At 32.4% G+C, this 57,671-nt stretch carries 56 protein-coding genes (2 of these 56 cut by a window edge); 30 read left to right on the forward strand and 26 right to left on the reverse strand.

Features of this window, described 5'->3' with window-relative positions; all coding sequences use genetic code 11:
* The 5 genes from asnB to BUC29_RS14125 form a co-directional block, all read right to left on the reverse strand.
* Nucleotides 1–189: the start of an asparagine synthase B gene (gene asnB, locus BUC29_RS14105; protein ID WP_073416820.1), read on the reverse strand. It extends 1,488 nt beyond the left edge of the window; 189 of the gene's 1,677 nt are visible here — the first part of the coding sequence; the start codon lies at nt 187–189; its stop codon lies beyond the left edge, outside the window.
* Nucleotides 190–1,210: 1,021 nt separating this feature from the next.
* Complete coding sequence (locus tag BUC29_RS14110) at nt 1,211–1,660, reverse strand: hypothetical protein (protein WP_073416821.1); 450 nt, start codon at nt 1,658–1,660, stop codon at nt 1,211–1,213.
* Nucleotides 1,661–1,848: 188 nt separating this feature from the next.
* A complete protein-coding gene (locus tag BUC29_RS14115) occupies nt 1,849–3,603 on the reverse strand; it encodes a TonB-dependent receptor (RefSeq protein ID WP_073416822.1) in 1,755 nt (584 codons plus the stop codon).
* A 138-nt stretch (nt 3,604–3,741) separates the two neighbouring features.
* Nucleotides 3,742–4,605, reverse strand: a complete 864-nt coding sequence (locus BUC29_RS14120) for a PhzF family phenazine biosynthesis protein (protein WP_073416823.1) — start codon at nt 4,603–4,605, stop codon at nt 3,742–3,744.
* 105 nt (nt 4,606–4,710) lie between these two features.
* On the reverse strand, nt 4,711–7,728 hold the full coding sequence (locus BUC29_RS14125; RefSeq protein WP_073416824.1) for a tetratricopeptide repeat protein: 3,018 nt from the start codon (nt 7,726–7,728) through the stop codon (nt 4,711–4,713).
* A gap of 240 nt (nt 7,729–7,968) precedes the next feature.
* On the opposite strand from BUC29_RS14125, the gene BUC29_RS14130 reads away from it, so the two are divergent.
* Both BUC29_RS14130 and BUC29_RS14135 read left to right on the forward strand, forming a co-directional pair.
* Entirely contained in the window at nt 7,969–8,652 is a 684-nt protein-coding gene (locus tag BUC29_RS14130) for a cell division ATP-binding protein FtsE (RefSeq protein ID WP_073416825.1), read from the forward strand.
* Entirely contained in the window at nt 8,652–9,527 is an 876-nt protein-coding gene (locus BUC29_RS14135; RefSeq protein ID WP_073416826.1) for a glycosyltransferase family 2 protein, read from the forward strand. The genes BUC29_RS14130 and BUC29_RS14135 overlap by 1 nt, the downstream gene beginning before the upstream one ends.
* Nucleotides 9,528–9,536: 9 nt before the next feature.
* Here the strand turns inward: BUC29_RS14135 and BUC29_RS14140 are convergent, their stop codons facing one another.
* The 3 genes from BUC29_RS14140 to BUC29_RS14150 are packed head-to-tail and all read right to left on the reverse strand — an operon-like array spanning nt 9,537 to nt 12,117.
* Complete coding sequence (locus tag BUC29_RS14140) at nt 9,537–10,622, reverse strand: glycosyltransferase family 4 protein (protein WP_073416827.1); 1,086 nt, start codon at nt 10,620–10,622, stop codon at nt 9,537–9,539.
* A complete protein-coding gene (locus tag BUC29_RS14145) occupies nt 10,619–11,023 on the reverse strand; it encodes a sugar 3,4-ketoisomerase (RefSeq protein WP_073416983.1) in 405 nt (134 codons plus the stop codon). Before BUC29_RS14145 ends, BUC29_RS14140 begins: the two co-directional genes overlap by 4 nt.
* Nucleotides 11,020–12,117, reverse strand: a complete 1,098-nt coding sequence (locus tag BUC29_RS14150; RefSeq protein ID WP_073416982.1) for a glycosyltransferase — start codon at nt 12,115–12,117, stop codon at nt 11,020–11,022. The genes BUC29_RS14145 and BUC29_RS14150 overlap by 4 nt, the downstream gene beginning before the upstream one ends.
* 51 nt (nt 12,118–12,168) lie before the next feature.
* On the opposite strand from BUC29_RS14150, the gene BUC29_RS14155 reads away from it, so the two are divergent.
* Nucleotides 12,169–13,062 (forward strand): glycosyltransferase, encoded by an 894-nt coding sequence (locus BUC29_RS14155; RefSeq protein WP_073416828.1) that lies wholly within the window; start codon nt 12,169–12,171, stop codon nt 13,060–13,062.
* A 129-nt stretch (nt 13,063–13,191) separates the two neighbouring features.
* Here the strand turns inward: BUC29_RS14155 and BUC29_RS14160 are convergent, their stop codons facing one another.
* The 6 genes from BUC29_RS14160 to BUC29_RS14185 form a co-directional block, all read right to left on the reverse strand.
* A complete protein-coding gene (locus BUC29_RS14160) occupies nt 13,192–13,938 on the reverse strand; it encodes an acyltransferase (RefSeq protein WP_073416829.1) in 747 nt (248 codons plus the stop codon).
* A complete protein-coding gene (locus BUC29_RS14165; RefSeq protein WP_073416830.1) occupies nt 13,925–15,424 on the reverse strand; it encodes an O-antigen translocase in 1,500 nt (499 codons plus the stop codon). Before BUC29_RS14165 ends, BUC29_RS14160 begins: the two co-directional genes overlap by 14 nt.
* A gap of 3 nt (nt 15,425–15,427) precedes the next feature.
* Nucleotides 15,428–16,567, reverse strand: a complete 1,140-nt coding sequence (locus BUC29_RS14170) for a DegT/DnrJ/EryC1/StrS family aminotransferase (RefSeq protein ID WP_073416831.1) — start codon at nt 16,565–16,567, stop codon at nt 15,428–15,430.
* Nucleotides 16,564–17,511 carry a FemAB family protein gene (locus tag BUC29_RS14175; protein WP_073416832.1) on the reverse strand — a complete coding sequence of 316 codons (948 nt, stop codon included), beginning with the start codon at nt 17,509–17,511 and terminating at the stop codon, nt 16,564–16,566. The genes BUC29_RS14170 and BUC29_RS14175 overlap by 4 nt, the downstream gene beginning before the upstream one ends.
* A gap of 1 nt (nt 17,512) precedes the next feature.
* Nucleotides 17,513–18,115, reverse strand: coding sequence for a trimeric intracellular cation channel family protein (locus BUC29_RS14180; RefSeq protein ID WP_073416833.1), 603 nt, complete (start codon nt 18,113–18,115; stop codon nt 17,513–17,515).
* Nucleotides 18,116–18,179: 64 nt separating this feature from the next.
* A complete protein-coding gene (locus tag BUC29_RS14185) occupies nt 18,180–18,923 on the reverse strand; it encodes an RDD family protein (RefSeq protein ID WP_073416834.1) in 744 nt (247 codons plus the stop codon).
* A 20-nt stretch (nt 18,924–18,943) separates the two neighbouring features.
* On the opposite strand from BUC29_RS14185, the gene BUC29_RS14190 reads away from it, so the two are divergent.
* From BUC29_RS14190 to BUC29_RS14260, 14 genes are all read left to right on the forward strand, one after another.
* On the forward strand, nt 18,944–19,924 hold the full coding sequence (locus BUC29_RS14190) for a stage II sporulation protein M (protein WP_073416835.1): 981 nt from the start codon (nt 18,944–18,946) through the stop codon (nt 19,922–19,924).
* Nucleotides 19,925–19,935: 11 nt separating this feature from the next.
* Nucleotides 19,936–20,703, forward strand: coding sequence for a DUF4129 domain-containing protein (locus BUC29_RS14195; RefSeq protein ID WP_073416836.1), 768 nt, complete (start codon nt 19,936–19,938; stop codon nt 20,701–20,703).
* Nucleotides 20,703–21,908: a DUF4350 domain-containing protein gene (locus BUC29_RS14200; protein ID WP_073416837.1), complete on the forward strand. Its 1,206-nt coding sequence runs from the start codon at nt 20,703–20,705 to the stop codon at nt 21,906–21,908. Before BUC29_RS14195 ends, BUC29_RS14200 begins: the two co-directional genes overlap by 1 nt.
* A gap of 35 nt (nt 21,909–21,943) precedes the next feature.
* Nucleotides 21,944–22,957 (forward strand): AAA family ATPase, encoded by a 1,014-nt coding sequence (locus tag BUC29_RS14205; RefSeq protein WP_073416838.1) that lies wholly within the window; start codon nt 21,944–21,946, stop codon nt 22,955–22,957.
* A 101-nt stretch (nt 22,958–23,058) separates the two neighbouring features.
* Nucleotides 23,059–24,390, forward strand: a complete 1,332-nt coding sequence (locus BUC29_RS14210) for a DUF58 domain-containing protein (RefSeq protein WP_073416839.1) — start codon at nt 23,059–23,061, stop codon at nt 24,388–24,390.
* A 104-nt stretch (nt 24,391–24,494) separates the two neighbouring features.
* A complete protein-coding gene (locus tag BUC29_RS14215) occupies nt 24,495–25,580 on the forward strand; it encodes an alkaline phosphatase family protein (protein ID WP_073416840.1) in 1,086 nt (361 codons plus the stop codon).
* A 166-nt stretch (nt 25,581–25,746) separates the two neighbouring features.
* Entirely contained in the window at nt 25,747–26,535 is a 789-nt protein-coding gene (locus BUC29_RS14220; protein ID WP_073416841.1) for a TrmH family RNA methyltransferase, read from the forward strand.
* Between the two features lie 263 nt (nt 26,536–26,798).
* Nucleotides 26,799–29,021 carry a RelA/SpoT family protein gene (locus BUC29_RS14230; RefSeq protein ID WP_073416843.1) on the forward strand — a complete coding sequence of 741 codons (2,223 nt, stop codon included), beginning with the start codon at nt 26,799–26,801 and terminating at the stop codon, nt 29,019–29,021.
* Nucleotides 29,022–29,109: 88 nt separating this feature from the next.
* The gene (locus BUC29_RS14235; protein WP_073416844.1) at nt 29,110–29,568 is read left to right on the forward strand and encodes a Fur family transcriptional regulator; all 459 of its coding nucleotides are present in this window, start codon (nt 29,110–29,112) and stop codon (nt 29,566–29,568) included.
* A gap of 96 nt (nt 29,569–29,664) precedes the next feature.
* Nucleotides 29,665–30,936: an adenylosuccinate synthase gene (locus BUC29_RS14240; RefSeq protein ID WP_073416845.1), complete on the forward strand. Its 1,272-nt coding sequence runs from the start codon at nt 29,665–29,667 to the stop codon at nt 30,934–30,936.
* 53 nt (nt 30,937–30,989) lie between these two features.
* Nucleotides 30,990–31,571: an NUDIX domain-containing protein gene (locus BUC29_RS14245; RefSeq protein ID WP_073416846.1), complete on the forward strand. Its 582-nt coding sequence runs from the start codon at nt 30,990–30,992 to the stop codon at nt 31,569–31,571.
* 35 nt (nt 31,572–31,606) lie between these two features.
* Entirely contained in the window at nt 31,607–33,094 is a 1,488-nt protein-coding gene (locus BUC29_RS14250) for a S41 family peptidase (protein ID WP_073416847.1), read from the forward strand.
* Nucleotides 33,095–33,283: 189 nt separating this feature from the next.
* Nucleotides 33,284–33,526: a hexameric tyrosine-coordinated heme protein gene (locus BUC29_RS14255; protein ID WP_073416848.1), complete on the forward strand. Its 243-nt coding sequence runs from the start codon at nt 33,284–33,286 to the stop codon at nt 33,524–33,526.
* A 170-nt stretch (nt 33,527–33,696) separates the two neighbouring features.
* Nucleotides 33,697–34,590: a L,D-transpeptidase gene (locus BUC29_RS14260; protein WP_073416849.1), complete on the forward strand. Its 894-nt coding sequence runs from the start codon at nt 33,697–33,699 to the stop codon at nt 34,588–34,590.
* 61 nt (nt 34,591–34,651) lie between these two features.
* On the opposite strand, the gene guaB is transcribed toward BUC29_RS14260, so the two are convergent.
* The 4 genes from guaB to BUC29_RS14280 all read right to left on the reverse strand — a co-directional run bounded on the left by guaB (nt 34,652) and on the right by BUC29_RS14280 (nt 39,199).
* Nucleotides 34,652–36,124: an IMP dehydrogenase gene (gene guaB / locus BUC29_RS14265; RefSeq protein WP_073416850.1), complete on the reverse strand. Its 1,473-nt coding sequence runs from the start codon at nt 36,122–36,124 to the stop codon at nt 34,652–34,654.
* Nucleotides 36,125–36,321: 197 nt separating this feature from the next.
* Entirely contained in the window at nt 36,322–37,719 is a 1,398-nt protein-coding gene (locus BUC29_RS14270; protein ID WP_073416851.1) for a DUF5723 family protein, read from the reverse strand.
* Entirely contained in the window at nt 37,716–38,264 is a 549-nt protein-coding gene (locus BUC29_RS14275; protein ID WP_244160831.1) for a hypothetical protein, read from the reverse strand. Before BUC29_RS14275 ends, BUC29_RS14270 begins: the two co-directional genes overlap by 4 nt.
* Nucleotides 38,265–38,332: 68 nt before the next feature.
* Nucleotides 38,333–39,199: a hydroxymethylglutaryl-CoA lyase gene (locus BUC29_RS14280; RefSeq protein ID WP_084538657.1), complete on the reverse strand. Its 867-nt coding sequence runs from the start codon at nt 39,197–39,199 to the stop codon at nt 38,333–38,335.
* A gap of 329 nt (nt 39,200–39,528) precedes the next feature.
* Here BUC29_RS14280 and BUC29_RS14285 point away from each other — a divergent pair, with 329 nt between their 5' ends.
* Together BUC29_RS14285 and BUC29_RS14290 are read left to right on the forward strand one after the other, a co-directional pair.
* Nucleotides 39,529–40,140 (forward strand): SatD family protein, encoded by a 612-nt coding sequence (locus BUC29_RS14285; RefSeq protein WP_073416853.1) that lies wholly within the window; start codon nt 39,529–39,531, stop codon nt 40,138–40,140.
* A complete protein-coding gene (locus BUC29_RS14290) occupies nt 40,137–40,853 on the forward strand; it encodes a DUF3307 domain-containing protein (protein ID WP_073416854.1) in 717 nt (238 codons plus the stop codon). Before BUC29_RS14285 ends, BUC29_RS14290 begins: the two co-directional genes overlap by 4 nt.
* Here BUC29_RS14290 and BUC29_RS14295 read toward each other — a convergent pair.
* Complete coding sequence (locus BUC29_RS14295) at nt 40,839–41,873, reverse strand: quinone-dependent dihydroorotate dehydrogenase (RefSeq protein WP_073416855.1); 1,035 nt, start codon at nt 41,871–41,873, stop codon at nt 40,839–40,841. The genes BUC29_RS14290 and BUC29_RS14295 overlap by 15 nt on opposite strands.
* Before the next feature lie 193 nt (nt 41,874–42,066).
* On the opposite strand from BUC29_RS14295, the gene BUC29_RS21555 reads away from it, so the two are divergent.
* The 5 genes from BUC29_RS21555 to BUC29_RS14315 all read left to right on the forward strand — a co-directional run bounded on the left by BUC29_RS21555 (nt 42,067) and on the right by BUC29_RS14315 (nt 46,460).
* Nucleotides 42,067–42,225, forward strand: coding sequence for a hypothetical protein (locus BUC29_RS21555; protein WP_167369539.1), 159 nt, complete (start codon nt 42,067–42,069; stop codon nt 42,223–42,225).
* 68 nt (nt 42,226–42,293) lie between these two features.
* Nucleotides 42,294–43,238 (forward strand): DUF6515 family protein, encoded by a 945-nt coding sequence (locus tag BUC29_RS14300; RefSeq protein WP_073416856.1) that lies wholly within the window; start codon nt 42,294–42,296, stop codon nt 43,236–43,238.
* A 92-nt stretch (nt 43,239–43,330) separates the two neighbouring features.
* Nucleotides 43,331–44,473 (forward strand): formylglycine-generating enzyme family protein, encoded by a 1,143-nt coding sequence (locus BUC29_RS14305; RefSeq protein WP_073416857.1) that lies wholly within the window; start codon nt 43,331–43,333, stop codon nt 44,471–44,473.
* A gap of 121 nt (nt 44,474–44,594) precedes the next feature.
* A complete protein-coding gene (gene pepT / locus BUC29_RS14310) occupies nt 44,595–45,872 on the forward strand; it encodes a peptidase T (protein ID WP_073416858.1) in 1,278 nt (425 codons plus the stop codon).
* Nucleotides 45,873–46,460 carry a YdeI/OmpD-associated family protein gene (locus tag BUC29_RS14315; protein WP_073416859.1) on the forward strand — a complete coding sequence of 196 codons (588 nt, stop codon included), beginning with the start codon at nt 45,873–45,875 and terminating at the stop codon, nt 46,458–46,460.
* Nucleotides 46,461–46,733: 273 nt separating this feature from the next.
* Here the strand turns inward: BUC29_RS14315 and yajC are convergent, their stop codons facing one another.
* The 3 genes from yajC to BUC29_RS14330 form a co-directional block, all read right to left on the reverse strand.
* On the reverse strand, nt 46,734–47,012 hold the full coding sequence (yajC, locus tag BUC29_RS14320) for a preprotein translocase subunit YajC (RefSeq protein ID WP_073416985.1): 279 nt from the start codon (nt 47,010–47,012) through the stop codon (nt 46,734–46,736).
* Nucleotides 47,013–47,111: 99 nt separating this feature from the next.
* Nucleotides 47,112–48,023 carry a transcription antitermination factor NusB gene (gene nusB, locus BUC29_RS14325; RefSeq protein WP_073416986.1) on the reverse strand — a complete coding sequence of 304 codons (912 nt, stop codon included), beginning with the start codon at nt 48,021–48,023 and terminating at the stop codon, nt 47,112–47,114.
* 274 nt (nt 48,024–48,297) lie between these two features.
* Nucleotides 48,298–49,407, reverse strand: a complete 1,110-nt coding sequence (locus BUC29_RS14330; protein ID WP_073416860.1) for a Glu/Leu/Phe/Val family dehydrogenase — start codon at nt 49,405–49,407, stop codon at nt 48,298–48,300.
* Between the two features lie 204 nt (nt 49,408–49,611).
* On the opposite strand from BUC29_RS14330, the gene BUC29_RS14335 reads away from it, so the two are divergent.
* From BUC29_RS14335 to BUC29_RS14350, 4 genes are all read left to right on the forward strand, one after another.
* A complete protein-coding gene (locus BUC29_RS14335; RefSeq protein ID WP_073416861.1) occupies nt 49,612–51,390 on the forward strand; it encodes an ABC transporter ATP-binding protein in 1,779 nt (592 codons plus the stop codon).
* A 68-nt stretch (nt 51,391–51,458) separates the two neighbouring features.
* A complete protein-coding gene (locus BUC29_RS14340) occupies nt 51,459–51,827 on the forward strand; it encodes a PUR family DNA/RNA-binding protein (RefSeq protein ID WP_073416862.1) in 369 nt (122 codons plus the stop codon).
* 136 nt (nt 51,828–51,963) lie between these two features.
* A complete protein-coding gene (locus BUC29_RS14345; RefSeq protein ID WP_073416863.1) occupies nt 51,964–52,788 on the forward strand; it encodes an alpha/beta hydrolase in 825 nt (274 codons plus the stop codon).
* A 24-nt stretch (nt 52,789–52,812) separates the two neighbouring features.
* Nucleotides 52,813–53,361, forward strand: a complete 549-nt coding sequence (locus BUC29_RS14350) for an RBBP9/YdeN family alpha/beta hydrolase (protein WP_073416864.1) — start codon at nt 52,813–52,815, stop codon at nt 53,359–53,361.
* Nucleotides 53,362–53,454: 93 nt separating this feature from the next.
* On the opposite strand, the gene BUC29_RS14355 is transcribed toward BUC29_RS14350, so the two are convergent.
* Nucleotides 53,455–53,790 (reverse strand): tRNA-binding protein, encoded by a 336-nt coding sequence (locus BUC29_RS14355; RefSeq protein ID WP_073416865.1) that lies wholly within the window; start codon nt 53,788–53,790, stop codon nt 53,455–53,457.
* Between the two features lie 127 nt (nt 53,791–53,917).
* On the opposite strand from BUC29_RS14355, the gene BUC29_RS14360 reads away from it, so the two are divergent.
* Entirely contained in the window at nt 53,918–54,811 is an 894-nt protein-coding gene (locus BUC29_RS14360) for an alpha/beta fold hydrolase (RefSeq protein WP_073416866.1), read from the forward strand.
* 544 nt (nt 54,812–55,355) lie between these two features.
* Nucleotides 55,356–55,751: a GreA/GreB family elongation factor gene (locus tag BUC29_RS14365; protein ID WP_073416867.1), complete on the forward strand. Its 396-nt coding sequence runs from the start codon at nt 55,356–55,358 to the stop codon at nt 55,749–55,751.
* A gap of 110 nt (nt 55,752–55,861) precedes the next feature.
* Here BUC29_RS14365 and BUC29_RS14370 read toward each other — a convergent pair whose 3' ends face one another.
* The 3 genes from BUC29_RS14370 to BUC29_RS14380 all read right to left on the reverse strand — a co-directional run.
* Complete coding sequence (locus BUC29_RS14370; protein WP_073416868.1) at nt 55,862–56,167, reverse strand: cytochrome C; 306 nt, start codon at nt 56,165–56,167, stop codon at nt 55,862–55,864.
* Nucleotides 56,168–56,267: 100 nt separating this feature from the next.
* Nucleotides 56,268–57,200: a peptidylprolyl isomerase gene (locus BUC29_RS14375; protein WP_073416869.1), complete on the reverse strand. Its 933-nt coding sequence runs from the start codon at nt 57,198–57,200 to the stop codon at nt 56,268–56,270.
* 60 nt (nt 57,201–57,260) lie between these two features.
* Nucleotides 57,261–57,671: the final stretch of an MFS transporter gene (locus BUC29_RS14380; RefSeq protein WP_244160832.1), read on the reverse strand. Its footprint extends 726 nt past the window's final position; the window shows 411 of its 1,137 coding nt (coding positions 727–1,137); the start codon falls outside the window, past its right edge — the gene reads right to left on this strand; it ends in the stop codon at nt 57,261–57,263.

Genomic DNA, 57,671 nt, shown 5'->3' on the forward strand with positions numbered 1-57,671 from the left:
TAAAGGTTGTTTTCCTGAAGCTGGATCTACAATTGCTAAACGCTCATGAGAAAGAATTGCTTTATCATTGCTGTAAATTCCGCTCCAGTCTGGTCCGCGGTGACGAATGATTTTAGACATTTCTAATACTTGAGGTCTCAAAGCTTCGGCTTTTTGCTTTAGATCAAAGGCACATACAATTCCACACATAATTTTATATTTTTAAACTTTTAAATTTTAATTTGATAAGGCAAAGATGAAGTATTAGTTATAATTGAAAAACACAAATAGTTGTTTTAGTTTCAATTTAAAAGTAAAAAATATTTTTTACATATAAAATGTAAAATTTTAGCATTAAAAAAAGCTTGAAACTTAAAAATTTTAATTTGGAACAGAAAACTGGTTTAAAATTGAAAGTTTAGAATGATTTTTTGAATTAAATTTTGAGTTATTTCATTATTGATAAAAAATCCATAAAGATCGAAGAGAAAATTGTTCAAATATTGCTCTTTGCTCAATCTTGTCATTTCGACGAAGGAAAAATCTTCGTAAGAAGCTCGCCAAAGATGGGATTCTCGTTACGGAGTTAATTGTGAAGATTTCTCGTTTCTCGAAATGACAAACTTTACAGCCAACTTTTGTGTAATCCCTACGGGACAATCGTATTGGTGAATATGTTTCTACCGATATTTAACTCCTAACTGAGTATGTAACTCGTAAATGTTCTATTAATAAAAAACTGGCTATTTTAATCTTAAAGAAACATATCTCGTAGAGATTAAATATTGGTAGAAAAAATATTATGTATTAAAAATTGTCCCGTAGGGCACTACACGAAACGAATTCATCATTCAATGCTTTCAGTCGTATAATGCGTCTTATTATTAACTCCTAACGGAGTATGTAACTCGTAAATGTTCTATTAATAAAAAACTGGATATTTTAATCTTAAAGAAACATATCTCGTAGAGATTAAATATTGGTAGAAAAAATATATGTATTAAAAATTGTCCCGTAGGGACTACACGAAACGAATTCATCATTCAACACTTTCAATCGTATAATGCGTCTTATTGTTAACTCCTACGGAGTACGTAAATCGTAAATGTTCTATTAATAAAAAACTGGATATTTTAATCTTAAAGAAACATATCTCGTAGAGATTAAATATTGGTAGAAAAAATATTATGTATTAAAAATTGTCCCGTAGAGACTACACGAAACGAATTCATCATTCAACACTTTCAATCGTATAATGCGTCTTATTGATCTCGAATTGAAATCCAACTTTGTTTCCCATTAAATGATTTCCCAAAGGAGATTGTGGAGAAAGTGCAATAACATTGATTCCATCAATTGCAATTTTAGGAAGCGCAACACTTACATATAAAAAAATTCCGTTTGCTTTTACCAAACTTCCTGAAATGATATTTTCGGTATTTTTTGAAGCATCGATTTTATCTAAAATTGCTTTTTGAGCAATCGCTTCTTTTAATTTATTGGTCAGTTTTTCCTGTTCGATGTGCATCATCGACAAAGCGGTTTCATGTTTATCTCCGGCAGAACCTTTTGCATCGTTTTTAGAATCTTCTGTCAATCCCGAAATCATATCTTTAAAAACGTCAACTCGGTCCTGAACCATTTGTGAGTAGTGAGAATGTATTTTTTGTTTAAAAGTCATTTTTTTGAAAGTACTGAGGTTCTGAGATGCAAAGATGCTAAGGTTTTTTATTCTTTGACCAAATTTAATTAAAAAAAACAGCCACGAATTCACGAATCTACTCCAAAAAATTCATGAGTTCACGGCTGAAAAAAGGCACTTTTTATATTGTAAATAAATTATTCCTTTATGCTTTTAGAATGAAAAATTTAAAAATCGAACTTATAATTTCCTCCTACTAAAACCTGAAATCCCTGAACAGGATAATTCAGCCATTTTTGGTAAGCCTGATTTCCGATATTGTTTAATTTTAAGAAGAAAGTCAAACGGTCGTTGTATTTATATCCTAAATGTGCATTGGCATCAAAATAGCTCTTTAAAGTTGTAATGACCGGATCAACTCCAGAATTTAAATTAGACTGCATGTCTTTACGTTCTCCCACATAAAAAACGTTCAATCCTGCATACCATTGTTTTGTAATATTAACGTCAAGATTTGAACTTAATTTCATCGAAGGCAAGTTCCAGGCTTCCAATCCGTCAATCTTATAACTATTGAAAGTTCCGTTGATTCCAAAAGAAACATTCTGCGAAAAATCAGCTTTTAATTCTCCATAGAAACGGAAAGTTCGAACATCGTCATAAACTACACCAAACGAATTTCCGAATGCATAATTTTGATTTGAAAAATCTTCTGTATAATCATTACTTTTAAACAGCGCTTTATCTTTTTCATTTAAATAAGAACCTGTTAAATTATAGCTCACATTATTTGCCAGTTTTCCTTTTAATCCTGCAAAAACATTATATTGTGTACTACTTGGCCTCATATTTAAAGTTGGAGAAAGAAACGGATTTTCATTCACAAAATCAGCATATGAATTTTGATTTAAGCTTCCGTTTACTCCGGTATAGAAAATCATTAAATCACCAACTAATTTATAAGAAGCATTTACTTTTGGATAAATATAAAATTTGTTTCCGCTGTTTTCAGAATCCAAAGCATAAAATAAACCAGCGCCTAATTCTAAAGTCCAGTCATTTTCATGAACCACAAAACTCGGTTCGATTCCAAAATTAGTCAGACTATATTTTAATGGCTCAACATTATCTCTTGTATAATTATGCTCAAACGAACCACTAACATGATCTATAATGACATTAGTGTTAATTGCCTGATCCATCACATCAACTTTAAAAGTTGGTTTTAGATAGAAACGATTTTCTGAAGAAGAAAAACTATCTGAAAAATGTGTAAATCTTGTCGAAATTTTGCTAAAAACACTTTCAGTAAATTCAGCATTTCCGCCTACAGAAATCGTGTTATAAGAATGATTCGGATTAATTCCTCTTATTAAATCTTCCTGAGCTCCCGGCACTAAAGTCATTCCAAAATCAGCAGGCAGACCATACCAATTATATATTTGATTTTGATATCCTAAATCAACGCCCCAGGACATATCGCGATTATTTTGTCCATAACCAATATTTAAACCTGTATCGTAAAATTCATCGTTTAGATTTACATCTTTAATTCCGCCCTGAGATGAATGATGACGCAGCATTCCGGCCAAATAATCATTATTTCCTAAATCCTGCGTTACGAATAATTCTGCATTTAGCGTACCGTAATTTCCAACACCGAGTGTTGCATAATTATTAAACAATCTTTCTTTTTTAGATTTATCAACAGCCTGAGCATTTCCTTTTGAAGGCGTAAAAGTCGAAGCCACCGGAACAGACAAAATACTATATTTAATAATTTCTTTTGGCTGATTTCCCGCATCGTCAAGCGAAGGCGTTTCTTTCACTTTAAAAGCGTCTGATATTGTTGGCGAATAAGGTTTTACTACGTTTACCGTTTCAGTTCCAATACTTTCATTCTTCTTAACTTGCGAAAACGAAAGCTGGGCAGCAAATAACACGAGCAAAACGGTAATTTTATTTCGGCAGTTTAATTTCATACTTATATTTTTTAAGAGTATAGAGAAAAGAGTATAGAAAATAGACTTATACTATTCCTTAATTCTTAGCTCAATCTCTTGTTTTGTTTCTATATTCTAAAATTTATATTCTTTGTTCTTTATTCTATTTTCTAAAATTCAAGCTTCCCAATCTCCTTTAGCAACAAATTGTGCTTTTCCTCCAATTTTAATATCAAACTCTTCATTAACCAGTTTTCCTTTAAAATAAATTTGAGACGGACGGCCAATATAATCTCCCTGATAATTGATTAATTCAAATTCAGGTTTGTGATATTTTAATAAAAAAGCCTGCAGACAAGTACTTGCGCTTCCTGTTGCTGCATCTTCAACCAATTGATTATGTTCAACACACAGCATTCTGCTAAAGATTTTATCATCTTCTAAATAATAAAAATATAAGCCTCTATGCTCTGTTTTACAGTTGTTTTTTAACCATTGATCGGTTTTATCTTTATCCAAAACTAAATTTTCAAGCGCTCTTTTACTACTTAGCCCAACCATAACAAAGGCACTTCCTGTAGTCACTTCCTGAATAGGAAATTGATTTTCGAAATCACTCACCTGAAGATTGCTGAAAAATGTAAAATCTATTTTCGAAAAAACATCCCAAAATTTAGGCTGAGCAGCTTTTAGCCAGATCAAATCTTCTGTCTTATGAATCTGAATGGGTCCAATGGGAACATTTAATGTTATAGTTTCAGGCGAATTCTCAAATATTTTATTAATTAAAACCCACGAAGTTCCAATTATTGGATGTCCTGCAAACTGCATTTCATGAGCCGGAGTAAATATTCTGATCTCGGCTTTATTATTTTCTCTATCAAGTTTGGTCACAAATGTGCTTTCTGCGAAATTAATCTCACGCGCCATTTGCTGCATTTCTTCAGAACTTAAATTTCCTGCATCCAAAAAAACCGCCAGCTGATTTCCGGCATATTTCTTATCAGCAAAAACATCAACTATATAAAAAGGTAAACTCATTTCTTTCTTTTTTTTGAGAAAATAGAAGAAAGAATAAAGAAAATAGACTTCAAATCTTTGTTTTCAATCTATTTTCTATTCTCTATATTCTATACTCTTTTTTTCTTATCTATTAATCGACGAATTTGTTTTTGACTCTTCCGCCTTAATTGCGTTTAATTCTTTTTTAGCTTCTTCTACAACATCCGGATAATCTGTAAAATTGTTGATTACGTTATCCAAAATGTATGTTGCCTGATAGCTGTCTTTTAATCCGTAGAAATTTTTAGCCATTAAAACCAAACCTTTTGCTCCGTAATATTTGTAAGCCGAATAGTTTTTTGCCAGTTTTTGAATTGCTGTGTTCGACGCTTCAAATTTCCCTTCTTTGGTTTTAAAATAAGCATCATAATACAATGCTTCGGCTGCTAATTCTCCTTTTGAAGTCGTAGACAATTTTGCATATGCAGTTTTTGCTTTATCTTCATCACCTGTTTGAATTGCTGCGCGTGCGACAACAATCTGCGCATCTGCTTTTACATTGGTATCGGCTTTAGGATTCGCTAATACTTTTTCTGCAGCAATAACTGAGTTGTCATAATCTTTTTTGTCGTAATAACATTTCATCAAATTGGCCTGCGCAAAGTTTTTATTCTGAGGATAATCGGCTTCGCTTTCTAAACGAACTAAAACCGGAATTGCTTTGTCACAATCTTTAGCTTTTAAGTAAATCTGAGCCAGTCTGTTTAAAGCCTGCTCCGTAAATTCACTTCTCGGCTGATCGATAACATATTGATAATTCGAAATTGATCTGGTTTCAGAACCTTCAGCATAATATAATTGTGCCAAATAAAAATTTGCTTCTAAAGCATGCAGTCCAGAAGGGAATTTGCTCACATAACCTGCAAATCCTGTAATCGCCGTTTTGCTGTTATTCTGGCTGTATTGTTTGAAAGCGGCATCGTAAGTATCATTATCCAGTTCTGCATCTGTAACCGAAACGAAATCTAAAGTTCTAACCCAGGTTGCATATTCATCCACTTTTCCAGAATCAACATAAATTAATCTGGCTGTTGAAACAGCTTCCAGAGCTTCCGGTGTTTTTGGGAATTCTGCTGCAACTTTCTTGAATTTTGTCAATGCTTGTTCGTCACGATCTGAATTGTAATAAATTAAACCTTGTTTCAAAATTGCTTTTGAAGTAAAGGAACCGTTTTTGTATTCTGAAATTAACTGATCGTAGGTTTTAATTGCCAAATCATTCTTTTTGTCAGCTACATACGTATTTCCTAACTCAAACAAAACATCATCACGATATTCTGATTTTTTATACATTTTTAAGAAGTTGTTCAGTTCGTTGATTTTCTGATCGTTTTTAGACATAAAACCATACGAAAGTGCTTTTTGAAACTGTGCATAATCGGCATCAACACCCCTTGCGTCAATTGCTTTTCCGTAAGCTTCGTTTGCCTGAGCATATTTTGAATTCACAAAACGAGAATCCCCTAAACGCAGATACGAATCATTCAAACGAACTTTATCTTCTTTATTATTATCAATCTGCGCCTGAAATGAATTCGCAGCCTGATCGTATTCTTTTAGTTTAAAATAGGTGTAACCAATATTATAATTGATGTTTTTGTATTCGTCTGTAGATTTTGCGGCAGGAAGTCCGGCAAATTGTTTGTACGTTAATAATGCATTCTGCATATCATCTGAAACATATTCAGTTTCAGCTTTCCAAAACGTTGCGCGCGCTGTAAATTCAGGTGTTTTTTGTTCGTTAGCAGCACTTTTAAACATTTTTCCTGCTTCGGCATAATTTGATTCATTGTACAACTCAACTCCTCTGTAAAAAAGCACTTTTTGGTACGCCGCTTTATTTTCTGGTGTTCTGTTTTTTTCTAATAAAGCCAAAGCTTCTTTATAGTTTTTAGTCGAAATATAAGAATCAACCAAAAGTTTTTCTACTTCTGCCCTGCTCGAATTGTTTGGATATTTTTTTAAGAAATCAAGTAAAATTCCCGGAACGGTTTGATAAGCGTTTCCAATATCATAACTTACTTTAGCATAATTCAAAGCTGCATCTTCCTGAATCTGCGCATTGAAATCCATTTCCGAAGCATTTTTGAACGCATTCAAAGCTTCTTGTTTTTTACCGGTATTTAAATAACTTAAACCTAAATGGTAATATGCATTTTGTGCAACGAAATCTTTTCCTTCAATTATTTTATTAAATTGAGAAATTGCTTTTTCGTAATTTTTCTGCTCGTAATATGCGTAACCTAACTGGTAGAAATCGGTGTTGTTCCATTTTCCTTTTTTCCCTGCATATTGTTCTAAATACGGAATCGCTTTATCGTATTGTTTTAAGTTGAAATAACTTTCGCCGATAATTTTATTCAATTCTGATTTTTCCATATCATTTGATTTAGCCATTGCTTTTTGGCCCAAATCAATTGCTTTTTGGAAATTTCCTAATTTAAAATTCATATCAGCCTGATAATACGAAAGTTTCTCTTTGTATTTTTCTTCACCCGAAACTTCGTCAAAATATTTCGTTGCTTCTTTGTAATCGTCACCTTCATAAGCCATAAATCCTAAATAATATTTGGCCTGCGAACCAAATTCAGGAGAGTTTACAACCTTATTAAAATACGCTGCAGCTTCTTTTTTATTTTTAGCATTAAAATAGCTGTAGCCTTTCTGGAAATTAAATTTATCCGAATCTTTTTTGCTCATGTAACTTTCGTCGACTTTGTCAAACCACTGCAAAGCTTTCGGATAATTTCCCTGTTCGAAAAAATATTGCGCAACCTCAATATAAGCCTGATTTTGTTTGGTACTTGTAGGGTAATCTTCAACGAATTTTTCCATCAAAGCATCGGCATTGGCCTGATTGGTTCTAATAGCACAATTGGCGATATAGTAAGCACAATCTGATTTTACTTCTTCTGTTGGTGCGGTATTGTTTTTTACATATTCAAAAATATGCTGAGCCGAAGCGTATTGTTTGTCGTTATATAAAGCCAGCGCTTTGTCAAAATCCTTTAAATCGTAAGTATATATTGCCGATTTTTGTGCCGAAACTGCAGTCGAAATAAGGATAATTTGGAATAAAAAGAACCTGGAAATTTTACGCATTTTAGTTATATTTAGTATTCAAATTTATCATTTTATACCGTTTATAACGAAACGTTTCTTCGATTTATTATGAACAAATGTCAGAATCGCATTTATTAAACAAGATATTAAAGGTCAAAAGATTGGTTTTCAAACTTTCAAAAACAATTTATTTTTTAGCGTTTTTATTCAGAAATCATTGAAATTTATTTTGAATCCAATCGTTATCTTATTACTTTTACAATTCAAATCAATTTTATTATGTCACAAACCGTACTATCTCTTAAAGAAGTCACTATATATCAAGAAGGAAGAAAAATTATTTCTCATATTAATTTAGATGTTCAGCATGGTGAATTTATTTACATCATTGGAAAAACGGGTTCCGGAAAAAGCAGCTTCTTAAAAACATTGTACGCAGATTTGCCTTTAACTGAAGGTGAAGCACATATTGTCGACTTTGATTTGGCTACTTTAAAAGAAAAAGATATTCCGTATTTGAGACGTAAAATCGGAATTGTTTTCCAGGATTTTAAACTACTACCGGACCGTTCGATTAAAGATAATATGCTTTTTGTTCTAAAAGCAACTGGCTGGACAGAAAAAGAAGCTATGGAATACAAAATCGATGAAGTTCTCGATAAAGTTGGAATGAAAGATTTCCTTAATAAAATGCCGCACCAGCTTTCTGGCGGTGAGCAGCAGCGTGTTGCCATTGCAAGAGCTTTGCTTAACGATCCTGAATTTATCCTTGCCGATGAACCAACAGGAAACCTTGATCCACAGACAAGTTCTGAGGTTTTAGAAGTTTTAAAAACCATCAATGCAAACGGAAAAACGGTTATTATGGCCACTCACGATTATGCATTGTTGATGAAATTCCCTTCTAAAACATTGAAATGCGAAGATGAAAGAATCTTCGAAGTGGTGCAAAGAACAGTGTAATGCTTTCTGTTTTAATTCCGGTTTATAATTATAATGTTTTAGAACTCGTAACCGAACTTGTAAAACAATGTAATTTATGTGGAATTAATTTTGAAATTCTCTGTCAGGACGACGCTTCAAACTCTAAAGAAAATATTCAAAATCAAGAAATTAATTCCTTTTCTAATGGTTCTTTTTTTGTTAATGATACCAATTTAGGAAGAGGAAAAAACATCAATTCTTTAGCCCGAAAAGCAAAATATAACTGGCTTTTAATATTAGATTGCGATACTTTTCCGTCGGATAATAATTTTATTCAAAACTATATTTCTGCACTTTCTGAAAGTGTAAATATTATTTTTGGCGGAATTATTTATGAGGATAAAAAACCGCAAAATGAAAAACTTTTGCGCTGGATTTATGGAAAAGAAAGAGAAACTTCTGCCCTTTTATCTTCTAATTTACTAATCAAAAAAGATATTTTTCTGCAATATCCTTTTGATGAATCGATTACGAAATACGGTTACGAAGATTTGGTTTTTTTCGCTGTTTTGAAGAAAAACAATTTTAACATAAATCAAATTGAAAACCCAACTTTTCATTTAAATCTGGAAACTTCAGAAGCATTTTTAGCCAAAACAAAAACGGCTTTAGAAAATTTGGTTTTACTTTATAATTCGGGAAAAATTTCTTCAGAAGAAAGTAAAATTATTAAAGTTTTTGAACTTCTTAAAAAAGTAAAATTGATTCGTTTTGCAAGTTATGTTTTCAAAAAGAATCAAATAAAAATCGAAAGAAATTTGATTTCTGAAAAACCATCTTTATTCCTTTTTGATATTTATAAACTGGGATATTTTTGTTTTTTGCATTCCAGCAAGATTCTCAATAGTTATTGAGTCTAATTGTTATAATTCTTCTAAAAATGATCTCCACTTCTCCATTATTTTCTCTACAGAATAATTCTCAGAAGAGTGCTTGGCGTTCTTTCCAAACTCCAATCTTAAATCTTCATTTTCAATTAAGGCAGAAAGTTTTTCAATAAACAATAAATCATCATTATCCGGAATCAGAAATCCATTTTTGTTATTTTTAATTATTGCTCTGGGTCCCGTTGGACAATCGAAAGCAATACAAGGTAAACCGGAAGCCATTGCTTCTAATAAAACCATAGGAAAACCTTCAGTTCTGGAAGTCATCACATAAATCGAAGATTCAAGATATTTTTCTTCGATATTTTTCACGAAACTGAAAATATGTATGTTTAAAGTCATTCCTAAATCAACAACAATAGTATTTAAAGAATCAACTTCATCAGTATAAATTTCCAAAGTCCAATCCGGATGTATATCGATTACTTTTTCCCAAATTACTATTAATCGGTCTAATCCTTTTTCATAAGAATTTCGGGCAACGCAAATAACCTTTTTGTTTTTTAAATCTGAAACTAGTTTAGTTTGAATCCAAGATGGATTCGGAATTACAATTCCGTTTTTAACGTTCCATTCTTCTAAATTTTCTTCCGATAAAGCCACAATTTTGGTAAACTTTCGAACACCAAAATCTTTAAATCGATATTTTATTTTTGAAATAAACTTCGATATAAAATCAGATTTTAAAGGATTTTCTTCAATAAATTTAGAACCGTGAATTTCAAAAACAATCGGAATTTTGGTTTTAATTACGAAAGGAAAAATAAAAGCTTTTAAACCATTGTCAGCAACCAAAATTACATGTGGATTAATTTCTTTTACTTTTTGATTTATCTGCTTTTTATAGGCTTTTAAAAACTGAAAAGGATTTCCGTTTAAAATAATATTATGAAAGATAACTTTAGAATTAAAGTCATAAAAAGGCAAATCTTCTGTTTCATTTTGAGATAAAATATGCACTTCATAATTAAAATGTTCTGTAAAATAATTGGCTTTAAGTGATAGAACTCGAGCCACGCCGCCGGCATTTTTTATTTTGGGAACAATGTAAAGGAGTTTCATCTTTTGGAACTCAAAAAGGTTTCATAATCACGAATATAGTCGGTTTCTTCAAAAACATCCGAAGCCAAAACAAGACAGATTGCACCAGAAGAAAAATTCTCTAATTCTCTCCAAATTCCTTTTGGCAAATGAAGGCCAACGTTTGGCTTATTCAAAAGAAAACTCTTTTTGTCTTTTCCGTCATTAACCGTTACTTCAAAACTTCCGCTTAAAGCGATCAAAACTTCATGCTGTTCGATATGCGAATGTCCGCCGCGAAAAGCACTGCTTGGAACATCAAAAAGATAATAAACCCTTTTAAATTCAAACGGTAAAACACCATTTTGAATAAAAGCTAAATTTCCGCTTAAGTCTTCAACAACCGGAATTTTAAGTAATTCTATATCGTGAATTGTTGTCATAATTCGTTTTTCTGCAATAAATTTAACCATTGCTGCCCAATTTTTTCAAGTAAAAAAGGTGCAATGCTGTTCAATGTATTTTCTTCACATTTTTGATATAAGTCTTTATCTGAAACTAATAAATTAATTGCTTCGGTTAGTTTCTCCCAATTTTGATTTTCGACTAAAATACCATTTTCAAAGGAAGAAATCATATCCCTTGGACCAAAATCACAATCAAAAGATACAACGGGAATTTCGCAGCCTAAAGCTTCTAAAATACTATTTGGAAAGCCTTCATTTTTGCTGCTTAAAACTAGAAATTGAGCTTTTTTAAGATACTTAAAAGGATTATTTTGATAACCAATAAGATGTACAAATTGTTCGGTTTTAGATTCTAAAATTGCTTTTTTAAGTTTTGATTCATCTCCATTCCCAACAATTACCAAATGAATTTGTTTTTGCGGTAAATCAGATTTTGCATAACTGGAAATCAGTTTATCAAATTGTTTTATTTCGTTTTCATATTGTCCGACTGCAATTATAAAATCAAAATTGAGATCGATTTCTTCGTTTTGTTTTTCTTTAATTTCTTCAAGATTTAACGGATTATGAATCGTTACAACATTCTTTAAATGATGTTTATTTTCAATCAACGTTTTCATTTCATCGGTAATCGCGACATTGGCCAAACAATGATTGTACATCAATCTTGTTAAAAACGAATTGTTGGGCATGTAATGATCGATCAAAAAACTATGAACCGTAAAAATGGTTTTGGCATTATAAATAAATCGGGCCAAAATTAGTTCCTGAATAATCTTTGTTCTAAAACGAAAATCAATAATAAAATCGAATTTATTTTTATTCAAATACGTTCTCAAAGCTTTTAATCGCTTAATTTTATTGAAAATACCATTACTTTTATTTTTCAATAAACCAAGATTTACCAATTTTCCCGAATACGGAAAACTCACTTCATCGAGAACAATTATAATATCAACCTCAAAACCCTGACGTTCAAAAAAAATAGACAAATTTGCCATTACTTTATCGCTTCCGCCTCCGCTGAGACGATAACCTATTAAAGCAATTTTCTTTTTTTTGTGAGACAATATCATCGACGTTTTCTTATTTTCGTATCAAATATAACTCTTTAAAACAAAATGCAGGATAAATCATTGGTAACCATTATTTGCTTGTGCTACAATCATGAAAATTTTGTTGTAGAAAGTTTAATATCGGCATTAAATCAGGATTATCCTTTTATTGAAGTTATTATTGTTGATGATTTTAGCACCGATAATTCCAGAGAAGTTATTAGAAATTGGCTGACAGATTATCCGCAGATTCAGTTTATTGAAAGCGAAACCAATTTAGGAAGCACAAAATCGTTTAATAAAGCGCTGAAACTGGCTAAAGGTGAATATATTATCGATTTGGCCTGCGATGATATTTTACTGCCAAATTGTGTTTTACTCCAAATAAAAGCTTTTCAGGAAAGCCAATTTAAAAATCTTGGTGCAGTTTACGGAAATGCCGAATTAATTACTGAAAATGGTCAGCACGATTCTTACTATTTTAGTGTAAATGAAGCAAAAAAAACAATTGAAAAACGACAAACCGGAGATATTTATTTAAGCGTAATTTCTGGCGGAAACAGTATTTGTTCGGTCTCTTCGATGGTTAAAAAATCTGTTTTTGATGATTTAAAAGGTTATGATGAAAATCTTGCTTATGAAGATCTGGACTTTTGGATTCGTGCGTCACGCAAATATAATTTTGATTTTATTGATGAAATCCTGATTCAGAAAAGAATATCTACAGCTTCTTTTGGAACTCATTTTTATCTTAAAAACGATTCAAGATCTAAAAAGATAAATTATTCTACTTATTTGATTATCAAAAAAGCAATCAAATTAAACAGAACAAAACAAGAACATAAAGCTATTTTAAAACGAATGCATTTTGAACTTATTCTGGCTTTTAAAACTTCGAATTTTAAATTGTTTTTTAAATATATTGTATTAGAGTTTAAACAAAGAATTAAAATAATTTAAAAATAAAAAAATCCGTTTAATCCGTGTTTTCGCGATAGCGAATCTGTTAAATCCGTGTTCCATTTTGTACGCAGAAAAAACGGATTTACTTCGTAAAAACACGGATTTAAACGGTTTTAATGTTTTTCTTTAAATCGTTAGAAAATCATCTAATTGCTGTTTTTCTCCCTGCCAGTCTCTCGAAATATTATTTCTAATTAATTTGGCAGGAACGCCGCCTATCAGAATATTTTCGCCAAGCGAAGTATAATCCTTTGTTGCTAAACTATTGGATGCAATTGTACAAAAATCAGGTGTTTTTGTTCCTTTCATTATAGAAACTCTGTTACTCATAAAATTATAATTTCCGATAAAAATTGGCGCTGACTTTGGCAGTTTGTCTCCAGTTTGCGTATCAATTAAATCGTGAAAATTAGTGTCAATAATTTGGCATTCAGATCCAAAACGGGCATAATCTCCCAAAACGATTTTTTCACTACAAATTAATTTTCCGGCGGAAGCCATCGAAGCCATATTTCCTAATGCGCAAACGGCATTTTCTCCAACAAAAACAAAGCAATCTTTACCAAATTGAAATTTTCCTTTGAATATTAATTTTCCTAAAATATTAATTTCTGCAATTCCTTTGTGTGCTTTATTTAGTTCGTAAGGCTGACCAAAACCAATCATTCCTTTTTGAATTTTTCCGTCGATTTGAATATCACCTTTTATGGAACTAAATTTTACTTTTCCGTAAAAGAAAACAGGAAGTTTTTTGGCAGTTTGAAAAGGCAGTTTTTTAAAATTAAAATACAACGTTTTTGTCCAGTTTACTTTGCAGTAAAACCGGAATTTATGATAAAATGAACGGCATTTTCTATAACTATTCTGAATCATTTTTATCTTTTTTTCGCTGAACAAATGACGTAAATATTTCGCTTAAATTGATCTTTTTATGAATTTGGCTAATGCTGAAAAGAATTGAAATTAAAACTACAACAATCATTAATCCAAATTTTAAAACCGGATTTGTAATGTACTGAATCAAAAATGCTGAAGCAGAAATTGCAATGCAAATTGAATATATTTTATAAAACTGATTTTCAAAATAAAAGCTATATCGCTTTTTGGTTATCATTTTTAGTCCAATAAAATGTATCAAAAAATACAAACTGAAACTAATTCCCAAACCTTCTAAACTGTAAAAATAATATCCTAAAATATTTAACATCAAAAACAAAACATTAAAACCAATGGCAGTTTTAACGAACATTTTCGAGTCGCCTTTGGCAATTAAAATAAATCCCATTGACCAGGAAACGGCTCGAAACAACATTCCTATAATCCCAATACTTACCATTGGGATTATTTCGTAAAATTTTGAAGTATAGATAATTTTTACAATCAAAGGACTGAATGCCAGAAACAAAACAATAATGGGCATTATAATTAAAACAGAAACATAAGCCTGTTGTTCGACACTTTCTCTAATTTTTTCATTATCAGAATTAATCGCAGAAAGTTTCGGAAAATAATCGGTACTCATTACCGTAAAAATAATTCCGACATACGAGTTTAATAATGTAAAACCGGCATTGTAAAAACCAACTTGTTCAAAACCTCCTGTTTTTCCAACATAAATTTGAACTAAATAAGTCGACAACAATGTTAAAACACTGCTTATTGTGAGCATAAAACCCAATTTTACGATCAGTTTTCCTTCTAATAAAAGTGCTGAATTTGGTATTTTTTCTTTTTCAATTTTAATTTTATTCGAATAATAAAAGGAAAAAATCAAGGATGAAAAAGAAGTAATAATTATGGTGGGAAGTATGGCATCAATTTTCAAAAAATAATATAACGGAATTGAAAAAAGAAGTCCGAAAAGATTTCCGTATAAATTGGCCTTTGCTAAAAAACGAAAAGATCGTAAACCTTGTAAAACTGCCAATTGACCTGAACTTAATAATTTAAACAAAACAGTAACCGAAAGAATTGCAAAAGAAAAAGTTTGATCAGGATTTCCAAACGTGATGATACTTAAAGCTTTTGAAAAAACAAAAGTTAAAACCATTCCTAAAATCCCGGTAAAAAAAACAATCTTTTTTACGGTTTGAATCGTTTTTGAAACCGTTTTTAAATCTTCATTTTTATAATTTTCAGAAATGTTTTTTACAGCGCTGGTTTCAATTCCCAAACCAGAAATACTGCTTAAAACTCCCAAAGTAGAATTTAATAAAGCTATAATTCCCATTCCGGCCGGGCCTATAAAAACAGCTATTAATTTGGTACGGATAATGGATATTAAAATCGAAAAAAACTGAACTCCGCCAAAAAGCGAAGTTGTTTTTAAAATTTGCTGATATGATTTTTTATCAGACACGAATTAATATTTGTTTAAAATTTCGATAATAAAATCAACTTCCGTTTCGGTTAAAACCGGACTTATTGGTAAACTTAAAACTTCGTTATGAATTTTCTCTGTTACAGGAAATGACAAATTATTCCAGTCAGGAAATGCTTTTTGTTTGTGTGGTGGTACCGGATAATGAATAACAGTCTGAATATTATTTTGGGTTAAATAATCTTGCAGATTTTCTCTGTTTTCTGTTCGGATAACAAATAAATGAAAAACATGATTATCTGAATAATCCCAAAATGGTAGTATTATTTTATTGTTTTTAATTTCAGATAAATATCGTTTGGCAATTGCTTTTCGTTTGGTATTGTCTGTATCTAAATTGGGTAATTTCAAATTTAAAAATGCGGCCTGCAATTCATCTAATCTTGAATTCACACCAACAAAATCGTTATAATATTTTTTCTCTGAACCATAATTTCGAAGTGAAAAAAGCACTTTTGCCAACTCAGAATCGTTTGTTGTTATTGCTCCGCCATCGCCTAAACAACCAAGATTGCTTCCCGGATAAAAACTAAATGCACAAGCACTTTGTAGCTCTTCGACTTCGCTCAGAGTGACATGTGTATTAATTGGAATTTGGTTTTTAAAATTTTGGAATTTTAAAACTCCATGAGATTGTGCACAATCTTCAACTACAATTAGATTATTTTCTATTGCAATTTCATTTATTTTATCCATTTCAGCCAATTGTCCGTACAAATGAACGGCTAAAATTGCCTTTGTTTTTGAGGTTATTTTTTCCTGAATTAAATCGGGATTTATGTTGTAGGTTTCTAATTTTGGTTCAACTAAAACAGGAACTAAATCTGCCTGCAAAATGGCTAAAATACTGGCAATGTAGGTATTTGCGGGAACAATTATTTCGTCGCCTTTTTTGAGTTTTCCTAATTGTATATAACCTTTAAAAATCAATACTAAAGCATCGAAACCATTTCCAACTCCTATGCAGTATTTGGTTTGGCAGTATTCGGCGAAAGCCTTTTCAAATATTTCTGTTTCTTTTCCTAAAATGTACCAGCCGCTTTCTAAAACTGATTTCAGTTTTTCCTGAAAAGCAGTTTCATACGGTTCGTTTATCTTTTTTAGGTCCAGAAATGATATCATTTTATAGCAATTTTATAAAAATCCTGATTGTAAACAGCGCAGCCAAGTTCTTCTTTTTGTTTCAAAAGTCCTGAACTATAACCTGATTCGTTTTCTTCATTTACAATTCCCATATCAAAAAATTGTTTTCCTTTTCGTTTGTATTTGTGAATCAGATTAATGAATAAAAAATCGAGCGCCCTGAATTCTTCACCAATTTTTGAAGTTGCGCCATATTGTGATTTTACTACATTTTCTGTTTCAAAAATGGTAATTCCGGCAATAATTTCTTCATTTTTGTAAACTGAAAATTGTTTGATATTTTGAGGGAAATTTTGCTTTAAAAGTGTTATTTCTTCTTTGGTATGAACTGGTTTTGCATTGAATTTTTCCAACAATCTTGGTTCTAAAATCTCGTTCCAAAATGGTTTAAAATCTTGTTCTTCAACAACATCCAAATCGAGATTTTCAATTCTTCTGAAATGTTTTAATTTACTTTTAGAAATTTGAAGAGGCGATTGTAAATTAACAGCCAGATTCATTTCTTTTCGTTCTGAAATGGCATTTCTTTTAAAAAGGAAAAAATCCATTTCCCGGTTTCCTTTCGGGAAATAAAAATCCGGAATAGGTTTGTAATAAAAAGTTTCTATTTTATTTTCTTTTAAAAAATATAAAACAGAATCTAAAATGGCTTCAACTTTTTCAGCATTTAATTTTGAAAGGTAAACCAAACCTCCATAAGTAAGTCCCTGATGCGAGTGAATTTCGTTTCCTTTTTTATTTGCAGGAAGAACAGCTCGTAATTTTTCTTCTTCAAAAATTAAAAGCGAAAAATCTTCAAAACGATCTTTATGATATTCCATAAAATCACGATGAAACAAAAATGTTGCATTTTTGGCCTGACTGATAAAATCATTCCAAATTTGATAGTCATTTTGATCGTATTTTTTTACGGTGTATTTCATATTATTTATGCTCGAAAGCACGCAGATACCATTTGTATTTTACGGCCAATAAGCGAATAGAAATTATTACTACAGAGGTTACAAGATACAAAACATCATCTTCTAAATTTAATTTTCGAAGTCCGAAGAACACAATTCCTCCAAAAATACAGATTGTAGCATAAATCTCTTTTCTAAAAACAGTTGGGATTTCGTTACACAAAATGTCTCTGATTACTCCGCCAAAACAAGCTGTCATCGTACCTAATGCAACACAAATTACGGGATGTAAACCCGTTGTAATTCCTTTTTCGAGACCTATTAAAGTAAAAACGCCTAAACCAATTGTATCAAACAAAAAGAGAGAAGTTCTCAATTTATCAAACTTTTTCCTGAAAATAATTGCCAGAAAAAAACCTAAAATAATAACATAAACATATTGAAGATTCATCATCCAGCCAACCGGAGTTCTTCCAATTAAAACGTCGCGAAGCGTTCCGCCGCCAACAGCGGTTACAAAGGCAATGATAAAAACTCCAAACGGATCGAGTCTTTTATGCATTGCTGTTAATGCGCCTGACATTGCAAATGCCATCGTTCCGATAATATCTAATAAGTGAAACATTTTTTTAAGGTTCTAAGCAAATAAGATTCTAATTTGCAAAGGTTTAATTTAGTTCTAAGAAAATTTACATGTGTTGTGTGTAAAAATTGTAATCTTTTAAGATTACTCTAATAAAATCACTGTTATTTCCGGATTGATTTTTAATTCCGATTACGCTTTCGATTTTGGCAACCAGTTTATAAATAATTTCATGGTCATTTTTTGCCAAAGCATTTTGATATGTCTCTTTAATAATTCTCATATCATTATCTGATAATTTAATTACCAAAGGATAAGTTGGCACATAAGCTTCGCCAATATCTTCAAGAATTGTATGACTAATGTTGATTTTATTTTTTAACGTAATAACGGCTGTTCCGGCGGCCATATCGCCTAATCGCTGTGATTTTTTGCTGGACGAAACCGAAATTAAAGCTACAAGACCGTTGAAAATACTGAAATCAATTATTCTAAAAAACCATCGAATTAAATAATCACCAAAACCAGCCTGATAACCATCAATTTTTACCACTTTTATTTTGACTATTTTTTTTCCGAATGACTGTCCTTCAAAAATGCTTTCTAAAGTTATCGAGTAAATAATTAGCGGAAAAAATAATATTAAAAAAATTGCGCCTCTTGACCATGTATCTAAACCATCCATCCATCTCTCTATGTTCAGCCATGAAAAAAACACCCAAATAATGAGAAAAATATACGCGATTTTAATACCAGCATCTATCAAATAAGCTCCTAATCGCTCGCCCACAGAAGCAGCAATAAAATTTATTTTAACATTTTGTGTTGTGTTAATAGATAATTCTGACATATTTTATATTTTAGCCCTCAATGAGAGAAATTGCATTTATAAAACAAAATAAAGAAAAATGGCTGGAATTTGAGCTAGCTATTTTTGGTAAAGCTAAGAAAAATCCTGACGAATTAGCAAATTTGTACATTCAATTAATGAATGACCTTTCTTATGCGCAAACTTATTACCCTAAAAGTAAGACAGTTGTCTATTTAAATCATTTGGCTTCGCAGATTTATCAAAAAATCTATAAAACGAAACGAACGGAAAAAAACAGAATTGTTGAGTTTTTTAAAATCGAAGTTCCGCTTTTGCTGTTTGAATACAAAAGATATCTTATGTATGCTTTTATACTCTTTTTTGCCACTGTTGCAATGGGTGTAGTTTCAGCACGTTATGATCAAAATTTTGTGCGATTGATTTTGGGCGACGATTATGTAAATATGACTTTGGAAAACATTAAAAAAGGAAATCCGGTAGCCGTTTACCAATCTGGATCAAACTGGGGAAGTTTTATTGGCATTACGATGAACAATCTTTACGTAGGCGCAAGATGTTATATGTACGGGATTTTTGCGGGAGTTGGAACTTTTTATGTATTTCTTCAAAACTCTTTAATGCTGGGATCTTTCCAATATTTTTTTTACGAACAAAATGTATTCTGGGAAAGTGTACGCGGTATCTGGATTCATGGTGCAATGGAAATTTTTGGCATTGTAATCGAATCGGCGGCAGGATTTATTCTGGGTGCTTCTATTTTGTTTCCAAAGACATTTTCGAGAATGAATTCTTTTAAAATTGGTTTTAAAAACAGTTTTAAAATATTCCTGAGTACTTTTCCTTTTACAATCGGTGCCGGATTTCTTGAGGGTTTTATTACCCGATATTCGATTGATATGCCAATTTGGTTAAGCAGTTTTATAATATTATTTACTTTAGGAATAATTTCATTTTATTACTTGGTTTATCCTTCAATTGTTTACAAAAAAGTACATAAATTACCAGCCAAACAGAATTAATTAAACCAGTAATGAATAAAATTTTATTTATTTTATCTTTTTTCCTTTTCTGCACAATTTCGAATGCGCAGGATTCTCTGATTACAGAAGATCCTCCGAAAATAGCTTCTGTAAAATATACCGAAAAAGATATTCATATTGATTCGGACACAATTAAAGCAAAAACTTTTTCAAAAAATTACAAAAAGAAATATACCGGTTCTGAGTTTGTTTACGAATACAAAGCGCCTGAAAAAGGACTTTGGGAACGTTTTAAAGACTGGCTGGCAAGTATTTTTAGAGGTTTGTTTTCAATGAGTTCAACCGAGGCTTCTTTAAACTTTGTTTCTATCTTAATTAGAATCATTGCCGTTTTAGGTATTATTTTATTGATTTACTTAATTGTTAAGGCAATAATTAACAAAGAAGGACAATGGATTTTTGGCAAAAACTCACAAAAAAGAACAGTCTATTATTCTGATATTGAAAAAAACATCCATCTCCTGGATTTTGAAAAAGTAATAAAAGAAAGTCTTGAAGCCGGAGAAAAACGAGCGGCGATTCGTTACTATTATCTTTGGCTGTTAAAAATAATGGCTCAGAATAATTATATCGAATGGGATATCGAAAAAACAAATTCTGATTATTTATACGAACTTCAAAATCCAAAACACAGAGACGAATTTACTTATTTATCATATCTGTATAATTACATTTGGTATGGTGAATTTGAAATTGATGAAATCACTTTCAACAAAGCACAAAACAGATTTAAGAATGCAATAAAAACCTTTAGTTAATGAGTAAAAGTATTAAAATATACATTTCTGTTCTGGTTCTTATTTTTATCTTAATTCTAGTTTCAGATTATAATAAACCAAAACCAATTGATTGGCGCCCAACTTATTCTGTCAACGACAAAATACCTTTTGGGTTATATGTTTTTGATAAAGAAATTGGCGGTATTTTTAAGAAACAAAAAATTCAAAGAATCTCGAATGTAACACCTTATGAGTTCTTAGATTCAAAATACGATGAAGATTCATTGGTAGAAACTTACACTGTGAAAGGAACTTTTGTGAATGTTTCTGCACAGAATAATATTGACGATCAGTCGATGAAAGAAATTATGTACTTCGTTTCACACGGAAATAATGCTTTCCTGAGTATGGTCAATTTTCCACAGCCTTTATTAGACAGCTTAAAAATAGCATACACATCAAATTTTCATCCAATGGACAGCTCTTATGTCTGGATGGCAAATAAAAACCTGAGCAAAAAAGCCTATAAATCGACAAGTGAAATTGTAGATTATTTTACAAAATTTGATACATTAAACACAACAGTTTTAGGATATCACGGAAATCCAAAAAAGAAGAAAAACGTTAATTTTATAAAAGTACCTTACAAAAACGGAAATTTCTTTCTGCACATACATCCTGTGGCTTTTACGAATTATAATATGCTGAAAAAAGACCGTTACGAATATGCCGAAAATGTACTTTCATATATTCCAAAAGGAGATATTTTTTGGTATACTAAATTGGAGACAGATGAAAATGTTTCGAGATCACCGCTTCGCTATATCATGAGCCAGCCGGCATTAAAATGGGCATGGTATTTATTTATCATCGGAATGCTTATTTTTATGATTTTTAATGCTAAAAGAAAGCAGCGAATAGTTCCAATTTTAGAGCCATTACCTAATTTAACAGTCGATTTTACCAAAACAATCGGAAATTTGTATTATCAGGAAGGCGATCATACCAACATAATTGATAAAAAAATCATTTATTTCCTAGAGAAAATTAGAACCGAATATTTAATCGATACCACAAAACTGGATGATGTTTTTGTGACCAAACTGCATCACAAAACAGGAAAAAATGAAAAAGATATTCAGGAATTGATATTCTTAATTAATGAACACAGAAACAGTTACCACGATAGTATCGAAGAGGATTTAATTCGAATTAATAATGCAATAGAAAAAATTTTACACTAAAAAAATAAAACTCAATCAGATAAAATATACCAAACATGGACGATATTAATACACCAGAAACAGAAATCACAAACGAAAATGTGAATTTTGAAACCAGAATAAATTTGACACCGCTTTTAGATCACGTAAATGCGATTAAAAAAGAAATCGAAACTGTAATTGTAGGGCAGCATAAAATGGTCGATCAGCTTTTGGTTGCCATTTTATCAAACGGACACGTTTTACTGGAAGGTGTTCCCGGAGTTGCCAAAACTATTACGGCAAAATTACTGGCAAAAACATTAAATATTGGCTTTAGCAGAATTCAGTTTACACCAGATTTAATGCCTTCTGATATTTTAGGAACATCTGTTTTCAACCTAAAAAGTTCAGAATTTGAATTTAAAAAAGGTCCAATCTTTTCTAATTTAATTTTAATTGATGAGATAAACCGTGCGCCAGCAAAAACACAGGCTGCACTTTTTGAAGTTATGGAAGAACGCCAGATTACGATTGATGGTTCTGGATATAAATTAGAAACCCCTTTTCTTGTAATTGCAACGCAAAATCCAATTGAGCAGGAAGGAACTTACCGTTTGCCGGAAGCACAATTAGACCGTTTTTTATTCAAAATCACAATTGATTATCCAAAATTAAACGAAGAAATCCTGATTATTCAGAGAGAACATTTATTGCAGGATCATGGAAAATTAGAAGCCATTCAAACACTTCTTTCTTCTGCAGAAATAAATCAATATCAGGCTCTTGTAAAACAAATTAGAGTTGAACAAAACTTATTAGAATACATTGCCCGAATTGTTGTAAACACGCGCGAAAACGCATTTTTGTATTTAGGAGCTTCGCCTCGTGCTTCGATTGCTATTTTGAATGCAGCAAAAGGCTTTGCAGCAATCCGCGGACGCGATTTTGTTACGCCTGAAGATATTAAAGAAGCCGCAATTCCGGTTTTACAACACCGTGTTATTGTAACTCCAGAGCGAGAAATGGAAGGAATTACAAGTTCTGAAATTATTAAACAAATTATCGAAACTGTAGAGATTCCTAGATAATAAAAAAGTTATGAGTTATGATTTTTGGGTTATAAGTTAACCTGAAACCTGAAACCTGAAACCTGAAACTTGAAACTTGAAACCTGAAACTATAAAAAACAGTGAAATTCATAAAAAGCCTTTACCTCAACAACTTTTTCTTCTATGTGCTTTTGGGCATTATAGCATTATTTATCTGTGCTTTTATTTTTCCGAATTTGTACAATGCAGTTTGGTTTATTGTATTGGTTTTATTCACTTTTTTAGGGTTGGATATTTTACTTTTATACCTTGCCAGAACAGGAATTGAAGCCGAAAGAATTGCACCCGAAAAGCTTTCAAACGGAGATTTAAATGCGATAAATATCCAAATAAAAAACCATTATACTTTTCCAATTTTGGTAAAGATAATTGATGAAATTCCGTTTCAATTTCAGATTCGCGATTTTAAACTTGTAAAAAAATTAAAAGCATCTGAAGAAAAAGAATTTGGATATGAACTTCGCCCAACAGAACGCGGCGAATACCATTTTGGTTATTTAAATGTGTATGTTTCTTCTCCATTACGATTAATTTCGAGAAGATTTTCTTTTGCAAAAGATCAAATGGTACCGACTTATCCGTCGTATATTCAATTAAGAAAATACGATTTACTGGCTTTTTCTAACAATTTATACCAATACGGAATTAAGAAAATCCGCCGAATTGGTCATACCATGGAATTTGAACAAATTAAAGAATATGTTCAGGGCGACGATCTTAGAACTTTAAACTGGAAAGCCACAGCAAAAAAAAATGCGTTGATGGTAAATCAGTTTCAGGACGAAAAATCGCAGTCTGTTTATTTAGCAATCGATAAAGGCCGTGTAATGCAAATGCCTTTTGACGGTTTAAGTCTATTAGATTATGCGATAAATTCGACCTTGGTTTTAGCAAATGTAATTCTGAAAAAACAAGATAAAGCCGGAATTTTTGCTTTTTCTAAAAAAGTAGAAAACAGAGTTTTTGCAGAAAGAAGAGGTTCACAAATGCAAAAAATTCTTGAAACTTTATACAACATCAAAACAGACTTTTTCGAAAGCGATTACAGCCGATTATATGTTGACATCAAAAAAAATATCAATCAGAGAAGTTTAATTATTCTGTATACCAATTTTGAAACAATGGACGGTTTAAATCGTCAGCTTCCTTATTTAAAAGGAATTGCTAAAAGTCATTTACTTGTTGTTGTCTTTTTCCAAAACACAGAATTAAATGCAATCATCAATAAAAAAACCGACACTATTCAGGAAGTTTACGATAAAGTAATTGCCGAAAAATTCATGTTTGAAAAACGTCTTATTGCAAACGAACTTAAAAAATACGGAATCCATTCGGTTTTAACTCAGCCTGAGAATTTGACTTTAGATGCTATTAATAAGTATTTGGAGATTAAAGCGAGAGGGATTTTGTAGTTTTTATTGCTTGTTAAGTAATGGTTATATTTAAAAATAGAAAATAAGTTCATTTAAATTATTGATTAGTTTTGAATATCAAATAACTTCAAAATCTTTAAAAAATGAAAAAATTACTTCTTATTTTATTCATTTTAACCAGCTTATTTTCTTCTGCACAAAAAACAGAAAACATCATTATCATTACTACAGATGGTTTTAGATGGCAGGAAGTTTTTAAAGGATTAGACACAGCAATTGCCAACGATAAAAAATTCAATCAGGGAGACAGTACATATATTTATAAAAAATATTCAGGCGAAGATTTTGGTTCATCACGTAAAAAACTCATGCCTTTTTTGTGGTCTGAAATTGTTTCAAAAGGACAAATTTATGGCAATCGAGATCTTGGAAACAAAGTAGATGTTGCAAATCCATATTGGTTTAGTTATCCGGGATATAGTGAAATCATGACCGGAAATGTTGATGTTCAGATAAATTCTAATGGTTATAAACCTAATCCAAACATAAATGTTTTAGAATTTCTGAATAAGCAGCCAAAACTAAAAGGTAAAGTTGCGGCCTTTGGTGCATGGGACGCTTTCGATAGAATTTTAAATGAAGAAAGAAGCGGTTTTCCGGTAATTTCTGCTTTTGACAATGTGGGCGGAAACAAACCTACAATGACTCAAAAGCTTCTAAATGAAATGCGTAATAATTCATTTAAGCCTTTTTATGAAGATGAATGTCTGGATGTTTTTACCCATTATGAAGCATTAGACGAACTTAAAACCAAGAAACCAAAAGTATTATATATTTCTTACGGAGAAACCGACGAATGGGCACATCATGGCCATTACAGATCCTATCTTGACGCCGTAAATCAGGTTGATAAATGGATTAAAGAAATCTGGGATTTTGTACAAAATGATCCTCAATATAAAAACAAAACTACTTTATTTATTACTGTAGATCACGGCCGCGGCGACAAAGTAAAATCGCAATGGACAGATCACGGAGCTGATATTGCCGGTGCGTCGCAAATTTGGTTTGCCGTAATGGGACCTGAAATAGCTTCAAAAGGCGAAATCAAAACAGATTCTCAAATTTATCAAAAACAATTTGCCCAGACTATTGCAAAAATTATGGGTTACAATTTCACAACAGATCATCCTGTTAAAAATGAAGTAAAAGAAGTTTTTGAGAAATAGTTTTTTTTGCCACGAACTCACGAATTATTTAATTTTGAAATCAATCTAAAATTCGAGAATTCGTGGCGAAAAAATTTTACAGCTAAACCCACAAGGTTTTAAAAACCTTGCAGGAAGAAAAAATCTCAGTACCTTAGCGCCTTAGAATCTTAGTAGCTAAAAAAAAATGAAACAAATAACTTCAGTTCAAAATCCGTTTATAAAATCACTTGTTTTACTGCAGGAAAAAGCAAAAGCAAGAAAACAAACCGGAACATTTTTAATTGAAGGACAACGCGAAATCTCTTTAGCTGTAAAAGGAGGTTACGAAATTGAAACCGTTTTATTTTTACCGGAATTAGTTACTGAAAATCAGATAAAAAACCTTGTTTCTTCATCAGTTCAGCTAATCGAAATTAACAAAGAAGTTTATCAAAAACTCGCATATCGCGACACTACAGAAGGCATTTTGGCTGTAGCCAAAACCAAATCTCTTAAATTATCTGATTTAAAATTATCTGAAAATCCCTTAATTTTAGTGGCCGAATCTCTTGAAAAACCAGGAAACATTGGTGCCGTTTTACGCACTGCCGATGCTGCAAATCTCGATGCAGTTTTAATTGCAGATCCAAAAAGCGATTTATACAATCCGAATATTGTGCGTTCCAGTGTTGGCTGCTTATTTACCAATCAAATCGCAACCGGAACATCTGAAGAAATTATTGCTTTTTTAAAAGAAAAAAAGATTAGTTTCTACAGCGCTACTTTACAAAATTCAACTTCATATCATACACAAAATTTCACAACTCCAACTGCTTTAGTAGTGGGTACAGAAGCTACAGGATTAACGCAGAAATGGCGTGATGAAGCAACACAAAACATCATTATCCCAATGCAGGGAGAAATTGACAGTATGAATGTTTCGGTCGCTGCAGCTATTTTAATTTTTGAAGCAAAAAGACAGAGAGGGTTTTGATTTTTGAGTGCAGATTTTTGAGTGCAGATTTTAGATTTTCTGTAAATCGCTGCGCTCTTTTTTGGAATTTGGGATTTAAAAAATTGGAATTTATTTTCAATGATCTTTTTTGTCAGGCTGAGCGAAGTCGAAGCCTTTTTATACAAGGAAAAAATCTAAAATTATACCTTCAAAAATCTACAATTTAAAATCTAAAATCTACAATAGTAAAACCTTGTGTATGTTCGAACTTATTCTTATTTTTAGTACTTGAATATGCCGTTATGACAGAAATAGATATAGAAAAAGAAAACAAAGCAATTGCGCACGAATACAAGGAATTATTACGAATTAGTTACCAGACTTTAACTCCAGCCGATAAAAAATTAATTCGGAAAGCTTTTGATGTTGCCGTTGATGCTCACAAAGAACAAAGACGTAAATCTGGCGAGGCGTATATCTTTCATCCTATTGCAGTTGCAAAAATTGTTGCCTCAGAAATTGGTCTGGGTGCGACCTCTATCGCCGCGGCTTTACTTCACGATGTTGTCGAAGATACTCCTATTACGGTAGAAGATATTGAGCGTTTGTTCAATCCAAAAGTAGCTCAATTAGTCGAAGGTTTAACTAAAATTTCATTAGTTCAAAAAGATTTAAATGCATCGATGCAGGCAGAGAATTTCAGAAAAATGATTCTAACCCTCAACGATGATGTACGCGTAATTTTGATAAAACTTGCCGATCGTCTTCACAATATGCAGACAATGGATTCGATGGCGGAATACAAACAGACTAAAATCGCATCTGAAACACTTTATATCTACGCTCCTCTAGCCCATCGTTTGGGACTTTATAATATCAAAACTAAACTTGAAGATTTAGGTTTAAAATATACTGAACCAGCTGTTTATGATGATATTGTAAGCAAAATTAGAGAAACAAAAGAAGAACAGGATGCTTACATAAAAGACATTTCGGATGTTTTAAAGAAATCCCTTGATGCTGAAAATATAGATTATATTATAAAAGGGCGTCCAAAATCAATTTATTCAATTCGTCGTAAAATGCGTGCACAAAACGTAACTTTCGACGAAGTCTATGATAAATTCGCGCTTAGAATTGTTTATAAATCAGATCCGCATGATGAAAAATTCATCGCCTGGAAAATATATTCTATCGTAACCGATCATTACAGACCGAGTCCCAGCCGTTTGCGTGACTGGATTTCATCTCCAAAATCTACTGGTTATGAAGCACTTCACATAACAGTAATGGGTCCAAAAGGACGTTGGGTCGAAGTTCAGGTTCGAAGCGAACGTATGGATGAAATTGCAGAAAAAGGTTACGCAGCACATTACAAATATAAAAATGGAGCAAGTGAAGAAAGTGGTCTTGATACATGGCTGAACCTTCTTCGTGAAGCGCTGGAAAACCCGGAAACCAATGCCGTAGATTTTGTTGAAGATTTCAAAATGAATTTATATTCAAAAGAAATCTTTGTGTTTACGCCAAAAGGTGAAATCAAATCACTTCCAAAAGGTGCAACATCACTGGATTTTGCTTTCAGTATTCACTCTGAAATTGGAATTAAAACCAGAGGAACCCGTGTCAATGGGCGTCTTGTTCCTTTAAATCACGAATTAAAAAGCGGTGACCAGGTTGAAGTCATTACATCAGCAAACCAAAAACCTACGGTAAACTGGCTGGAATATGTAACGACTTCAAGAGCTAAAAATAAAATTAAAAATGTTCTTAACGAGAACACCAAAAAAATTGGCGAGGAAGGGAAAGAATTACTTACCCGAAAACTTAAACATTTAAAAATTACACTTAACGAACAAGTTACAAACGAATTAGTTAACTTTTTCAAACTAAAAACCAGTTTAGATTTATTTTACAGAGTTGGAATTGGTGCGATTGAAAATCAGCAGTTAAAGGATTACGCAGCTCAAAAAGGAAATACGTTTATCAATTTCTTTAAAAATAAAATTAAAAGAAACAAAGATACAACCGCTGCCGAGGACATTCACAAACCAGTCATTAGTAGTAATTACGACATGCTGGTTTTTGGTACTGAACATGACAAGCTCGATTATAAACTTTCGCAATGCTGTAATCCAATTCCGGGCGATGATGTGTTTGGTTTTGTAACTATCAACGAAGGAATAAAAGTTCATAAAAAAGACTGTCCAAACGCTATTGGAATGCAGTCAAATTACGCATACAGAATCATGAGCGCCAAATGGATTGATTCTTCTCAGGAAGAATTTAAAGCCATTATTAATATTACCGGAATGGACGTTTTAGGACTTACCAATCAGTTGACCCGTGTAATTTCGAATAATATGAGCGTTAATATTCAAAGTATTTCATTGAGTACAGATGCGGGAATTTTTCACGGACAGATTGCCGTTATTGTTCAAAACAACACTATTTTAAAGAAAATGATCAATGCCATTAAAAAAATTGACGGTGTTGATAAGGTTACGAGAGAGTACAGAACCTAACTTTTTAGGGAAACTATAAGAATTTTGTAACTAAACTTTAAACCCGAAACTTTTATTCATTAAAAATAAAAAATTATCTTTGCCGGATATGACACTTATTTCAACTGACAACACTAAGAATCAAGAAATTGTAAAAAATGTTTTTACAATGTATCTTGAACAAAAAGGGCATCGCAAAACTCCTGAGCGTTATGCTATACTTCAGGAAATTTACGATAGCGAGGAGCATTTTGATATAGAAAACCTATACATCAAAATGAAAAACAAAAACTACCGTGTGAGCAGGGCTACGCTTTACAACACGATCGAGTTATTGTTAGACTGCGCTTTGGTTAGAAAACATCAATTTGGACAAAATCAGGCTTACTACGAAAAATCATATTTTGATAAACAGCACGATCACATCATTATGACTGATTCGGGTGAAGTAATTGAATTTTGCGATCCAAGAATTCAAACCATCAAAAAAACTATCGAAGAGATATTTGATATTGAAATTACAAATCATTCGCTTTATTTCTACGGAAACAAAAAGCAGAACTCATAGTCTAAAAAAGACTTTTTCAAAAAATTAAAAAAAAAAGAAAATTAACTACATAATCAGTAGGGCAGCCTCGATTGTCCTAACGCAAATTAAAACAGAATGACCGTAGATTTATTACTAGGATTACAATGGGGAGATGAAGGTAAAGGAAAAATTGTTGACGTTCTTACCTCAAATTATGATATTATTGCACGTTTTCAGGGAGGACCAAATGCAGGACATACATTAGAATTTGACGGAATTAAGCACGTACTTAGAACTATTCCTTCTGGAATTTTCCATAAAAATTCAGTAAATATTATCGGGAATGGAGTTGTGATTGATCCGGTAGTTTTCCAAAAAGAAATCGAAGGTTTAGAAAAATTCAACCTTGACATTAAAAGTAAACTAATCATTTCTAGAAAAGCACACTTAATTTTACCAACTCACCGTTTACTTGATGCTGCATCTGAAGCATCAAAAGGAAAAGCTAAAATTGGTTCTACTCTTAAAGGAATTGGACCAACTTATATGGACAAAACGGGTAGAAACGGTTTACGTGTGGGTGATATTGAATTAGAAGATTTTAAAGATCGTTACAGAGCTTTGGCTGATAAACACGAAGCAATGATCGCTTTTTATGATGTTAACATTCAATATAATTTAGCAGAACTTGAAAAAGAATTTTTCGAAGCTATCGAAGAATTAAAAAAATTAGATTTTATTGATAGTGAAGAATACATGCACCAGGCTCAAAAAGCAGGAAAATCAATTCTTTGCGAAGGAGCTCAGGGATCATTATTAGATGTTGATTTCGGAACTTATCCTTTTGTAACTTCATCAAACACAACTGCTGCCGGAGCTTGTACTGGTTTAGGAATTGCGCCTAACAAAATCAAAGAAGTTTACGGAATTTTTAAAGCTTATGTTACCCGTGTAGGAAGCGGACCTTTCCCAACTGAACTTTTTGACGAAGTTGGTGCTACAATGGCAAGAGTTGGAAACGAATTTGGATCTGTAACAGGAAGACAAAGACGTTGCGGATGGTTAGACCTTGTAGCTTTAAAATATGCTGTTCAGGTAAATGGAGTTACGCAGTTAATGATGATGAAAGGTGATGTTCTTTCTGGATTTGAAACTTTAAAAGTTTGTACTGAGTACAACTACAAAGGGCAAAATATTTCTCACTTTCCATACAACATTGAACCAGAAAATGTTACTCCGGTTTACAAAGAATTTAAAGGATGGAAACAAGATTTAACTGGCTTGACAACTTATGATGAATTGCCAATTGAGCTAAAAGAATATATTGAGTTTATTGAGAAAGAAATCGAAGTGCCAATCAAAATTGTATCGGTTGGGCCAGACAGAAAGCAGACAATAACAAAATAATACACTTAAACGCTCTGATAATCAGAGCGTTTTTTTATGCAAATTTTTTCCTTATGAAAAATCCAGAAGTTCAAATTAAAGAAACTAAATTACTATCAGACAATTGGTATATCCTGAACAGAGTTACTTTTGATTATAAAAAAGAAAACGGAATAACTGAAGTTCATACTCGTGAAGTTTATGACCGTGGAAATGGCGCCGGAATCTTATTGTATAATTCAGCTAAAAAGACTGTTATTTTAACGCGTCAGTTTCGTCTTCCGACTTTCCTAAACGGAAATAAATCCGGGATGATGATAGAAGTCTGCGCCGGACTTTTAGACAAAGATAATCCTGAAACTGCTATTATTCGCGAAACCGAAGAAGAAACTGGTTACCGCATAAAAAAAGTGCAAAAAGTGGTAGAAACGTATATGTCTCCGGGTGCCGTAACTGAAATTTTATACCTTTTTGTTGGAGAATATGACGAAAGCATGAAAGTAAGCGAAGGCGGCGGACTCGATGCTGAACAGGAGAATATTGAAGTTCTGGAATATACTTTTGATCAGGCTTATGCCATGATTGAATCTGGCGAGATTACCGATGCAAAAACAATTTTGTTACTACAGCATGCAAAAATTAAAGGTTTGATATAGTTTTTTGAGTATTTTTAGGTTCTAAAAACTTAAAAATGCTCAAATCTATACTATTATTTTTTTTGTTTTTTCCGTTGCTTTTAATTTCTCAAAATGAAAAATTATCGGTTGAAAAACTACAACAAGATCTTTTTGTTTTTAAAGAAATTAGAGAAAAAGCGAACTCGGGAATTTATAAATACCGAACCAAACCACAAATAGACAGTATTTATTCCTGGGCATTTTCGCAGATAAAACAACCCAAAACTCTACTTGATTTCTATAAAATCATTTTAAAAATTACTGATTTTGAAGGAAGCCTGCACAATGATACAACGCTGCCTGATGATTTTCAAACAAAATATTCATCAGGAAATGTTTTCTTTCCTTATCCTGTAAAACTTATTGAAAATAAATTAGTTATTAATTTTCAGAATAGCGAAATTCCGCTGGGTTCTCAAATTCTCAGTATAAACAAAATCGAAACTTACAAGCTATTAAAAGACTTTGAGAAATATTACACAACCGACGGTTATAACATTACCGGAAAATCAATTGGAATTGGAAGTTCTTTTGCTAAATATTTTGAAATGGAATATGGACCGCAAAATAAATTTACGATAGAATATTTCCTTCCAAATAAAACTAAAAAACTAAAAAAAACTATTGCAGCAGTTTCTAATGAAATTAGAAAACAGAATTTTAAAAACAGACATTCACTTTCTCTAGACAGCTTACAATACAGCAGAGCAAAAAATAAATATTCATTCAGAATTATTTCAAAAAATACGGCTTTACTTTCTGTTCATACTTTTGTAATTGGACGAAATGCAAAAGACAAAGAACACCTTGTATACAAAAAATATCTCGACAGCTGTTTTGACTATCTTTCTAAAAATAATGAAATAAAGAACTTAATAGTTGATGTAAGAAACAATGGCGGGGGTACCGATCCAAACGACATTGTTACTTTTTCTTATCTCGCACAAAAACCATATCGTGAAAATGCTTTTGCTTATGTCAATTTTCAGGAAATTCCTTTTGCTGAATATTTAGTTTATGAAGAAACTGAACTGCAGAAAAAACAGGAAGAGAAAAAAGATTTTGAAGACGAATTGAAAGAAGAGTTTCCAAAACAGGAAAAAGGAAAATATATTCAGGATGAAAAATTTAATCAGTTATTACAGCCAGATAAAAACAATTTTAAAGGACAAGTCTATTTATTAATAAGTCCGCGAATAGCTTCTGCCGGATCTCTTTTTGCGTCTTTAGTTACCGGAAACACAAATGCAATTGTTATTGGAGAAGAAACAATGGGCGGTTATTTTGGACATAACGGCCACACTCCTATCGAATACGAATTGCCAAACACAAAAATAAAGACACAGTTTTCTATCGTAAATCTTGAGCAAGATGTTCCGAAAAAAACCAATCAGATTTTTGGAAGAGGAATTATTCCGGATCATGAAGTTAAACAGACTTTTGAAGATTTCATGCAAAATAGAGACATACAAATGGAATATACTTTGAAATTAATTGAGTAGAAATAAAATGAATATTTTGGTGAAAAATTCATTTTAAAAATTAAAACCAAACTATTGCATATCATAAAAATCTAATTTAGAATTATTATTCTTAAAAACAAAATACACTGATTATCAGTATACTAATTTGAATAAAATCAGAATTTTAATTAATTTTAGAGGATAAATAATAACCAAAAAACAAAAATTATGTCTGATGAAATACAATTAGTTCCGAATGATTCGCTGATTACCAATACTCCCGAAGAAGGTCGTCAGCTTGCTGTAAAAATGGCACGTTTAATTATAAAAATCACTCAGCCTGATGCTGCAATAAGAGAAAGGCTGCGACCAATTTATGCAGAAGATCCGGCAATGCTTATTGCCGTAGGACAAACTGTAGCAACTGAATTTGCAACTATTGCTGCTGCCAATAACTACTGGAAAAAATAAGAGTGCATTTGTTTTGAGATAGCAGAAGCCTTTATTGATCACGACTTCTGTTATCTTAAAAACAATTCTATTAAAATTATAAAATGAAAATCCAGCAAACAATTCAAAAAATTATGTAACCCTTTTCAGCTATCATATTTATAACTTTATTTTCATAAAAATACGACCTTATGAAAAAGTTATATTATACAGCAAACGCACTATTAATAGTAATGTTAGTTTTAATGGTTTCATGCAAAAAAAGTGACACCATAAATCTTACAGACAATACAGCAGATAAAAAACCAAAAAAAACAATAGAATATAAGAAACCGGAATCAACCGTTTCTTATCAATTTACAAATGCTAAAGAATGGCTGAAAACTAACGAAGCCGACAGCAGTAAAATGAATATTGTTTATGCTATAAACAGAACAGATAAAGCGAATCTTAAAAAACTGGATTCGGTTGTAATTCCAGCAGATTTTAGTGGAGATTTGGTTTATTATCTTCCTTTTCCTTTACATGTTTCTGCTTTAGAAGATATATCTAAAATTATTATATTTTCTTATCCAACTCAGACTTTTGCCGCTTATGAAAACGGTGAACTGGTTCGCACCGGACCAACTAATATGGGAAGAAAAAAAGATCCTACACCAATCGGTTTGTTTTTTACCAATTGGAAAGCAGAAAAAACTACCAGTACTTTTAATGACGAATGGGAATTAAAATGGAATTTTAATATTGAAAATAAACTTGGCGTTGGTTTTCATCAATATGAATTACCGGGTTACCCTGCTTCGCATTCTTGTTTGAGATTATTAGAAAAAGATGCTAAATTCCTTTACACATTTGCCGATGAATGGATTTTGAAAGACAAAGAAAATGTAAAAGTAAAAGGTACCCCAGTTGTAGTTTTTGGAAGTTATAATTTTGACGGTCCAAAACCCTGGCTTCAATTGGCATCAGACCCAAAAGCTTTAAATATATCTGAATCTGAAATTGAAAAAGAAGTGAAACCTTTTATTCAGAAGATTTTAGATAATCAAAAATTAAGAGAAGCTGAGCCTTCTGGTTCGCTTTAAAAACTAAAAAGGCATAAGAAAATAAATCTTATGCCTTTTTTAATATTTGAAAAACTAAAAATTATCTAGAATAATTTGGAGCCTCTTTTGTAATAGTTACGTTATGTGGGTGACTTTCAGTGATTCCACTTGATGTGATTCTAACGAAACGTCCAGATTCCTGCAAAGTTGGAATATCTTTTGAACCGCAGTATCCCATTCCGGCACGAAGACCTCCAATAAACTGAAGCATACTTTCGTTTAATTCACCTTTATAAGGAACACGACCCACAATTCCTTCCGGAACTAATTTTTTAACGTCGTCTTCAACATCCTGAAAATAACGATCTTTAGATCCTGTCTGCATAGCTTCAACAGATCCCATTCCGCGGTATGATTTGAATTTTCTTCCTTCAAAAATGATTGTTTCTCCCGGAGATTCTTTTGTTCCTGCTAATAATGACCCTAACATTACACAATCTGCTCCAGCAGCGATTGCTTTAGGAATATCTCCTGTATAACGAATTCCTCCGTCGGCAATAACCGGAACTCCTGTTCCTTTAATTGCAGCTGCAACTTCAAGAACTGCTGAGAATTGAGGAAAACCAACACCCGCAACGATACGTGTAGTACAGATCGAACCAGGTCCAATTCCTACTTTTACACCATCTGCACCATTTTCTACTAAATATTTAGCAGCTTCCGGAGTTGCGATGTTTCCAACAATTACATCAATTTGAGGGAATTTTGATTTTACTTCTTTTAAAGTATTTACTACACCCTCAGTATGTCCGTGTGCTGTATCAATAATGATTGCGTCTACGCCTGCATTTACCAAAGCTTCTGCTCTTAAAACTGCATCTCCGGTAACACCAATTGCAGCTGCAACTCTCAAACGTCCGAATGAATCTTTGTTTGCGATTGGTTTTTGAGTCAGTTTTGTAATATCTCTAAACGTAATTAAACCAACTAATTCATTTTTAGCATTTACAACTGGTAATTTTTCGATTTTATGACCTTGTAAAACTACTTCTGCTTGTTCTAGTGAAGTTCCTTCGGCAACAGTAACAAGATTTGAACTTGTCATTACTTCAGCGATTGGTCTTGAACCGTTTTTTTCGAAACGTAAGTCACGATTGGTAACGATTCCTTTAAGAATTTTGTTTTCGTCAACGATTGGAATACCGCCAATTCCAAATTCTTTCATGGCGTTTTTAGCGTCTGCAATAGTCGAAGTTTCTGGTAATGTTACCGGATCGATAATCATTCCGGCTTCTGCACGCTTCACTTTTCTAACCTTCGCCGCTTGCTGCTCGATGGTCATGTTTTTATGTAAAACTCCAATTCCGCCTTCTTGTGCCATAGCGATTGCCATTGCACTTTCGGTTACTGTATCCATAGCAGCAGATACGATTGGAACATTTAAAGTTATGTTTTTTGAAAATCTTGATTTGATACTCACTTCGCGAGGAAGCACATTCGAGTAGTTAGGTACTAATAATACATCGTCGTAAGTTAAACCTTCGCCGATAATCTTGGAGTTGTGTGCTATCATGGTGCAATTTCTAGTTGAATTGCGTGCAAATATAGTGAATAAATTGCTAACTTGAATACTAACTTATTCATAAAATTAACTTTACAAGAAAGTTCTGACGAATTAAATTGCGAATAATAAAGTGCCAAATTCCTATCGAAAACGATATAAGAGTCGTCTTTTTGCAATTTGAAATTTAAAATTTGAGCTTTAAAAAATTATTTTTTTGGATCCTGAAAAATGAAGTTGAAACCAAACTGAAAAGCAAGACTATTGGCTTTTGTTATATCTCTGTACTCAAAAACATTATCGACCAAAGCATAAATATTAAATTTTCCGAGTGTTCCTGAAATTCCTAAACCAATATTAGTATACGAATAAGGATCGATTGTATATGTAACTTTCGCATCCAGTTTTTCAAAAATACTTCTTTTATAAAAAGCGGTCAAAGCCACATATGGGGTTTCGGGCATTGTCATCATAAACAACTGACCACCTACTGCATTTAAATATCTTCTTTCAACTGAACCGTTACAATTACATTCGCCGTCATATCTCGATTCTCCAAATGAATATTGAATAGACGAATTGAATTTTATAGGGCGCCAGGTTGTATATTTATCATAAAGTGTATCGCGCGGAATTGCTTCATCAAACTCATCAAAAATATTTTTTGGTTCGTTTACAGCATCAAATTTTGGATTTACTCCGTCGTATTTATAACTTCCTTTATAAGTTAAAGTTTCAATATCTTTGGTATGTTTTATAAATCCAACATCGAGTATACTGGCTGTAAATTGCAGATTATCTTTAATATAATAGGTAATTCCTGCATCAAAGCCTAAACCTAAACTTCCGTTTAAAAAAGTATTATGGGCGATATCATTGGGAATACTTCCTTCGTATTCATCTTTTGTAAATTTTCCAATTCCAGAAGTTTTAAGTTCCAGATTTGATTCAATTGTTTGCGTATATAAATTCGTTCCTGTTCCTTGTCCTGTATAAATATATCCTGAATTTTTAGTCGAAGTTGCGTTAGCTCCGCTTGAATAAATTTTTGCGCGGCCGCCTAAAACTAGTTTTTTATTAAGCTTTTTGTGAAATCCGACATGAAAAACTGAAAGCACTTCGGCACGAAGATTTACATCTCCTAAATTGAATGATTTTCCTATATGATTTTGATTTCCGTCTACAGCCAGAATTGCAATATCTTTTGGAAAATACATTAAAAAATCAAATTCCTGATAAGCTCCAAAGGTAATGTATGATTGATTTTCTTCTCCTCCAACTCTAAAACCACCGGAAAAAATTTCAAGCTGCTGGTTTACCTGCGTTTTGTCATTTGAAGATGATTTGTTGATAATGTTTCGCACTTTATCGTTAAAATCAACTCCGTTATTGGCGAATAAATCATAAGCCGAAAAACTGCTGGAACCTATATTTACAGAAACTCCGGACAAAAGCGGAACTCCAAAATAATATTTATACGAAACGTCTGCACCTGGATTTACAAGTGATGACTGCGGAATTGACGTAAAGTTGTACAGTATTTGTTTATTTTGAGCAAAAGAAGAAAGCTGCAAAGTCAACATCAAAATTAAAATTGCTTTTTTCATTCTATTCTCATATAAGCTGTTGCACCCGATTTAAACTTTAAATTTCCTGTAAGCGCATCGGATCCTGAGCCTGTTACGGTTCTTACAACAAAACCAATTTTCATGGTTCTTTTTAATAAATTTAAGCGTTCTCCTTCAAAAACCTCAGCAGGATATTTTATAATATTTGAGCCTCCTGTATATTTTGGTACATTTAAACTAATGGTTTCTAATGGCTGATTATTTACATCAATCAATATCAGTTCAATTTCGAAAGCTCGGTTTACCGTATTTTCAATTTCAAAATTAAGTTCGGCTTTAACCAGATGATCTGTGAAGAATTTCTTTTTAAAAACATCAAATTCTTCAACATCAGGAGGTATCTGCTGCCCTGCTCCATTATCTTCAATTTGATCTGCAGAAACATTAAAGTAAGCTAGATTTGCAACAAAAACAGGTTCAATTTTAAAATCATTAATTTGATCAAAATCTAAATCACTCGAACAAGAGAGAAATAATACTGAAGAAAAAAGTAATATAGAGATTTTATATATGAGGCTTCTCATCATCTTAATTTTATTATTACAAATAAAACGCTTTTTTATGTAAGATATTACTTATTTTACAGTTATTTTCAATGAAACTTCCCAAATAATTTAGAAGCTTCATTATAAGCACTTTCAAAACTTAAAGAATTAAGTCCCGTTATTTTTTTATTTGCTGTAAAATAAGAAATCAGTTTTTCTGTCGGCATATTTCCCGTCAATTTATCCGTTGCCATTGGGCAGCCTCCAAATCCCTGAATTGCTCCATCAAAACGTACGCATCCGGCTTTTGAAGCTGCGTCAATTTTTTCAAACCAGGTATTAGGAGTTGTATGCAGATGTGCTCCAAACTCAATTTCTGGATATTTCGGAATCAAATTCGAAAACAAATAGGTAATAACTTCCGGCGTAGAAGTTCCAACGGTATCAGAAAGCGATAAAATTTTAACGCCCATTCCGGCAAGTTTTTCTGTCCATTCGGCAACAATTTCAACATTCCACGGATCTCCGTATGGATTTCCAAATCCCATCGAAAGATAAGTTACGACTTCTTTATTTTTTTTATCAGCAATTTCAAGAATTTCTTCAAGGGTAATTAACGATTCGGCAATAGTTTTATGTGTATTACGCATCTGAAAATTTTCAGATATTGAAAAAGGAAATCCTAAATATTGAATGGCTTCATGTTCTGAAGCTAATGCTGCGCCCTGTGTATTAGCAATTATCGAAAGTAATTTACTACTGGTTTGAGATAAATCTAATTGTGCCAAAACCTCAGCCGTATCCTGCATTTGCGGAATTGCCTTTGGAGAAACAAAACTCCCAAAATCGATTGTATCAAACCCAACTCGAAGCAAAGCCTGTATATAGGTAACTTTATTTTTGGTTGGAATAAAAGTTTTGATACCCTGCATGGCATCTCTTGGGCATTCGATAATTTTGATCTCTTTATTCAAAGCTTATTCTTTTGTAATAGCTAAGTTAGTTTCTTTTTTAAAGAAATAAAAATTAAGTCGCCTTTCTGTTTTTTAAATACGTATAATTTGTAGAAATGTACTGCAGTGCATCTAACGCATTGTGTTTCCAATAGTATGAATTCTCTTTGGTAGATGTACTGCAATGCGTCTCTACAATACTCCACTGTAATTATTACTTAATATCGTAATAGAACAAAATATTACATAAAAACGTAATATTTTTAAATATTACCAAAAAATGTAATAATAAAAAATATTACTTATATTTGTAATAGAAATTGTATAATATTTTAATTATATTTGAAGTTATGACTAGTGTAATTACAGGAGACATAATTGGTTCAAGACAACAGGAATCGCAGCATTGGGTCGAAGATTTAAAAAAAATCCTTGCTCCGCTTGGCGAAACTCCAAATGAATGGGAAGTTTATCGAGGAGACGAATTTCAAATTGAAGTTAAGAATCCTGAAAATGCTTTTATAACAGCTGTTTTAATAAAAGCGCGTTTAAGAGCTATAAAATCAGATGCCAGAATGAGTATTGGTTTTGGAGATAAAACACACAATTCCAACAAAATATCCGAAAGCAACGGAACTGCTTTTATTAATTCCGGAGAACTGTTTGAAACTTTAAAAAAGCAAAAAGTGACTTTAGCATTGCGAACGGGAGATTCTGATTTTGATGAAAAACTAAATTTGATGATTCAGCTGGCTCTAACTTTTATGGATACCTGGCTTGTACAGTCGGCAGAATTTGTTGCAAAAGCCATAGAAAATCCTACACTTTCACAGGAAGAATTAGGACAAAAATTAGGTATTAATCAAGCAGCCGTAAGCCGAAGACAAAAACGTGCCCAGTTTGATTTGGTTATGAATTTAGATCGTTATTTTAGAACACATATAAAACAACTTGCCCCATGATTTTATTTATAAAACTGTTTTTAGCGCATTTATTAGGCGATTTTATCTGGCAGCCAAATTCGTGGGTTGCCGATAAAGAAATAAAAAAACACAAAAGCATTTACTTGTATTTTCATGTTTTGCTTCACGGAGTTTTAGCAGCAATTTTGGCTGGCGAAATCAGTTTTATTCCTTATGCGGTTTTAATTGCAATTCTACACGGAATCATTGATTTAATTAAACTTAATTTTCAGAAAGACAAAACAAAACGTACTTGGTTTGTTGTGGACCAAATTACACATATTTTGGTTTTAATTGGCATTGTTCTTTTATACCAAAACAAAACTGTAATCTATTTTTGGCAGGATAATGAATTCTGGATTTTAATAACCGGAATTTTACTGCTCACAAAACCTGCTTCTATTTTCATCAAAACTATTATTTCGATCTGGGCGCCCGAAAATGAAAACAGCCATCAGGATAACTCGCTGATAGCTGCCGGAAATTATATTGGTATTTTAGAACGCTTATTTGTTTTCGGATTTATCTTAACCGGACATTTTGAAGCGATTGGTTTTTTATTGGCTGCTAAATCTATTTTTAGATTTGGTGATTTAAAAGAAGCTAAAGACCGAAAACTAACCGAATATGTTTTAATTGGAACATTAATCAGTTTTGGAATTGCAATTCTCGCCGGAATACTTGTTCAGGCACTTCTTTTACAACTGCCTTAAAACTTTTTTATTGATAGCTTTTATCAAAGCCGGACCTTCGTAAATAAATCCAGTGTACAACTGTACTAAACTTGCTCCAGCGTTTAATTTTTCGATGGCATCATCAGCAGAATGAATTCCTCCTACTCCAATAATTGGGAATGCTTTATTGCTTTTTTCCGAAAGAAAACGAATAACTTCTGTAGAACGCTTTGTTAATGGTTTTCCGGATAATCCTCCCATTTCAGATTGGTTTGCAGATTGTAATCCGTCTCTTGAAATCGTAGTATTTGTTGCAATTACACCCGCAATCTGAGTTGTTTTTACAATATCAATAATATCTAATAATTGCTCATCTGTTAGATCGGGAGCTATTTTTAAAAGAATTGGTTTTATTTTTTGAGTACTTGTTTTCTGCTTTTCGATATTTCTGTCTTGCAAAGTCTGCAATAAAGCCGTTAAAGGTTCTTTGTCTTGAAGAGCTCTTAAGTTTGGTGTATTTGGTGAACTTACATTTACTACAAAATAATCTACGTGATCGAAAAGTGCATCAAAACAAATGATATAATCTTTAACCGCATCTTCATTGTCGGTTACTTTATTTTTACCGATGTTTCCGCCAATTAAAACTCCTGAATTTTTCTTTAAACGTTCAACAGCTTCGAGAACGCCACCATTATTAAATCCCATTCGGTTAATAATTGCCTGATCTTCTTTTAAACGGAATAAACGTTTTTTAGGATTTCCTTCCTGACCAACCGGGGTTACGGTTCCAATTTCGATAAAACCAAAACCAAAATCAGAAAGTTCTTTGTACAACTTCGCATCTTTATCAAATCCTGCTGCAAGTCCAACCGGATTTTTGAATTTAATTCCGAAAACTTCTCTTTCTAATCGAGTATCTTTTACTTCAAAAATTGATCTTATAATTGATGAAACTCCCGGAATTTTTGAAATGAATTTTACAAATGAAAAAGTAAAATAATGCACTTCTTCTGGATCAAACCAAAAAAGTATCGGACGAATTATCAATTTATACATAAGAATTGTGTGTTGTTATTTTGGCTGCAAATTTAAATATTATAGTTTAAAAAGGTGCTTTTTTATAAAAACAAATTAATAAAGGTTGCAAGTTATAAAATGAAACAAGTTCAAGGGTTACAATAACTGCCTACGGATTATTTATTGCTTAATTTTGAAACAGTTTGAATAACACTTAGTAATGTCATCCTGATTGAAGTCGAAGAGGACAAAGGACTTCGACTTCACTGGTTCTTTAAAAGGACACAAAAACAAACTAACTTCAGAATTTAGTTATTTCAGTTTTCAGGACAAAACACTTCCGCTTGAAACCGGATGGAGGTTTAGAATAGAATGGGATATTTCATTATAAAATTCTTACTTTCTTTTTTTAATACAAACACTTTTTTTAATAACTTTATCTGAACTAAAACCTTGAAAATGAAAAACATAAACAAAACAATAAGAAAAACAGCTGTAATATGTCTGTGCGGATCGTTTTTTTTGATTTCTATTGACAGTTTAGCACAACGACGAGTGGGCGGCGGAGGCGGTATTCACAGAGCTGGTGGAGGCGTTCAAAACAGGCAATCACGTCCTGCCGTAACAAGGCCGTCAACAAACAGACCGGAAGTAACAAGACCTGGCTCAAATGGATCCGGAACAAAAATTACAAGACCGTCAAATAATTCTAAAATTGGTGACAGAAATACGGTCAATAACAGAAATTCAAATAACAGAACAGGAAACAGAAACACTAATATTAGCGGTAACACTATAAATAGAAACGGAAACAATGTAAACATTAACGTAAATAACAGTGTACACGTTCGCAATAATCGTAACACAATTGTTAGACCAGGACCCAGACCTTATGTACGTCCTCCTTATATATATGGCGGTTATAGATATAATTGTTATCACCCCTATTATCCACGCCCTTATGTACCATTCTATTGGGGACCAGTTTGGCATCCATGGGGATTTTTTGTGGCAACTTTAGCCGTTACAGCAATTGTTGTTAGTGTAGAAAGTACGCAATATCATTACGATCAGGGTGTTTGGTACACGTCAACCAACGGAGGTTATACAGCTGTTCCTGCTCCTGTTGGAGGAACTGTAAATAATATTCCCAGCGGTGCAGAAACGGTTTATACAGGAACCGTAAACAATTATTATTACGGAGGTACTTACTATGAAAAAGATGGTGGAAAATACACGGTAGTTGCACCAACAGCCGGAACTATAGTCGAAAATTTACCCGAAGGCGGCGAAGAAGTTACTATTGGCGATGCAAAATATGTGAAATTTGGCGAAACTTATTACCAGCCAGTGCAAATTGACGGTAAAAATAAATACGAAGTTGTTCAGGTTGAAAAAGAATAGTTTATTAATCCTATAAAATTACTATACTATTAAAATTTATTTTTATATTTTTGCCTTACTATTACAACCAATACCAGCTAAAAACCATTACAATGAAAAATAAAACCTTTTGGATTTTCGCAATACTTACGATCTGCATTATTTCAATTACTTATGGTGTTACAAAATTAATTTCGCCCAAAGAAAAAGTAAAAGAAACCGCTGCGGAATGTCATGAAATTCCAAATACCTCAGAAGCATCTGCATTTAAACCTACTATCGAAAATAAAAAGAAACCATCAGGAAAGGCTCCAGAGGGAATGGTTTGGATTCCCGGCGGCGAATTCTCTATGGGAAGTAATGTCGAAGATGAAAGTTTATGCAGCCTAAAAGGCGTTACAAAAGATGCCGCTCCTATACATCGCGTATACGTTGATGGCTATTATATGGATGAAACTGAAGTAACGAATGCAGAATTTGAAAAGTTTGTAAAAGCGACCGGATATATTACTGTTGCAGAGCAAAAACCAACTAAAGAAGAATTTCCAACAGCTTCTGAAGAAGATTTAATTACTGGATCTGTAATATTTACCCCTACTCCTTCAGCGGTAAACTTAAATAACTTTTTGCAATGGTGGTCGTATGTTGGCGGAGCAGACTGGAAACACCCACTTGGACCGCAAAGTACTATAAAAGGTAAAGAAAATTATCCCGTTGTACATGTTACTTATGAAGATGCCGCTGCTTACGCAAAATGGGCTGGAAAAAGACTTCCGACCGAAGCAGAATGGGAATTTGCAGCAAGAGGCGGAAAAACCGGAGAAATTTATGCCTGGGGAAATGTTTTAAAACCAAACGGAAAATTTCAGGCAAATATTTATCAGGGACATTTTCCAATTAAAGATGGTGACACCGGTGAGGATGGTTTTAAAGGAATTGCTCCCGTAAAACAATATGCACCAAATGCTTACGGACTTTATGATGTTGCCGGAAATGTTTGGGAATGGACAAACGATTGGTACAGTGTTGATTACTATAAAACTTTGGCAGAAAACGGCAAAGTAGCCAAAAATCCGCAAGGACCTGATGCGTATAATGATCCTAACGATCCTACACAAATAAAACGCGTACACCGCGGTGGATCGTTTTTATGTACAGACCAATATTGCACAAGATACATGGTTGGAACCAGAGGAAAAGGCGAAGTTAGATCTGCCGCTAATCATCTTGGTTTTAGATGTGTAAAAAGTATTTAAAATATAAATTATTATCACAAAAAGGATTCTACAAAACAGAATCCTTTTTTTATTTTTTGAAGACAAATCTCAAAATATGCCTGCTAAAAAAAATGTCTATATTTGCTAAAAATAAAAAGAAATGCAACATATCATAGATCGTTTTATCAGTTATGTAACAATTGATACAGAATCAGATCCGAATTCAACAACAACACCGAGTACAGAAAAACAATGGAATCTTGCCAATAAATTAGTTGAAGAGCTAAAGCAAATTGGCCTGCAGGATGTTACGATAGACGACAAAGCCTACATTATGGCAACGCTGCCAAGCAATGTTAATCATGAAGTACCAACGATTGGATTTATTTCGCATTTTGATACTTCTCCGGACTTTAGCGGAGCAAATGTAAAACCACAAATCGTTGAGAATTACGACGGAAAAGATATTGTTTTAAATGCTGAAAAAAACATCATTCTTTCTCCAAATTATTTTAAAGATTTACTTTTATATAAAGGGCAAACGATCATCACAACAGACGGAACAACTTTGCTTGGTGCCGATGATAAAGCCGGAATTACAGAGATTGTTTCGGCAATGGAATATTTAATTCAGCATCCGGAAATTAAACACGGAAAAATCAGAATTGGTTTTACTCCGGATGAAGAAATCGGACGAGGTGCACATCATTTTGATGTTGAAAAATTTGGTGCTCAATGGGCTTATACCATGGATGGAAGCCAGATTGGCGAATTAGAATATGAAAATTTTAATGCTGCCGGAGCAAAGATTACTTTTAAAGGAAAAAGCGTTCATCCTGGTTATGCAAAAGGAAAAATGATAAATTCTGTTCTGCTGGCTCACGAATTCATAAACGAACTTCCAAAAGGCGAAACGCCTCAGGAAACAAGAGGTTACGAAGGTTTCTTTCATGTTCATCATATTAAAGGAAGCATCGAAGAAACAGTTCTTGAGCTGATTATTCGTGATCATAACAAAAAGAAATTTGAGAAACGAAAAGAACTAATTACTAAAATTGCAAAAAAGTTCAACAAAAAATACATCAATAAATTTGGTGAAGATATTGTAATTGCTGAAGTAAAAGATCAATATTACAATATGAAGGAAAAAGTACTTCCGGTAAAACATATTGTAGATATTGCCGAAAAAGCAATGCGAGAATTAAACATAAAACCAATCATAAAACCAATTCGCGGCGGAACTGACGGCTCGCAATTATCATATATGGGATTACCTTGTCCGAACATTTTTGCCGGAGGACATAATTTCCATGGAAAATACGAATATGTTCCTGCAGAAAGTATTCAAAAAGCTACAGATGTAATTGTAAAAATTGCAGAATTAACAGCTAATCCGGGCATTTTTGATGTAAAAGAAAAACCTAAAAGAACAAGATAATTGGAATCAACTTCTGAAAATAAAGGAATTTGGAAATACAGCAGCCAATGGGAAGAAGAATTACTTCTCCTCAAAACCATTATTGACAAAACCCAACTTACTGAAACTACCAAATGGGGCGGTCCTGTTTATGTTTATGAAAAGAAAAATATAATTGGTCTTGGAGGTTTTAAAGATTATTTTGCTATTTGGTTTTTTAATGGTGTTTTTCTAAAAGACGAAAAAAAGAAACTCATTAATGCACAGGAAGATGTGACAAAATCTTTGCGCCAATGGCGTTTTACTTCTAAAGATGAAATAAACGAAAAGGAAATTTTAGAATATATCTTTGAAGCGATTGAAAATGAAAAACAGGGAAAGGTCATTAAACCTTCCAAAAAAGAAGCAATAGTTTCAGAACTTCTGAATGCAGAAATGACTAAAAACCCAGATTTGAAATCAGCTTTTGAAAAATTCTCTCCATATAAACAATATGAGTTTTTAGAATATATTGAAACTGCCAAACAAGAAAAAACAAAACTTTCGAGAATTGAAAAAGTGGTTCCGATGATTTTAGCGAATGTTGGGTTGAATGATAAATACAGATAAATAAATTTCAATGTAGAAAATTCCAAATTCCAAACGCTTTGTCCCTCTGAGCGAAGTCGAAGAGCCAAACTATAAGATAACCTTTGTCAAAGTTTTAAACTTTGACAAAGGTTTTTTTTGTTCTACAGGTCATTGCGAGGAACGAAGCAATCTCATGAGGTTTATCACGAATCAATTACTCATGATAGTGAGATTGCTTCGTTCCTCGCAATGACAAAAAAAATCCCAAACTCCATTTGAAATTTGGGATTTAAATATTGTGATTTAAAAAACTTATGCTTTTTTAGCATTTAAAGCTGAGCTTAATTCTAAAGAAATAGCCGAACGCTCTAATTTTAATTTTCCTGACATAGTTTCGATAACAACTGTAGTTTCTGCTAATTCAGCAATTTTACCGTGAAAACCACTTTTTGTAACTATTTTATCACCTACTTTTAGGTTGCTTTCAAATTCTTTTTCGTTTTTTACTCTTTTTTGTTGTGGTCTAATCATAAAGAAATAGATTACTACAAACATTAAAAGGAATGGCGCAAATTGACCTAATTGTCCCATAATTAAATTCTGTTTTTGATTTATATTAATATTTTCTTTTGTGGCTGACACTTCGGCTTTGCTCAAAGTGACAAATCAAAAATTATTTTTTATTCATTTTTACATCAAACCTCTACCCACTTTTACCATTTTTTTGCTGGCTTCAAGTTCTTTAACAAGGTTATCTAAAATTCCATTGATAAAAATACTACTTTTTGGTGTAGAATACTCTTTTGCAATTTCTAAATATTCGTTAAGAGTTACTTTTACCGGAATTGAAGGGAATTTTAAAAATTCGCAGATTGCCATTTTTAAGATAATTGTGTCAATCTCGGCAATACGTTCGCTGTCCCAGTTTGGTGTTTTATCGTCGTATTCTTTTGCTAAAACGGCTTCATTTAAAACCGTTCTTCTGAATAAATCTTTTGCAAAATCTTTATCTTCAATATCCTTATACAATTTCGGAACTCTAAAATCATCTGGATCTTCTGTTTTTATTGCTTTCAACTGCTTGATAATATGTGTATTTACAACAGGAATATCATCAACCCAGGTCAATTTATCATCTTCAAGATACTCGTATAATTTTTCATTCGGAACAATAACATTTTCAAACAAATCAACAATAAATTGTTTGTCTTCTTCAAATTTGTTCACATTATTGCTCATGTATTTTTTATAAATATCACTAGCTTTAATATCATTTAAAAGCAAAATAATATAATCGTCGTTTAATGACCAATTATTAATTTTACGGTTTTCTAAAGCGATACTAAGGGAATTACTTTCGGCAAGAAGCTGAAAAATTTTGTTTTTGATGAACTTCTCGTTCGGGTTACGTTCTGCTGCAGTAGCAAGATGTTTTTTGCTTGACAAATGCAAGAATACTGATTCTTTTTTGCAAATTTCAATCAATGAAGAAAGCATTATAAGATATAAGTCCTGAATATTGTCTATACTGTAAAAAAGAAATTTCTCTTCTTTTTCCAAATTGTCAGAACCGCTTTGGTGCATTGCATAAATGGATTGCATTACTTTAACGCGTATGTGTCTTCTATTTACCACCTTGTAAGAACATTTTAAAATTAGTTTGCAAAAGTAAAACTTTTGAAGCGTATTTTAAAATTAATTCGTGAAAAAGTCGCGGTTTTTAGTCACAGTTTTCAGCTGCACTCGCATTTTTCATCAATATATTAGGGATTATACAAAAAGTATCAATTTACAGTTTTGTCTTTGTAAAAATAAAAAGTCTCAGTTTACAGATAAAACCGTAAACCGAGACTGTAAATTTGTAAACTATAAAAAATTACTTCTTAGCAGCGTTTTCAATTTTTCTCGCATCGATACGATTTTGAGCAATTGTAAGCGCAGCTTTATGAGTTGTAATATTATTTTTGGCAGCAAAGTCTATAATTTCCAAGGTTGTATTATAGATATTTTCAGTTTTACTCATGATTTCTGCTTTACCGTAGTTTGCTAATTCAGCATAAACATTAATAATTCCACCAGCATTGATCAGGAAATCCGGAGCGTATAAAATTCCTCTTTCCTGTAATCTTGCACCGTGAACATTTTCATCTGCTAATTGATTGTTGGCAGCTCCGGCAATAACTTTAGCTTTAATTTTGTCTACTGTATTATCATTAATTGTTGCTCCCATTGCACATGGTGCATAGATATCAACATCTGCAGTATATAAATCTTCTCCAGTATAAATTGCTGCATTGTATTTTGAAGCAACCTGATATAATTTTTCTTCGTTGATATCAGTAATTGTAACCTTTGCCCCTTCTTTAGTTAAATATTCAACCAGAGTTTCACCTACGTGACCAATACCCTGCACTAAAACTTTTTTACCATCAAGAACATCAGAACCAAACTGACTTTTAGCAGCGGCTTTCATTCCTAAATAAACTCCGTAAGCAGTTACAGGCGATGGATTTCCAGATCCGCCTCTTTCTTCAGAAATTCCGGTAACATAAGGTGTAACATCTCTTACAGTGTCCATGTCTTTCGTTTCCATTCCAACATCTTCAGCTGTAATATATCTTCCGCTTAAGGAATGTACAAACTCACCAAATTTACGCATTAATTCTGGCGTTTTCTGCGTTTTTGCATCACCAATAATAACAGCTTTACCTCCACCAATATTAAGTCCGGTAATAGCAGATTTAAATGTCATACCTCTTGAAAGACGCAAAACATCGTTTAATGCTTCCCACTCGGTATTGTAATTCCACATTCTAGTACCTCCTAAAGCTGGCCCCATAACCGAATTATGAATACCAATAATTGCTTTTAAACCTGTATCTTTGTCATTGCAAAATACAATTTGTTCGTGATCGTCAAAAGATAATTGACCAAAAACAGGATCCATTTTTTGAAGTTCCTTTCCAGTTGCGAAAGTTGCATCCATAGCGTTATTATTTAGTTGTTTAAAATTATGAATTTGTCAAAAAGACAACTCAAACATAAACAAAAAATATACATGTGCTAATTTTTTATCTTTAAAATAACAATTATACAAAATATTTATTTTGATAAGATTGCATTTTATTATATTTTTATTTAAGAATATTTCATAAAATTAAATCAAGTCAACATAGAATCTCTTAAAAAAATGAAAGAATTAAGCTATTTAAACAAATATTTCATTAAATATAAATTCAGTTTTTCCTTCGGAATTTTAATCACCATAATCGCACAAATATTTTTCTTATTCACTCCAAAGCTTGTCAGCCATTCTTTTGATATTATAGAAAAATTTCTAAAACTATCCGATGCTGATAGAAAATCTTCTATAATAATAGATTTTTATGAGCGGGATTTAATACATAACGTGCTATTAATCACGGGAAGTGCAATTGTTGGAGGATTTCTGACTTTTTTAATGCGCCAGACCTTAATTGTGATGTCGCGCCATATTGAGTTTGATTTAAAAAATGAAGTTTTTAAGCAATACGAAAGACTTTCTCAAAACTTCTACAAACAAAACCGTACCGGAGATTTAATGAACCGAATCAGCGAAGACGTTTCAAAAGTTCGAATGTATGTTGGACCTGCCGTAATGTATACAATTAATACTTTTATCCGTTTTGCGATCGTACTTATATATATGTATAATGTTTCGCCTTTGCTTACATTGTACACGATTCTTCCACTGCCAATTTTATCGTATTGTATTTTTAAACTTAGTTCAGAAATCAATAAAAGAAGCACAACATTTCAGCAGTATTTATCAAAAGTTTCAAGTTTTACCCAGGAGATTTTCTCAGGAATACGAGTTATAAAAGCATATTCTTTAGAAAATCAGCATCAAAACAACATGGTAAATCTTTCGGAAGAAAGTAAACGTAAAAGTCTGGAACTGGCAAAAGTACAATCGCTTTTTGGACCTTTGATGATTGCACTTATTGGAATTAGTAATCTGGTTGTCATTTATTTTGGAGGAATGATGTACATCAACGGAGCGATTCAGAATATTGGAACCATTGCTGAATTTATTTTATACGTAAATATGTTAACCTGGCCGGTTGCTTCTCTTGGATGGGTTTCTTCGATGGTTCAGGAAGCCGAAGCTTCTCAAAAACGTTTAAATGAATTTTTGAAAATTGAACCGGAAATTAAAAATAAGAATCAGAATTCATCAGAAATTCAGGGTTCTATTGCTTTCGAAAATGTAAGTTACACTTATGAAGACACTAATATCGAAGCTTTAAAAAACATTTCTTTTACCGTAAAAAATGGCGAAACGCTGGCAATTTTAGGAAAGACAGGTTCCGGAAAATCAACCATTTTATCTTTAATTTCCCGTTTGTATGATGTCACTGACGGAAGAATCACAATTGATGGAAACGAAATCAGCACTTTAAACTTAAATGATCTTCGAAACAGCATCGGAATTGTACCTCAGGACGCCTTCTTATTTTCGGATACCATCCAAAACAATATCAAATTTGGAAATGAAAATGCAACTAACGAAGAAGTTATAGAAGCTGCCAAAAATGCTGTAGTTCACGATAATATCATTGCATTTAACAAACAATACGATACCATTTTAGGAGAAAGAGGAATTACACTTTCGGGCGGACAAAAGCAGCGTGTATCTATTGCAAGGGCTTTAATTAAAAATCCGGCAATTTTGCTTTTTGATGATTGTTTGTCTGCAGTTGACACTGAAACAGAGGAAACTATCCTACATAATTTATTTGAATTTTGTAAAAATAAAACTACAATAATTGTCAGTCATCGGGTTTCTTCAGCGAAAAATGCCGACAAAATCATCATTTTAGAAGATGGTAAAATTATCCAACAAGGCTCTCATAATCAATTAATAAATGAAGAAGGCTATTATGCATCGTTATATTTAAAACAACTTTCGGAAAAAGAATTACTTTAATTGTTGCGTAATCGATAATTTTTTATGATTTTTGATTACTATTAATTCCAAAAATGATAGAACGTATTATGAGAGAAAATGACATGTTAGAAAAAGAAGAGATTTTTTCTAAAGTATTACGAGCAGGAAGAAGAACTTATTTCTTTGATGTGAGAGCTACTAAGGCTGACGATTATTATATCACGATTACCGAAAGCAAAAAATTTACCGAAGAAGATGGTTCTTTTCACTTTAAAAAACACAAAATTTATTTATACAAAGAAGATTTTAGTGCTTTTGCCGAAATATTAGAAGAAATGACTTCATACGTTTTGAACCACAAAGGCGAAGAAGTAATCTCTGAAAGACATCAAAAAGATTTTAAAAAAGAATACGGTTCTGATAAAGCAGAAACACAAAGATCAAGCTTTACTGATATTGATTTCGACGATATTTAATCTACATAACTTTTCTAAAAGTACAAGTCCAATATGTATAACATTTTTGGACTTTTTTTATACACGTAAATTATTGATTTTAGATTTTAGATTTTTGGAATTTGGAATTTAATCTCTGACATTAAATTATTATAAAATGAAAAAATTACTTTTTTTACTTAGCTTTTTATTTTTGGGGATTTATTCATTTGCCCAAAAAACAGAATATGAAACAAAATCAAATATTCAATATTATGCCGCAGCAGTAAATAAATCAGACAGTTATATCAACGAAAGATGTGTTCTGGATATTTATTATCCAAAAAACGCTAAAGGTTTTGCAACGATTGTCTGGTTTCATGGCGGCGGGCTAACCGGTGGAAATAAAGAAATTCCGGAAGCTTTAAAAAATAAAGGTTATGCTATTATTGGCGTAAACTACAGATTATCTCCAAAAGCAAAAGCAGAAAGAGCAATTGATGATGCAGCAGCAGCTGTAGCATGGGCTTTTAATAATATTGCTAATTACGGAGGTGATCCTTCTTTAATATTTGTATCGGGACATTCTGCCGGAGGATATTTAGGAATGATGATTGGGTTGGATAAAAAATATCTTCAAAAAGAAGGAATTGATGCTAATAAAATTGCTGGACTTATTCCGTTTAGCGGGCAATGTATTACGCATTTTGAAATAAGAAGAGAAAACGGAATTCCTGAAAAACAGCCTACAATCGACACTTTTGCTCCTTTATATCACGTTCGCGCCGATGCACCATCTCTTTTATTAATTACCGGCGACCGAGAACTTGAAATGCTGGGTCGATATGAAGAAAATGCATATATGGCAAGAATGATGAAACTGGTAGGCCATACACAAACTAAACTCTATGAATTAGACGGTTACGGGCATGGAATGACAGAACCTGGTTTTCCGCTTTTGGTTAATGAAGTAAACCGAATTTTAAAAGAACGTAAAAAATAATCACTAAATAAAAATTCCACGGCAATGGAGACACAACTATTAATTATACCAGGACTTGGAGATTCTGGAGAAAAACACTGGCAGACTTTTTGGCATAAAAAATTCGAAAACTCAATTCGTGTTGTACAAGACAATTGGGATGAACCAATTCGCGAAGAATGGCTTGAAAGATTAAACGAAAACATCTTAAAACTTGACAAACCCACTGTTTTAGTTGCACATAGTCTGGCTGTTTCGTTGGTTTTGCATTGGGCAGAAAAATATAATAATCCAAATATTATTGGCGCTTTTTTAGTCGCTCCTGCTGATGTAGATTCACCTCAACACACACCAGAATGCATAAGAAATTTTTCACCAATGCCGCTTTATAAATTGCCTTTTCCCTCTGTAGTCGTTGCGAGTGAAAATGATCCTTATGCTTCTTTTGAAAGAAAAAAACTCTTCGCCGAAAAATGGGGAAGTGATTTTGTAAATATCGGTCAGCAGGGACACATTAATTCCGATTCTGATTTAAAATATTGGGAAGAAGGTCAAGGAATTTTACAAAAGTTAATTGAAAAGATGAACCTTTAATTTAACCGCAAAGTTCGCAAAGCTTTGCATTATTAACTTTGCGAACCTCGCGTAAACCTTTGCGAACTTTACGATTAAAATTAAGAACAAAAACTATCCAATTCTTAATCCATTAGGAATTTTAAAATCCGGAGCCAATAAAATAACATCTCCCTCCTCGCCTACAGCGCCAAGCACCAGACATTCGCTCATAAATTTTCCGATTTGCTTTTTCGGGAAATTTACAACTGCAACAATTTGTCGGTTTACCAAATCATCTTTTTGATATCGTTTTGTAATTTGTGCCGATGATTTTCTGATACCAATTTCGGCACCGAAATCTATTGTAAGTTGAAAAGCAGGTTTTCTGGCTTCTGGAAAATCATTTACTTCGATGATAGTTCCTACGCGCATATCTGTTCTCTCAAATTCATTCCAGGTTAAATCCATTTTTAAATCGTTTATTTACAAACCTATAAATTTTGTAATTAATAGTACTAATTCTATAACCTATTTTTTTACTCTGCAATTAATTTTACTACTCATGTTTAGTAAATAATTTGTAAAATATATAAAAATGGAAAATAGCGTAATAAATGCCAGTCCATCTCTAAGAGATTTAGATTTCGATATTCATCAATTAAATACCGATAAATATATCGAAACTGCCAAAAACGTAAAACTATATGTAAAGGATTACGGAAAAGGGAAACCAGTAATTTTAATACACGGATGGCCTCTTTCTAACGAAATGTGGGAGTATCAGGTTGAGTTTTTGGTAAAAAATAATTATAGAGTAATTGCGTACGATCGTCGTGGTTTTGGTAAATCATCACAACCCTGGGAAGGATATGATTATGACACTTTAACAGATGATTTGAACGAAATTATTGAACAGTTAGAATTAGAAAACGTAACTCTGGTTGGTTTTTCAATGGGTGGCGGCGAAGTCGTTCGTTATTTTAGCAGATATCACGGAAAAGGAGTTTCAAAAGCAGCCTTAATTTCATCTATAATTCCATTTCTCTTAAAAACAGAAAATAATCCTGATGGTCAGCCAAGAGAAAAAAGTGAAACAACTGCAGAAGCTATTAAGGAAGACAGAATTGGTTTTGTGGATAATTTTGGAAAAACCTTTTTTGGAGTAAATATTATCAATAAACCGTTAAGTACAGCTTTATTAGAATATTACAGAACACTTTGCTCGTTTGCTTCTCCACATGCTACTTTAAAATGTGCCGAATCATTTTCGTATACCGATTTTAGAGACGAATTAAGTTCTGTTAATGTTCCAACCCTTATTATTCATGGAAATGATGATAAAATTGTTCCTATTGATTTAACGTCTAAAAAGGCTTCAGAAGCAATTGCAAATAATACATACATCGTTTATGAAGGTGCGCCTCATGGTTTATTCTACACCGATAGAGATAAATTAAATGATGATTTGCTTGAATTTTTAAATTCATAAAAAAAATTATACAGCCCGCAGATTTAACGGATTTTAAAAATTATTGAAATCCGTTAAATCTGCGGGCTAAACTATTATTCTTATCTCTTTTTTATTTACAGAATTTTAAATAAAATTGAAAAACCAATTATTGGCTGCAATATAAAATGGAAGTAAAAATTTGTAAGTATTAGAAAAACTTTACTTATATTTGCCAATCAAACAAAAAACACTCATTTTGAGCACTATAACAATATTTACAGTTTTTACTTTGCTGCTTTCTCTTACAAGAAGGCCGCTTTCTGCTGTATTTATTTCACATAGTAAGGCCTTTATTAATTAGGCCTCCGTCTATTCCAATTCTTCTTTCAGGCGGAGGATTTACATCAATTTAAATATTTACTTATTTGACAAAAATCAAATTTTGGTCAGATAATTTTTTGTTTTTCAAATTAAAAAATCCACATCCATGTCTCGTTTAGAACGAGTTGTAAAATAACTCGTTTTTAATTGCGTAAAAGAAGAAAAATCATTCAAAAACATTAATAATAAATTCAATATAGATATGAAACCAACACCCACTTTCTGTAAATCAGATTATCAATTTTTAAGAGAATTGATTTTAAAAAGTAAAAACTCAACAAATACTAAAGAAGCTAATCAGCTTTCGCAGGAATTAGACCGTGCTGTAATAAGTAAAGAAAGCGAACTTGATAGCTCTGTAATCAGGATAAATTCTGTTGTAACAATTGAAGATGTAAAGGCAAAAAAACAAATGAAAATTCAAATTGTTCTACCTTCATCTGCAGATGTAAAACAATCTAAAATTTCAATTCTGGCACCTTTAAGTGTTGCGATTATCGGTTTTAAAGAAAATGACGAAGTCGACTGGGAATTGCCGGCCGGAATCAAAACTTTAAAAATAGTTGCAGTAGATAATTCGGCTGTACATCATTCTTAACTTTTTAAACACCTCATTTTGTGACGGTGTTTTTTTATATCTATTTGAAAACTAAAAAACCGATTCAAAAATTGAATCGGTTTTTTTAATGTCTTTATTTTTAACTCAAATTATAACTGTGAGTGAATATAACTTGTTATCAAAGCCATATTAGCATCATCGAGCTTAGCTTTCTTTTGCATACGAACTAAAATTGGCTGCCATTTTTCTTTATCAAATTTTGTAGGCTCATATAATTTATGGCATTTTGTGCAATTGTTTTCATATAGCTTTTTGCCTTCGGCCTGCTCTAAAGATAATTCTCGGGGCGGCATAGTATCTATTGTTTCAGGAGCTGTTGCAACTGCTGTCTTTTTTGTACCGCAAGAAGTTATAAGCAGCATTATGGCTGCCAGGGTTAAGATCTTTGATTTCATTTTGCTTTGTTTTGTTTTTTATAAAGTAAATATAAAAAAAATCCCATTCGGCTTACCGAACGGGACTCTATTTAAAACAAATTTAAACTTTGTTTATGTCTTATTTTACGTCCATTAATTCAACGTCAAAAATCAAAGTTGCGTGTGGCGGGATAACTCCTCCAGCTCCAGATGGTCCGTAAGCCAAATCAGATGGAATTACAAAACGAGCTTTGTCTCCAACTTGTAATAAAGCAATACCTTCGTCCCATCCTTCGATAACTTGTCCAATTCCTAATTTGAATTCGATTGGTTTTTTTCTTGGGTAAGATGAATCAAAAACTTTTCCGTTTTCTAAAGAACCTTCGTAGTGAACAGAAACTGTTTTCCCTGCTTCAGCTTTTTTACCTTCACCTTTTTGAATCATTTTATAACGTAAACCACTTTCAGTTTTATCAAAACCAGCAGCTAATTGTTCCATTTTTGCTTCAGATTCTGCTTTTAAAGCTGCCTCACGTTTTAAGCGAGCACCTTTTAAACTAATGAAAGCTTCAATAGCATTCCATTTTTGAGCTTCTTCACCAACTCTGATAATTTCTACAGACTCTAATGCATCACCTTGAGCAACAGCATCAACAATATTTTGTCCTTCTACTACGTGACCAAAAACTGTATGTTTTCCGTCTAACCAAGGAGTTGGAACGTGAGTAATGAAAAATTGAGAACCGTTTGTTCCAGGTCCTGAATTTGCCATAGATAAAACTCCCGGACGATCGTGTTTTAAACTTGGTACAAATTCGTCATCAAATTTATATCCCGGATCTCCAGTTCCAGTTCCTTTTGGACATCCACCCTGAATCATGAAATCAGCAATAACTCTGTGAAAGTTTAATCCGTCGTAGAATTTTTGCCCTTGAGGTTTTACTTTATTTTCCATATTTCCTTCTGCAAGAGCAACAAAGTTTCCTACAGTTCCAGGCGTTAAATCGTGTGTAAGTTTTACTAAAATCGAACCTTTGCTAGTGTTGAATTTAGCGTATATTCCGTTTTCCATGTTGTTATTTTTTAATTGAACGCAAATTTACAAATTAATTTTTTAATCAATTTGCGCTTTCTATTTTTTAGATTTTGATTTATAAGTAAGTCCGTAAACGGTTAATGATAATAAAGATAAAACCATACAGCCAATAGTTACAGCGTGCCATCCGCCCAGTTTCCACAACAATAATCCGTATGCAGATCCCGCGGCAGTTCCTAAAAAGCTAAACGACATAAATACAGTATTTAATCTGTTTCTGGCTTCTGGCAAAAGTGAATAAACTCTGGTTTGATTTGAAATATGAACTCCCTGAATTCCAATATCAATAAATACAATTCCAATCGCAACTCCAATTACACTTTCGATAGAAAAATAAAAAATCAGAAAGCTTATTAAAATTAATAAACAACCATAACCAACTGCAATTCTTGAATTTCCTTTATCTCCGATTTTACCAACCAAAGGCGCTGCCAAAGCTCCGGAAGC

The sequence above is a fragment of the Flavobacterium defluvii genome, from assembly GCF_900129555.1.
Lineage (GTDB): Bacteria > Bacteroidota > Bacteroidia > Flavobacteriales > Flavobacteriaceae > Flavobacterium > Flavobacterium defluvii.

What these genes read in the sequence shown, in the direction of transcription:
- BUC29_RS14110 (WP_073416821.1), bottom strand. Translation starts at nt 1,660, where the DNA reads ATGACTTTTAAACAAAAAATACATTCTCACTACTCACAAATGGTTCAG.
- BUC29_RS14115 (WP_073416822.1), bottom strand. Translation starts at nt 3,603, where the DNA reads ATGAAATTAAACTGCCGAAATAAAATTACCGTTTTGCTCGTGTTATTT.
- BUC29_RS14120 (WP_073416823.1), bottom strand. Translation starts at nt 4,605, where the DNA reads ATGAGTTTACCTTTTTATATAGTTGATGTTTTTGCTGATAAGAAATAT.
- BUC29_RS14125 (WP_073416824.1), bottom strand. Translation starts at nt 7,728, where the DNA reads ATGCGTAAAATTTCCAGGTTCTTTTTATTCCAAATTATCCTTATTTCG.
- BUC29_RS14130 (WP_073416825.1), top strand. Translation starts at nt 7,969, where the DNA reads ATGTCACAAACCGTACTATCTCTTAAAGAAGTCACTATATATCAAGAA.
- BUC29_RS14135 (WP_073416826.1), top strand. Translation starts at nt 8,652, where the DNA reads ATGCTTTCTGTTTTAATTCCGGTTTATAATTATAATGTTTTAGAACTC.
- BUC29_RS14140 (WP_073416827.1), bottom strand. Translation starts at nt 10,622, where the DNA reads ATGAAACTCCTTTACATTGTTCCCAAAATAAAAAATGCCGGCGGCGTG.
- BUC29_RS14145 (WP_073416983.1), bottom strand. Translation starts at nt 11,023, where the DNA reads ATGACAACAATTCACGATATAGAATTACTTAAAATTCCGGTTGTTGAA.
- BUC29_RS14155 (WP_073416828.1), top strand. Translation starts at nt 12,169, where the DNA reads ATGCAGGATAAATCATTGGTAACCATTATTTGCTTGTGCTACAATCAT.
- BUC29_RS14160 (WP_073416829.1), bottom strand. Translation starts at nt 13,938, where the DNA reads ATGATTCAGAATAGTTATAGAAAATGCCGTTCATTTTATCATAAATTC.
- BUC29_RS14170 (WP_073416831.1), bottom strand. Translation starts at nt 16,567, where the DNA reads ATGATATCATTTCTGGACCTAAAAAAGATAAACGAACCGTATGAAACT.
- BUC29_RS14175 (WP_073416832.1), bottom strand. Translation starts at nt 17,511, where the DNA reads ATGAAATACACCGTAAAAAAATACGATCAAAATGACTATCAAATTTGG.
- BUC29_RS14180 (WP_073416833.1), bottom strand. Translation starts at nt 18,115, where the DNA reads ATGTTTCACTTATTAGATATTATCGGAACGATGGCATTTGCAATGTCA.
- BUC29_RS14185 (WP_073416834.1), bottom strand. Translation starts at nt 18,923, where the DNA reads ATGTCAGAATTATCTATTAACACAACACAAAATGTTAAAATAAATTTT.
- BUC29_RS14190 (WP_073416835.1), top strand. Translation starts at nt 18,944, where the DNA reads ATGAGAGAAATTGCATTTATAAAACAAAATAAAGAAAAATGGCTGGAA.
- BUC29_RS14195 (WP_073416836.1), top strand. Translation starts at nt 19,936, where the DNA reads ATGAATAAAATTTTATTTATTTTATCTTTTTTCCTTTTCTGCACAATT.
- BUC29_RS14200 (WP_073416837.1), top strand. Translation starts at nt 20,703, where the DNA reads ATGAGTAAAAGTATTAAAATATACATTTCTGTTCTGGTTCTTATTTTT.
- BUC29_RS14205 (WP_073416838.1), top strand. Translation starts at nt 21,944, where the DNA reads ATGGACGATATTAATACACCAGAAACAGAAATCACAAACGAAAATGTG.
- BUC29_RS14215 (WP_073416840.1), top strand. Translation starts at nt 24,495, where the DNA reads ATGAAAAAATTACTTCTTATTTTATTCATTTTAACCAGCTTATTTTCT.
- BUC29_RS14220 (WP_073416841.1), top strand. Translation starts at nt 25,747, where the DNA reads ATGAAACAAATAACTTCAGTTCAAAATCCGTTTATAAAATCACTTGTT.
- BUC29_RS14230 (WP_073416843.1), top strand. Translation starts at nt 26,799, where the DNA reads ATGACAGAAATAGATATAGAAAAAGAAAACAAAGCAATTGCGCACGAA.
- BUC29_RS14235 (WP_073416844.1), top strand. Translation starts at nt 29,110, where the DNA reads ATGACACTTATTTCAACTGACAACACTAAGAATCAAGAAATTGTAAAA.
- BUC29_RS14240 (WP_073416845.1), top strand. Translation starts at nt 29,665, where the DNA reads ATGACCGTAGATTTATTACTAGGATTACAATGGGGAGATGAAGGTAAA.
- BUC29_RS14245 (WP_073416846.1), top strand. Translation starts at nt 30,990, where the DNA reads ATGAAAAATCCAGAAGTTCAAATTAAAGAAACTAAATTACTATCAGAC.
- BUC29_RS14250 (WP_073416847.1), top strand. Translation starts at nt 31,607, where the DNA reads ATGCTCAAATCTATACTATTATTTTTTTTGTTTTTTCCGTTGCTTTTA.
- BUC29_RS14255 (WP_073416848.1), top strand. Translation starts at nt 33,284, where the DNA reads ATGTCTGATGAAATACAATTAGTTCCGAATGATTCGCTGATTACCAAT.
- BUC29_RS14260 (WP_073416849.1), top strand. Translation starts at nt 33,697, where the DNA reads ATGAAAAAGTTATATTATACAGCAAACGCACTATTAATAGTAATGTTA.
- guaB (WP_073416850.1), bottom strand. Translation starts at nt 36,124, where the DNA reads ATGATAGCACACAACTCCAAGATTATCGGCGAAGGTTTAACTTACGAC.
- BUC29_RS14270 (WP_073416851.1), bottom strand. Translation starts at nt 37,719, where the DNA reads ATGAAAAAAGCAATTTTAATTTTGATGTTGACTTTGCAGCTTTCTTCT.
- BUC29_RS14275 (WP_244160831.1), bottom strand. Translation starts at nt 38,264, where the DNA reads ATGAGAAGCCTCATATATAAAATCTCTATATTACTTTTTTCTTCAGTA.
- BUC29_RS14285 (WP_073416853.1), top strand. Translation starts at nt 39,529, where the DNA reads ATGACTAGTGTAATTACAGGAGACATAATTGGTTCAAGACAACAGGAA.
- BUC29_RS14290 (WP_073416854.1), top strand. Translation starts at nt 40,137, where the DNA reads ATGATTTTATTTATAAAACTGTTTTTAGCGCATTTATTAGGCGATTTT.
- BUC29_RS14295 (WP_073416855.1), bottom strand. Translation starts at nt 41,873, where the DNA reads ATGTATAAATTGATAATTCGTCCGATACTTTTTTGGTTTGATCCAGAA.
- BUC29_RS14300 (WP_073416856.1), top strand. Translation starts at nt 42,294, where the DNA reads ATGAAAAACATAAACAAAACAATAAGAAAAACAGCTGTAATATGTCTG.
- BUC29_RS14305 (WP_073416857.1), top strand. Translation starts at nt 43,331, where the DNA reads ATGAAAAATAAAACCTTTTGGATTTTCGCAATACTTACGATCTGCATT.
- pepT (WP_073416858.1), top strand. Translation starts at nt 44,595, where the DNA reads ATGCAACATATCATAGATCGTTTTATCAGTTATGTAACAATTGATACA.
- yajC (WP_073416985.1), bottom strand. Translation starts at nt 47,012, where the DNA reads ATGGGACAATTAGGTCAATTTGCGCCATTCCTTTTAATGTTTGTAGTA.
- nusB (WP_073416986.1), bottom strand. Translation starts at nt 48,023, where the DNA reads ATGCAATCCATTTATGCAATGCACCAAAGCGGTTCTGACAATTTGGAA.
- BUC29_RS14330 (WP_073416860.1), bottom strand. Translation starts at nt 49,407, where the DNA reads ATGGATGCAACTTTCGCAACTGGAAAGGAACTTCAAAAAATGGATCCT.
- BUC29_RS14335 (WP_073416861.1), top strand. Translation starts at nt 49,612, where the DNA reads ATGAAAGAATTAAGCTATTTAAACAAATATTTCATTAAATATAAATTC.
- BUC29_RS14340 (WP_073416862.1), top strand. Translation starts at nt 51,459, where the DNA reads ATGAGAGAAAATGACATGTTAGAAAAAGAAGAGATTTTTTCTAAAGTA.
- BUC29_RS14345 (WP_073416863.1), top strand. Translation starts at nt 51,964, where the DNA reads ATGAAAAAATTACTTTTTTTACTTAGCTTTTTATTTTTGGGGATTTAT.
- BUC29_RS14350 (WP_073416864.1), top strand. Translation starts at nt 52,813, where the DNA reads ATGGAGACACAACTATTAATTATACCAGGACTTGGAGATTCTGGAGAA.
- BUC29_RS14355 (WP_073416865.1), bottom strand. Translation starts at nt 53,790, where the DNA reads ATGGATTTAACCTGGAATGAATTTGAGAGAACAGATATGCGCGTAGGA.
- BUC29_RS14360 (WP_073416866.1), top strand. Translation starts at nt 53,918, where the DNA reads ATGGAAAATAGCGTAATAAATGCCAGTCCATCTCTAAGAGATTTAGAT.
- BUC29_RS14365 (WP_073416867.1), top strand. Translation starts at nt 55,356, where the DNA reads ATGAAACCAACACCCACTTTCTGTAAATCAGATTATCAATTTTTAAGA.
- BUC29_RS14370 (WP_073416868.1), bottom strand. Translation starts at nt 56,167, where the DNA reads ATGAAATCAAAGATCTTAACCCTGGCAGCCATAATGCTGCTTATAACT.
- BUC29_RS14375 (WP_073416869.1), bottom strand. Translation starts at nt 57,200, where the DNA reads ATGGAAAACGGAATATACGCTAAATTCAACACTAGCAAAGGTTCGATT.